The organism is Mesorhizobium sp. M1142, from assembly GCF_040318565.1.
Lineage (GTDB): Bacteria > Pseudomonadota > Alphaproteobacteria > Rhizobiales > Rhizobiaceae > Mesorhizobium.
In genome coordinates, this window is the sequence record NZ_JAMYMK010000008.1 from 54,231 (window position 1) to 108,662 (window position 54,432).

Here is a 54,432-nt window from a genome sequence, read left to right on the forward strand (position 1 = left end):
CCAACAGCGGCTTCTTGACCGGCACGGCGCCGTCGGCGCCCATTTCGTCGAGCTCCGGCTTGCGGAAGAGGTTGGGCCGGGCAGCCTTGGCCGCCTCTTCGGCGGCACGTGCCTCGTCGAGTCTGCGGAAACGCTCCTGTTCCTCTGCTGTACGATGTTTGGCCACGCCCTTGTTGTGCTTGCCCTTTTCGCGGCCCGAAACCGGGCTTTCCATGTCGGCATATTTGGCCAGCGGGTCGTCCGAGATGGACAGTTCCATCTCGCGCAGCCGCTTGATCTCGTCGCGGATGCGGGCCGCCTTTTCGAAATCGAGGTTGGCGGCGGCGTCGCGCATCTGCTTTTCCAGGGCGTCGAGATGCGCCTTCAGATTGTTGCCCATCATCGCGCCGGCGCTGTCGGTGAACTGCGAAATGTCGGCGCGGACATGGTCCTTCTCGTAGACTGAATCCAGGATGTCCGAAATGCGCGACTTGACCGATTCCGGGGTGATGCCGTTGGCCGCGTTCCACTCCATCTGCTTTTCGCGACGGCGGTTGGTCTCGGCCATCGCCCGCTCCATCGAGCCGGTGACCTGGTCGGCATAAAGGATGACCTTGCCGTCGACGTTTCTGGCCGCACGGCCGATGGTCTGGATCAGAGATGTCTCGGAGCGCAGAAAGCCTTCCTTGTCGGCGTCGAGAATGGCGACAAAGCCGCATTCGGGAATGTCGAGGCCTTCGCGCAGCAGGTTAATGCCGACCAGCACGTCGAAGGCGCCGAGGCGCAGATCGCGCAGGATCTCGATGCGCTCAAGCGTGTCGATGTCGGAGTGCATGTAGCGGACGCGAATGCCTTGCTCATGCAGATATTCGGTCAAATCCTCGGCCATGCGCTTGGTCAGCACGGTGACCAGCGTGCGGTAGCCGGCCCTCGTGGTTTCGCGGATTTCGCCGACTACGTCGTCGACCTGTGTCTTGGCCGGGCGCACTTCAACCGGCGGGTCGATCAGGCCGGTCGGGCGGATGACCTGCTCGGCGAAGACGCCGCCGGACTGCTCCATCTCCCAGGCGCCGGGCGTCGCCGAAACCGCGACGGAGAGCGGGCGCATGGCGTCCCATTCCTCGAAGCGCAACGGCCGGTTGTCCATGCAGGACGGCAGGCGGAAACCATACTCGGCCAGCGTCGCCTTGCGGCGAAAGTCGCCGCGATACATGCCGCCGATCTGCGGTATGGTGACGTGGCTTTCGTCGACAAAGACCAGCGCATTGTCGGGAATGTATTCGAACAGTGTCGGCGGCGGATCGCCCGGCTTGCGGCCGGTCAGATAGCGCGAATAATTCTCGATGCCGGCGCAGGAGCCGGTCGCCTCCAGCATCTCCAGGTCGAAGCGGGTGCGCTGCTCAAGCCGCTGCGCCTCAAGCAGGCGGCCAGCCTTTTCAAGCTCTTGCAGCCGATATTTAAGTTCTTCCTTGATAGACTTGATGGCTTGATTCAAGGTCGGGCGCGGCGTGACGTAGTGCGAATTGGCGTAGATCTTGACGCTCTTCAGCTCGCCGGTTTTCTGGCCGGTCAGCGGATCGAATTCGGTGATCGCTTCGATCTCGTCGCCGAACAGCGAGATGCGCCAGGCGCGGTCTTCCAAGTGGGCCGGGAAGATCTCGATCGTATCGCCGCGCACCCGGAACGAGCCGCGGACGAAGTTGATGTCCTGGCGCTTGTATTGCTGGGCGACGAGGTCGGCGAGCAGCGCGCGCTGGTCGAGCCGGTCGCCGATCTGCATCTGGAAGGTCATCGCCGTATAGGTCTCGACCGAGCCGATACCGTAGATGCAGGACACCGAGGCGACGATGATGACGTCGTCGCGCTCGAGCAGCGAGCGCGTCGCCGAATGGCGCATGCGGTCGATCTGCTCGTTGATCGAGGATTCCTTCTCGATGTAGGTGTCGGTCCGGGGCACATAGGCCTCGGGCTGGTAGTAGTCGTAGTAGGAGACGAAATACTCGACGGCGTTTTCCGGGAAGAATTTCTTGAACTCGGAATAGAGCTGCGCGGCCAACGTCTTGTTGGGCGCCAGGATCAGAGCAGGGCGTTGCGTCTCCTCGATCACCTTGGCCATGGTGAAGGTCTTGCCCGAGCCGGTGACGCCGAGCAGCACCTGGGTGCGGTCGTTGCTGTTGACGCCCTCGACGAGATCCTTGATCGCGGTCGGCTGGTCGCCGGCCGGCTCGAAATCCGAGACCATCCTGATGGCGATGCCGCCTTCGGACTTCTCCGGCCGGGCAGGGCGGTGCGGCGTCCACAGCACGCCGTCCTTGTGCAGCGGATTGCCAGATTCGATCAGCGCCGACAGCGCCGCGACGGTGGCGGTGACGCCGCCCGAGGCCATGGTCTCGGCGTCCTCCAGCGAAATGTCGAGGCCGGCGACAGGATTGAGACCGGCCGCAGTGCGCTCCCGCGCCGAAGCCGCGCCGCCCATCGAGGTGCCGCGTGCAGTACGGCCGGGGGAAGAGGAGCGCTCCGGGATCTTCTTGGCAGACTTGGCGCCTTCCCTCCCCCTCGAGGGGAGGGTGGCGGCGGAGCCGCCGGGTGGAGTCGGTGCGGCAGTGCTCTGCGACCCTTCATGCCGAGCGCTTCCTTTGCCGACCTCCTCTGTCGCCTTCGGCGACATCTCCCCCTCGATGGGGGAGATTTGACGCCCTTCCTTCTCGGCTTCCCGCTCGATCTGCTCGGCCCAGTCGGCAATCGAGCCGGTCAGCGGCGCGCCGGTGAACTCGGCCTGCGGCGCCTCGGCAAAGCCGCCCTTGTACAGGGGCTCCGAGGCATCGAGGAAATCGGTCAGCGGACTGCGCCGCTTGGGCGGCGAAGCGCGCTCGTCATTCGCCGGCGGCGGCGTTTTCTTGTCGGAGAGTCTGGCCATGGCCCGAATATGGGAGGTATCGGCCAAAATGGAAAGAGCGGAGTGGCGGGTAGCGCGAGGCGCAATTTGGCTGCTGACAGCAGGCTGTCAGGAGCACCCTCCAGGTTTCGTCCTCAGTTAAACCAAAGCGCGAACGTCAGAAACCCGGCGCCGCCGAACTGGCGCTGGATCTGGTTGAACTCCTCGCTTGTGAGAATCTTGCCGCGTTCGAGATAGGGCGCGATGGCCGGCCCGGTGATCGACAGCACCAGGTCGAAGGTTTTTGGCTCATCAAAGAAGCGCTTCATGTTGATGCCTTTGTCGGCGATGCGGAAATGCGGCAGCAAGGTGCGGCCTTCCAGAAGATCCTCGGCCATATCAAGGGCGGCGAGCCAGGCCTGCACCTGCTCCTCGCCGACTTCAAGGCCCGTCAGCGGGCTGGCGCCTTTCTGCTGCGGCCCGGGCAGCCATTCGCGGTCATTGTCGGTTTCGGCGCGGATGGCTTTCCAGTCTTCGCGCGACAGTCGGATCATCTCCATCAGATGGCGGCGCGCCGCTTGCCGGCGCTCAGGCTCGACCACTTGCCAGTTGATGAGATGCACCAGGGAGATGAAGTCGGCGAGGCGCCATTCGGACGTCAGGATGCCGCCATTCATGCCAGCGTCCAGCGGCACGAGCGTATCCTGCAGCGGCAGTTTTGCGCGCGGGAACAGCATGTGGAAGGAGCCGTCGAATGTGTTTTTGAAATCATGCGCCAGCCAGAAGTCTGCCTGCGCCATCAGGAACTCGGCATAGCCCTGCAGCCAATAACCGTCGGCGCGGTCGAAGCGGAAGGTGAGGGCGGGTGCGGCCGCGTCTGGCACACCGCCGCCGCGTGACAGAAACGCCATGATCGCGGCGGCACTTTCGTCCGGCGCGATCTGGCCATCCTCGTTGAGATCGATGCCGAGGCGGGTGAGGTCGATGACCGTGCCGATGTCCGCGTCGGCGGGCACCGAACCCAGCGTGGCTGCGGATTTCTCCAACCGATCGCGGAAGGCGACGAGAATGGCGCGGAATTGTTCGTAGGTCAGTGGCTCGGGATTGGCATTGTCCGGCACCGGCAGCCGCATCAGCGGCAGCATGAAGGATTGCGGGCTTTCGAAACCGTGGCGATGCAGGCCGCCGGCCAGGATCTCCAGCGCGGTGAAGAATTCGCCGGCGCCGGCGGCGTAGGCGGCTGCCGGATCGCCTGGCGCGGCGGTTTCAAGAGCGGCAAGAGCGCCGTTACGCTCGGCCACGGTTTTTGCCTCGAACAGGGCCGCGGTATCCGGCACAGCGCCGCCGGCCGAAGACAGCGGCAGGAAAAGAACGATGGCGCATGCCATCAGCCTGGAAAAACGCGTCATCGTGATCACCCCTTTTGTCGCTCCGCAGTGGATCATACACGCATTTGGTTCGCGCGCCTGTAGCCCTGTGGTTCAACGATAACAGTCAGCGCTTCAATCAATCCGGCTGGCGGGCTACACAAGGCAAACCATTGGGCCGTCGCGTGTCGAATTATCCGCTTTCCTACAAACTGTCCTGGCTGCCACGCTTCCTCCGGCCTTCGCTCAATGGCGACGCGCGCGGCTTTGCTCCGGCGGACGCAGCCCTGCTCGACCCGCCGCCGGCGCGGACGGTGCGGCTGGCTTTCGTCGGCGATATCTCGGCGGTGGCCAATCGCAGCGCGCCGGACTGCGATCCGGCGATTGCGGCACTGCTTGCCTCGGCCGATCTCGTGGTCGGCAATTGCGAAAGCCCGGTGGTGGAACGGCCGAGCGCTGTTTTGGGTACGAGGTTTGGCACGCACCACGCGATGAACGAGCGGTTCCTTGCCGAGGCGCTGGCCGCTGCCGGCATTTCGCGCGAAAAACTGGTGCTGTCGCTGGCCAACAACCATGTGCTCGACCAGGGCATCGCCGGCTTCGACGAGACGGTCGCCGTGCTGGAGCAATTAGGCATCCGCACGATCGGCACTGCGGCTCCGGTCGAGCGGTTTGCGGTTGGTTCGCTGACCATAGGCCTTGCCGCCTTTACCTTGTGGCGCAATGCCGACGCGGCTCAGTTCGCGGGCCGTGTCTCGATGCAAGGCGATCCGGCGCAATGGCCGCGCGATGCCGCTTCGGGTGTCGACCTCCTCTGCGCGGTGCCGCATTGGGATTGGGAATTCCGGCATTTTCCACGTGCGAGGACGCGGGCACTGGCGCGGCTTCTGGCCGAACATGGCGTCTGCCTGATCGCCGGGCATCATGCCCATGTCGTGCAGCCGATCGAGCGGATCGGCAAGACGCTCGTCGCCTATGGACTCGGCGATTTCTTCGGCACCGCCTTCGCGCGCCAGCCTTGGCCTGGCCGCATCGGTGCCATTTTCGTCGTCGACATCAGCGCCGATCCCGGCACGCGCGGCGCCATTGCCGCCTACCGGCTGCATGCCTTCATGCGGCTGCGCGCCGGCGATCACGAGCGGCTGGTGCCGGTTGAAATGTTGAAGGGAAAATCAAGGCAAAGGGTTCTGGCCCGCCTCGATGCGATCTTCAGTGCCGGGCGCTGACGGCTGCGCTGACGCGGTCCACCAAACCGGCTATCATGCCCAGCGCGGGCAGGCTTGTGGCGGCGGTGGGTGATGGAAACTGCGGATTTCATGCCGAGCGAAGCGGTGATCGCCGGCCTCAGGAAGAACATCGAGGCCTATGAGGCCGAAAGAGCTTCGGCCCATCGCCGGACGCGCTGGCGGGTCCCACTGTTCATCGGGCTGGTGCTGGCGTTCGTGGTGTTTGTGGCCTGGCTCTTCAACGGGGTTGCCGACCCGAACGAGCAGTGGGTCTCGACCCCGCATGTGTTCCTCTATGTCGGCGGACTCCTGGCAGCGATCTTGCTCTATTTCCGGGCGATCAAGCCAGCGAGCAAATTGCAGCAGTCGTTTCGCAGCACGCTGTTGCCGATCATCTTCGGTTTCATCGAGGACATGCGGTATCGCCACAACGTCAAGCCGAATTCGTTCGACCGACTGCCGCGTGAGACGGTTGGTTCGTTCAACCGACAGTCTTTCGACGATGTTTTCTCCGGCCGCTATGAAGGGTTTCCATTCGAGCTGTACGAAGCAGATCTACGGGAAGGGACGGGCAAGAGCACGACGGCAGTGTTCAAGGGCGTGATCGTCGCCTTCGAGACGATCGTGCCGTTCCCCGGCACATTGGTGGCCGCGCGCCGGACCAACAAGGTCGTCGGCTTCCTCCGCGGCATCTTCGGCAGCAAGATGCAGGAATTGTCCAGCGGCGTGCCGGAGCTCGATGCCGCCTATGAGTTCCGCACCGACAATATCGAGGCGGCGCGGCCGCTGGTGACGGGCCGGCTGGCGCAGGCGCTGCAATGGCTCGGCGAGACCCGGCCGAACGATCCGGCACGCGTCGCGCTCAACGGCAGCGACGGCTTCCTCCTGCTGCCGCAGGAAAGGAATTTCTTCGAGCTCCCGGATATCTCCACGCGCCTGGACTACACCAAGCATGCCGCGCCGATGATCGCAGACATGGGGGCGATGCTGGCGACGGCGGCACTGGTGCGCAAAATCGGGGCGCGGGACGAGGAGGCGGGGTAGTCCGGCTGGGCGGTCAGCAATCGAAGCCGCGTTGGCTACGCATGTAGTCGACTTCTTCCTTCGGCATCGACTTGAACATCACACAGACGGTGAAACTGCCAACCTGGTGACCGTTTTTGGTATATCCCCAGTCGGAAATATCGTCTCGGTTGAATTCTACATACTGGCCAGCCACGACGTTGTGGACACTATGTGGCTCATTCGCCAATATCCCCACGAATCCGGTTTCGTTCCGCTGGAACGGGATGACCCAGAAGTGTTCGGTCACATGTCCGTCCTTGATCATCACCTTCAGTTTGAATGTGTCCGTTCCAGGTGGCGGTGTCTGGGATAATGCCAGGAATGCGTCCAGGGTGGCACGTGCCTGTGCAGTCGCCGCCGCCATATCCGGATCGTCAGGCGCGACTGCGACGACGCTGTCGTCGCCCTGACTGGAGTCGTGAGCCTCGGCGCATATCGGAGCAAGCTCTAGCATCAGGGACAGTATCGCGCGGGACACGAGCTTCATGGAATGGGCGCCCATACAATGGTCAGCATCATCATGGATCCGTTCGGATCTTCAATCATAGCGCGAAACATACCTTAATTGCAACCATAAGAAAATGCTCCTGATGCTGATGCCGCAACTGCCGCAACTGCCGCTAGTTCTGCTACGCACTCCGGCTCTGGTTTTTGCCGGAAACCCGCGCTATCCCTGAGGCAGCGAGGGGTGTCATGGTCGAGGAACGCAAGGGGTTTCGCCTGTCGCGGCGGCTGCTGCTGGGTGCGGCGGTGGTCGGCGGCGCGATGCTCTGGGGCGGGACGACCGTGGCGCGCCTGGCGCGCGGTCCGTCGGGGCAGAAGAATTCCGGGCGCATCGCCGACATTGACGGGATCGACCTGGCGCAGAAGCCGCTGGGGGGCCCGCCAGCCTACGATCCGGCGCTGCCATGGCTGACCAAGGGCGGCGACATCAACGATGCCAGCGGCTTGTCGATGACACCGGTCTACGGCGTTATCGAAGTCAGCGAGGAAGACCACATCGCGAGCGCGCTGGCCTTTGCCCGCGCCAATAGCCTGAAGGTCTCGGTCGCGGCGGTGCGCCATTCGATGGGCGGCCACGCCTTCGACGATAACGCGCTGGTCCTCGACATGCGCAAATTCAACAAGGTCAGTGTCGACCCGACGGCGAAGACGATCACCTTGCAGCCGGGCGCGCGCTGGCACGACATTCAGAACCTTTTGCACCCGCGCTTCGCGGTAAAGGCGATGCAGTCGACCGACATCTTTTCGGTCGGCGGCTCGCTGTCGGTCAACGCGCATGGCATGGACCACCAGGCCGGCTCGGTCGCCGACTCGATCCGATCGATGCGGGTGATGCTGGCCGACGGTTCGGTGACGACCTGCTCACCGGCCGAAAATACCGAGCTGTTCCGCCACGTCGTCGGCGGCTACGGCCTGTTCGGCGTGGTGCTGGAGGCGACACTCGACATCGTCGACAACGCCGTCTACCGGACCTCGCGCGAGATCATCAGATCGGACGATTTCCCGACGTTCTTCGCCGAGGTTCTGGAGCCAAACAGGGCGATCGGTCTGTTTTATGGGCATCTGTCGACTGCGCCGGGCAATTTCCTCGAGGATATGATCGTCTACCGCTATGACAAGGTGGCCGACCAGCCGCCGGCCGACCAGCCGGCAATCGGTGAACCGGGTTCGGTCGGGCTCAAGCGGGTGATCATCAACCTGGCGAAATGGGGCAGCCTGTTCCAGGAGCTGAAATGGTTCACCGAAAAGACGCTGGAGCCGCAATTCGAGAGCTGCACGGTGGCGCGGACGACGGCAATGGCCGAGGGCGAGGCCTGCCTCGTCACGCGCAACAATCCGATGCACGATTCAGTGCCCTATCTGTTCAACGATCTGCTCGATGAGACCGACATCCTGCACGAGTATTTCATCCCGCGGGCGGCCTATAACCCGTTCATCGCGGAAGCGCGCGAGATCCTGCGCAACCAGACCCTGCCGGTGCTCAACGCGTCGGTACGCATCGTCCACAAGGAGGATGTGGCGCTGAATTATGCGCCGGAGCCGGCCTATTCGCTGGTGCTCTACATCAATCAGCCGACAGACGCCGACGGCAATGCCAGGATGCGGGCGCTGACAAGGGCGCTGATCGACGTGACGATCAAGCATGGCGGGCGTTTTTTCCTGCCCTACCAGCTCCACTACACAGGCAAGGAACTGCTTGCCTCCTATCCGGAACTGCCGTCCTTCCTGGCGAAGAAGCTGCAATACGATCCGGGCGAGTTGTTTTCGTCGATTTTTTATCGCGCCGTCAAGGCATTGATCGGCACGGCCTGAAGCGGCGGCTACAGACCGTCAGGCAGCTTCGCCGCCAGCCAGTTCGCCGAACGCCTGGCGATGCCGATCGTTGCCGATGCGGCGCGGCCGAGATCGGTCTTGACCACGGCGTAGCCGGCCTTCGTGCGGTAGAGCACGGCGCGGCCGCCATCGACCGCCGCTTCATAGGCGACCGGCCGGACGGCTTCCGTTTCCGTCGCCGTTGCCTGCGTTCCGACCGCAGCACTGGGCCGATGGCTCAGTTCCGGTGGCAGCGGGTCTGTCGCGGCCGTACTGGCCGTCGTCAATTCAGGCTCGGAAGCGGTCGCAGCGAGTTGCGATGACGAAGACGAGTTCTGTGTCCGGCAGATGCCGGAGACCAGCGGATAGTCGAAATTGCGCTCGTGCAGCATCTGGCTTTTCATCGCCGCTTCGCATTCGGCGATGGTCGACCATTTGGCGGGCGTCTCGCCGATATATTCGCAAAGCCTGGCGTCGCAGTCGCAGCCGACGATGGTCATGGCGACAAGGGCGGTCTTGATCACGGTCTTGTGCCTCCGAGTTGCCTGCACATGTGCGCAAGACAACGTGTCTACGGCATCATCAATCGTTGCGGAACAAGGCGGGATTTGGCCGCGATTGTGGAATGAGCGTGGCGGAGCATCACGCAACGTTTTGCCGAGGCCGGCTGTGACCGAAAGGCCTCAGTAATCGTAGACATGCTCGAGCCTGGCGCCTGCCGTCATCAGCGCTGGCAGCACGATGTGCAGCTTGCGCACGGCGACGGTCAGGCCGGTGCGTCGCGTCGAAGGTTCCGCCGGAAGCGGGTAGCTGAACAAGGTGCGTGCATCTTCGGGAACCTTGATTTCGTCGTTGGAAAGCATGGTGACCATGATCTCGTCATTGCCGCCGATCTCGACGAAGGAGATGCCCTTGCCGATCAGGCGCGGAATCATGTCGGTGAACACCTGATAGCGCCTGGTGACGAAGACCGTGCCGTCGGCGCCGAGATCGCGCTCCAGCAAAGTGTCGGGCTCGTTGCGCGTCACCTCGCTGACCGGACCCTTGGCCCAGACGTGAATGTCGAGCAAGGCCGGATCGGTGGTGGCGGCGAGCGCCGACTTGATCAGATCGGCGTAGCCTTGCTTGATGGTGTCGGCGAAGCCGAAGGCGAGCTTGCGTTCGCTGGTACGGACAGCGCTGTCGTCCGCTGCCGGCTGGACGGCGAACAGGCCGGCACGCTTTTCGGCATAGGGAAACTGGTACCACGGCACCTGGTCGAGAAAACCGGCATACTCCGCCGCCACCTTGGCCTGGTAGATGTCGACGGCGGTGCGCTTGCCGGCTGTCGCTTCGGTGACGCGGCCGACCGTATTTTCATAGGCCCACTGGATGGCGTGCTCGATCGTGTGGCTGGTGCCGATGATCACCAGCATCTGGTGATTGTCGAGGTTGAACCTGTAGGCGGAGCTGGCGCGGATGACCATCGCATAGTCCTGCCAGAAGCGGCCGATATAGGAGAGATAGGGAAAACCGCTCGGCTGGTTCTTGTCGACGAAGCCGGCATATTCGCGGGCGGCGTAGACGATGGCCCATTCCGGATAAGTAAGAAAGGTCGATTCCTCCGGCCGCTGGTAGCCGGGGATTTCGGCACGGATCTTGTCGGCCAGCGCCTTCGGCGGGGCACCCTCAGCGACGCCCGGCAAAGGCGTTGTGTCCAGCGACGGCGTCGTGAGAAAGCCGTAGGCCAGCCCGGCGATCGGGATCAACACGACAATGACGACGAGCCAGAGGATCGCCTTGATGATGCGCTTCAGCCAGCGGAACAGGAACATGGCCGGTCAGGCCGTGGCGAAATGGTCGTACACACGTTTCGACAGCCAGAACCCGACATAGACGGCGAAGCCGCCGATGACGATGTGCGGCAGGTTGGCGAAGAAGCGGGCCGGGAATTCGATGTCGTTCAGGGAGCGGAAGCCGTTGATGAAAATGCCGCCATCGAGGCAGCCGGAACCAGTGACCAGGCCGAGCACGCCGTCGAACAGATAGACCGAGCCGAACAGCTTGAAATAGAACACCGCCTGGCGGTGCGAGATGAAGGCGGCCGCCAGCGCCCAGACGCCGGAGAAGGCGTGCAGCAAATCATCATACCATTGCAGCGAGAACAGGCCGAACAGATTGCCGCCGGCATCGTTGAAGGCCGGCACATAGCCGATGGCAACAACGCCGAAGAACAGGAAAGCATAGGCAACAGCAAGCTTCTGGATGAGCGTCATGAAATGTCCCCCTGCCGTCAGCCCTTTTAACCGGCCTCCCACGGCAAGTGGATAGTAGCTGATTTTGGCGCAGGGTGAAGCGTCGCCGGCAAAGTCGTCCGGCGGGGCCACAAGGACAGTCGGCGCCGGGATTTCTCCCAGCGCCTCCCTGTCAGATCAGGACACGGTCGCGGCAGCAACTCCCGAAAGGTGTCGCGCCATGCCGGCCTTGATTTTGACGGTCCTGCCAGTCGCCACCCGAGGGTAGCGTCCGTTCCGGACCACGCCGGTCTCCACTCTTGCGAGCTTTGCCCGGCGCGCCATCGAAGGTTTTTGCCGTCCTTCATGGCAGCATCGGTCCGCCGTCGGCGTTCGCACGCTTTCCGCGGCCCCGTAGGTCTCGGCTTCCATCCCTCCAACAGGCAAGCCTGTTCTCGTTCAGGGCCGTACGGGCCTCAGGAAATCCGCCGTTCCGCTGTGCCTTTCGGCGTGGCGATCGGTAGCCGCCTGAGATGGGTTTAATGTATGTCGGATAAGTGTTTGGCGGAACTGCCGCGTGCCTGTGGATAGCGGGATTATCGGGGACTGACCCTGCCAAAACAGGGACTTTCCGATCTCTGCCGCCGCCGGCCGGGATTTGCCGCCTCGAGGCCAAAACCGCATTGTCGGACATTCGATCTTGCCCCGCGGGCCGGCGGGGGCTTCAATGCCGGCAAATGATTGGAAGGCGTGTTCGATGGCCTTGGGGAGGCGGGCTTGAAGGTCGCGGTGGTTCTCAATCCGATCGCCGGCGGCGGCAGGCTCAAGCGGCATTGGCCCGAGGTTGCGGCGTCGCTGAAAAGACATTTCGGCGATTTCGAGCTGCGTGAAACGCAGGCCGAGGGCGATGCCGAACGGCTGGCGCTCGACCTTGCCGCCATCGGCTTCGAGTTGGTGATCGCGGCCGGCGGCGACGGCACCGCCAGCGAGGTCGCCGACGGGCTGCTGAAAGCTTTCCGAGAAAGCGGCCGGACGGCCGAGCTTGGGCTGCTGCCGTGCGGCGCCGGCATCGACTTCGCGCGCGGGCTCGGCCTGTCGAACAATGTCGACCTGACACTGAAGCGGATTGCCGAGGCCAAAGGGCGCAAGGTCGATGCCGGGTGCATCAGCTATGTCGACGACCACGGCGCGCTGGCCAGCCGCCATTTCATCAACATCGCCAGCCTCGGGCTCTCCGGCGTCACCGACCGTGCCGTCAACGCCGACAAGCGCAAGGGCAAGGTTTCGGCCAAGGCGTTGTTCTATTGGCGCACGGTCTGGGAGTTCCTCCGCTACCGCTTCCAGGACGTTGCGATCACCATCGACGACGGTGCCCCGGTCGAGGCGCGCATGGCACTGGTGGCGGTGGCCAACGGCAAATTCTTCGGCGGCGGCATGATGATCGCGCCCGATGCCGAGCTTAACGACGGCGAGTTTGACATCGTCATTCTGCGCGCCGCCGGCAAGCTGAAGCTGATCTGGGACATCCGCCTGCTCTATGGCGGGCGGCACCGCAACCATCCGGCGATCACCATCCTGCGCGGCAAGAAAGTGGTTGTCGAGCCGCTCGGCGATGTGCAAAAGAACGCCGCGCTGATCGACATAGACGGCGAATCGCCGGGTCGCATACCGGCGACCTTCGAGATCCTACCCGGCGCCTTGACGCTGAGATATTGAATCAAGGCATTGAGGGGTTGATTCAAGTTCTTTCGGCGGTGATTCCAGCGATCCGGCCAATGTGCTGAAATCGCGTGACAATTGCCTGATGTCAGGCCTCGAGCTTGGCCGGGAAACCAGGCGCGCGAAGATCGGTTCCGATCGCATCTTCCAGAAGCCTGACGATCATGGTCGACCAATTCCTTGAAACAGTGATTTTGGCAGGTGGCGGCCCATCGGCAGCGAACGTCGGTCGTTCCTGTCGGTGGTAAATCGCAAACCCTGGAGATTGGCCGAATCCCCCCCAACTTCGTCATCCCAGGGCGAAGCAGGAGCGAAGCTCCGTCGCGGAGACCCTGGGATCCATGCCGTAACCTTGATCAAAGAGTGCAGCGGAGCAGAATTTTGCACCGCAGCAGCGCTCTGAAGTCGCGGCATGGATCCCGGGGTCTGCGCCGCGTCGCTTCGCTCCTTGCTCCGCCCCAGGATGACGAAGCGATGGGCGTTTGCGCTAATCACCAAGGCATGCGGTTCCGTCAACGCAAGCGACCCGTCAAATCCTCTGTGCCGAGGAACCAGGCGCCGGGCCGCGGTCGTAGACGGTGACGGCAAAGCCGTTGCGGATCAGGCTGGCGCTCACGGCATCAGCGGTGTCTGCATCATCTGCAAATGCAGGTCCTTGCCGGTCCAGGGATGCGCTTCGCAAACGGCTTCATCGAGTTCGACGCCGAGGCCGGGCTCCTTCGACGGGATGACATTGCCGTCCTGCCATTCGATCTTCTTCTTGAGCAGCTTCTCGTGAAATCCGCCCCACTGCTTCAGCGATTCCAGAATGAGGAAGTTGGGCAGCGTCACCGCGAGCTGGATGTTGGCGGCGCCGACGATCGGCCCGCAATAGCAGTGCGGCGCGATCTGGATGTGATAGGCTTCGGCCATGGCGGCGATCTTCTTGGTTTCGAGAATGCCGCCGGAGCGGCCAAGGTCCGGCTGCAGAATGGTCGCCGCGCGGTTCTCGATCACACGCGCGAATTCGAACTTGGTCGTCAGCCGCTCGCCGGTGGCTATCGGGATCGAGGTCGCACGGGCGACCTGCGCCATCACCTCGGGCATGTCGGGCGGCACCGGCTCCTCGAACCACAGCGGGTCATAAGGCTCGATGGCGCGGGCCATGCGCAGCGCCCCCGAAGCTGTGAACTGGCCGTGCGTGCCGAACAGGATATCGGCGCGGGTGCCGACCGCCTCGCGGATCGCCTTGACCATCCGGGCGGAGAGGTCGATGTCGACGAGGCGCGGCTGGTGGCCGTCGAAGGCGGTGTAGGGGCCGGCCGGGTCGAGCTTGACCGCGTTAAAACCCTGCTCGACATATTCGAGCGCGCAGGCGGCGGCCAGATCGGGGTCGTTGTAGACGTTCTTGCCGCGGGCGTCCTCGGAGTGGACGCTGCCGCTGTGCGGGTAGAGGTAGGTATAGGAACGCAGCGTTTCGTGCACCTGGCCACCAAGCAGCTTGTAGACCGGCTTGCCGGCCTCCTTGCCGATGATGTCCCAGCAGGCGATTTCGAGCGCCGAGAAACAGCCCATGCCCGACACGTCGGGGCGCTGGGTGAAGCCTGACGAATAGGCGCGGCGGAAGAAGTTTTCGACGTCGTGCGGATCGCGGCCGACGAGATAGCGCTCTGCCATGTCCTCGACCATTTTTGCGGTGACATGGGCCGAGAAGGTAGCGTTGTAAGCTTCGCCATAGCCGACGATGCCGCCATCGGTGGTGAGCTTGACGAAGATGAAATACTTGCCGCCGATGCCGGGCGGCGGATTGCCGACCACCCAGGTCTTGACGTCGGTGATTTTCATTTCTGATCCTCCAGAACCAGTTCGGCGCCCTTCCATCCGGTCATGATCGCGGCGGCGTTGGTGTTGCCGGTTATGTTGTCGGGAAAGATCGAGGCATCGATGACGCGCAACGCCTGGATGCCGTGTACCTTGAGGCGCGGATCGACGACGGCGTGCGCCGCGTCCGGCCCCATGCGGCAGGTCGAGACCGGGTGATAGACGGTGCCCGAGCGCTTCCTGAAATCCTGAATGAGATCCGCGTCGGAGGTGATCGAGGGACCGGGCAAAACCTCTTCCTCGATGATCTCGGCCATCGCCGGCATCGAGGCGATCTTCCTGACGAATTTCACCGCCGCCAGCATTTCAGCGACGTCCGCCTCGGTCGAAAAGGCATTGGCGACGATTTTGGGATAATCGCGCGGATTGGCGGAGCGGATCATGATTTCGCCGCGGCTCGATGGACGGCAATTGGACAGCCCGATGGAAAAGCCCGGCCATGGATCGGGCGTAAGGATCGGGCGTTCGCCGCTCTTCGGAATGACGGTCGAAAACGCCTGGAAATAGAGCTGCATGTTGGGCCGTGCCGCGGCCGGATCGGTGCGAAAGAAGCCGCCGGCATTGTTCATCGACAGCGACAGCGGGCCCGACCGCAAAAACACGTATTGCATGCCGACCAGCAGCTTGCCCCACCACGGGCGCAGGATCTGGTTGAGCGTCGGCAGCCTGCCCTTGAACGTGTAGTTGATGCCGACATGGTCCTGCAGGTTTGCCCCGACATTCTCGTTGGCGTGAACGACGGGAATGCCGAGCGCGCCAAGAAGCGCCGACGGGCCGATGCCTGAAAGCTGTAGCAATTGGGGCGAATTGACCGAGCCGCCCGACAGGATGATCTCGCGGCCGGCGCGGGCGGTTTTCGTCGCGCCATTCTGGAGATACTCGACACCGACGGCACGCTTGCTTTCGAACAGGATCTTTGTCGCCAGCGCGTTGATCTCGACGCGGACATTTTTGCGCTTCATCGCCGGGCGCAGGAAGGCGCGCGCCGCCGACATGCGGCGGCCGTTCCTGGTGGTGATCTGGTAGACGCCGACGCCTTCCTGCGAGGCGCCGTTGAAATCCGGGTTGAGCGGCAGGCCGGCCTGGTTGGCGGCGGCGAGATAGCGCTTGGTGAGCGGATGGACGGAGGTCGAGCAGTCGGTGACATGCAGCGGCCCGCCGACGCCGCGCCATTGGTCGGCGCCCGCCTGGTTATCCTCCAGTGCCTTGAACGCAGGCAGCAGGTCATCGAAGCCCCAGCCGGGATTGCCGGCATCCCGCCAGGCATCGAAATCCTCGCGCGCGCCCCTGATCCAGACCATGGCGTTGATCGAACTCGAGCCGCCGAGCAGCTTGCCGCGCGGCCAGTGGTCGACATTGCCGGCGAGGCCGGGGTCCGGCTCGGCCTTGTAGTTCCAGTTGACCGCCGGGTCGAAGAAGGTCTTGCCGTATCCGAGCGGCATCTGCACGTAGAAGCGGCGGTCGCTGCCGCCGGCTTCCAGCACCAGCACCGAGAAGCGGCCGGAAGCCGACAGTCTCTCGGCCAGGACCGAGCCGGCCGAACCGGAGCCGACGATGATGAAATCATAGGTCTGCATGGTGGATTGGGCGGCTCCGGAATTCGGCCTCTAACCTAGACTCGCGCGCGGCGCGGCGTCGCCGGGTCTTCCGGCATCTGATGTGAAAAAAGCGACTGGCGCGATGCTCGGAGTTTTCATCCAGCGGTGATTAGCCGTCCAGTCTTCGTTTGGTCAATTCGACTTGATAGACGCTTCGCGGATGTCGATTGCGTCGCCATATGTTGAGAGATGTAACCAGCGCCAAATACCCGAATATTGCAAGCAGGCCCCACAAAATTCCAAGCACATTGATCGAGACAAAAATAACCACAAATCCAACTGCAGCCACGGTGTAATATAAGACCGAGGCCCAGACATACTTATCCATTTGAGAGCTACTCATCTATCAGTCCTGGTTAGACGATTCGGTTCATCCGTTGTCGAGAATCTGCGGCCGATCGGCGATCTGACACTCAGGACGCTGGCCATGCCTTCGCTGTGCTTTGTCGACAAGCCGTCCAACCATTACAGGCGATGATCGGCAATCTACCTGAAATCATAGCGCACGATCGGGCGGGCCGGCGTCCTGCGAGCGACGACCCTGAACCCGGCGCGCGCGAAGGTGGAGGCATATCCGCTGCCGGAAGCACTCGGCGATACGTCCGCGTCGAAAGGATAGGCTTCGAGCGCAGGAGCATTTGCGCGCCTCGCGAGTTCCAGTGCCTCTGCTATCAGCTGGAATGTTACGCCCCGCCTGCGGTATCGTTTTCGCACGTACAGGCAGGACAAGGACCAGACCGGCGCATCATCCACACGCTTGAGCTGCCACAGCCGATCGAGCCAGGGCAGGGCATCTCGCGGCGTCACCCGGCACCAGCCGACAGCCGTATCGCCGTCGAAGGCGAGGATGCCTGGAGGCGGACCATGCTGGACGGCTTGCCGGAACGCTGCCTTGTTTTCCTCGCCGGGTCTCTTTCGGTAAGAACGACCGATCCGCCCATACATACACCAACAGCGACTGCAGACGGCGCTGTCACCGAACAGGTCCTCGAGCGCCGGCCACAGATCGGGCGTTAATGGGCGAAAGCCAAGTTCCATGTCAGCCGTCATCCGCTATTGATATTGCCCAGTCTAGCCTGCACTGCGCGCTAGCGCATCATAGGTTGCGGTCCATGCGGGGATGTTCAAACCGGGGTTTCACTCAGCGTCCCTGTCGTGCTCCATCTCAGCGCAGAAAACCAAGCACGGCCTCCATGAACTCGGTGGGGTACTCGACATTCGACAAGTGGACCGCGGGCAGGACAACCAGTTTCGCGCCGGGCACCGTCGCCGCGATCAACTCGCTATGGCTGGCGGCTGTCACAGTGTCGTGCCGGCCGGCGATCACCAACGTTGGCCTGGAAATCAGCGCTGCGGTTCGGCGAAGGTCCGCATCGCGAACCGCCGCGAACAGACCAGCCAAGCCTTGCCGGTCGATAGCCAGCAGCATGGCGCGAAATTCCTCGATGACGGGCTCGTTGGCCGCCAGCATACGCGCAGGGAACCAGTTGCCCAGGAACATCTCGGCGGTTTCCGCCATGTCCGGCGCCTGCAGCACGGCGGCAATCCGCTCGTCAAACTGCTTTGCCGGTCCGAGGTAGGACGAGGTGTTGCTCAGGATCAAGCGTTCGATCCGCTCGGGCGCGTGGATGCCGAGCCGCTGCCCGACGAAGCCGCCCAACGACAGACCGAGGAAGTGTACGCGTTCAATGGCCAAGGCATCGAGCAGCTCGATCACGTCGCGGCCAAGCCGGTCGAGCGAATAAGCACCGGCCGGAACGCTTGACCCTCCGTGGCCGCGAAAATCATAACGCAGAACACGGAAATGCTTCGACAGCTCGTTGACCTGCATGTCCCACATCCGCAGTGTGGTGGCGATGGAATTCGACAGCATCAGCACGGGGTTCCCGGCGTCGCCGTCGATGCGGTAGGCGATGCGTGTGCCATCGCCGACGGTCACGAAATCCAGCTCATTCATGGTGAATACACCTTCCTTCTTGGAGCGTTGAATGTGGCAAAGCCTAGTTGCGGCGCGCTTTTGATGATATTACAAAGATAGGACTATCTCTGTAATAGAAGCTGACATGGCCGAATTCACCCTGCACGACCTGCAATGCTTCGATGCCGTGGTCCGCTGCGGCGGCTTTCAGCCTGCGGCGGCCATGCTGCATCGCTCGCACCCGGCGGTGTTCGCAGCCGTTGCAAAGCTGGAGCGGCAACTCGACCTCGTTCTCTTGGATCGCAGCGGCTATCGCGTGCGCCCCACCGAGGCAGGGCTGTCGTTCCATCGCAGGGCACAATCGCTGCTGCGCGAGCTCGAGGGCTTGCGGCTTCATGCTGCTCAGCTGTCAATGGGCGAAGAAAGCGAGATCCATGTGGTGATCGGCGACCTGTGCCCGCGCCCGCAGGCACTGGGCATGCTCGGACGGTTCTTCGCCCAGTGTCCGGGCACACGCCTGCACCTGCATTTCGAGGCGGTGGGCGGCCCGTGGGAGCGCCTCTTCGATGACGAAGCCGATTTGATCCTGCACTGGATCGACAAGAGCGATCCGCGGGTGGAATGGATCGATCTGTGCAAGGTGCCATTCGTTCCCGTAGTGGCGTCGGGCTTTCTACCGGAGCGCATCAAGCACCCCATCACGCCGGATCAGATGCACGCGTTCACCCAATGTGTCATGCGCGACACGGCCCGCCATTCACCGCAACAAGACTACTTCATGATCGAGGGTGCGCCTCAATGCATGGTGGCCGACCAGGGGATGAAGAAGGAAATCATCCTGCAGGGCCTCGCGTGGGGCCACATGCCCCGCTTCCTGATCGAGGATGAGCTGCGCGACGGACGCCTGCAATCCGTTGCCGGCCGTCATCTGCCAGGCCGCACCGAGGAGTTGGTGGTGGCGCGCCGCCGCGACCGGCCGCACGGGCCGATCTCGAACCGGCTGTGGGATCATATCGAGCAAGAGGCGCCGACGTTGCGCCGAGCGCTCGAACCCCGGCAACCTGTCCAGTAGGCGGCCAAGCCGGGGCTCAGCGAGGCCGTTCGGAGGGCCAAACCAGCGGCCTTACCCACTTAAGTTCACTGCTGCATAATCTGCAGCAGTGAACTGCATCCCATCGCTATTCCCGCAGTTTGTGAGGCGCATTATTGATGTCGCAAGGAGTTGGCCATGAACCGCGCCGACCCCGCCCGAAGGTTTTCCACTTTCCGTGGGTAGTCCAACGGTCGGCATCCGCCCTGCCAGCGACGACGTAGCCTGGGACTAGCTTCATCTGCAATTCGAAGGACAAGACCATGAATATCGACCGTCGAACCTTCGGCCTCGGCACCTTTAGTGCCGGCGCCCTGCTGCTTTCCCCGATCAGCCTCTTTGCGGGCAACGCTGCGCCTATCGCCGCGTCTCCGGCTTCGCTTGCGACCGCCCACAGGTTCATGCTCGGCGACCTCGAGATCACTGCACTGAGCGACGGCTACCTCAATCTCGGCCTCGAACTCTTCCCTTCCGCAGATCCGGCTGCCGCCGAAGCGCTGCTGGCAAAGGCATTCTTGCCAAAACCACTCCCGACCTCGGTCAATGCTTACCTTGTCACCAAAGGCGACAGACGGGTGCTGATCGATACCGGCACGGCATCGGCGATGGGGCCCATACTGGGACATATACCTGAGGCGCTCGCCGCCGCCGGCATCAGGCCGGAAGAAATCGACACGGTAATCATCACCCACCTCCATCCCGACCATGCCAACGGCCTTGTCGGTATTGGAGGCAAGGCCGCCTTCCGGCAGCGGAGGTCGTGGTTGCCGCGCCGGAATTCGCTTTCTGGCACGATGACGGGATCCGGTCCAAGGCGCCCGACCAGATGAAACCGTACTTCGAAATAGCGCGCAAATCGCTGGTGCCTTACCATGGCAAGGTCCGGAAGATCGAAGGCGAAGTCGAGATCGCGCCCGGGATCAGGGCGTTGCCTGCGCCTGGACACACGCCGGGGCATCTCGCGCTTCGAATTGGCTCTGGTGACGCCAACCTGCTGCTCTTCACTGACGTAATCCACGCCTCCGCGCTGCAATTTGCGCATCCGGAATGGGCAATCGCCTTCGACGTGGACCAGGAGGCCGCAATCGCCACACGCAAGAAGGTGCTCGACATGGTGTCGGCGGATGGCCTGCTCGTCGCAGGCATGCACCTGCCCTTTCCAGGCATCGGTCATGTTATTCGCGAGGGCAACGCCTACGCCTACGTCCCAACGCCCTGGCCCGCTTTGTGAAGCACGCCTATTGGTAAGCTTTCTTACCTCGGCCATGGAATGCAATCCTGCTGGTGCGCTCGTCTAGCTCCGCACAGCATCTGTTCAACACCGTCGACCGATAGCCGAACCTCAGGCCGCGACCTGTTCAGTGGCGCGTTGACCAGTCCGTGCCATGACGATACGGGATCGGGACAATCGGCTTCGAGAGGATTGGCCAAATGGTGCATTACGCGGACGGGCGGCCGATCAGCGATCTGACGCTCAGGACGCTGGCCATGCCTTCCGACGCCAATGCGGCAGGCGACATTTTTGGCGGCTGGGTGATGGCACAGATGGATCTCGCCTGCGGCATCCGCGCCGCCGAGCGCGCCAAGGGCCGCGTGGTGACGGCGGCGGTGAAGGAAATGTCCTTCGCCAAGCCGATGAAGATCGGCGACACGCTGTGCATCTATACGCATGTCGAACGCGTCGGCCGCACCTCGATGACGCTCAAGGTCGAGGCCTGGGCGCAGCGCTATCTCTCCGACCTGATGGAGAAGGTCACCCATGCCGACTTCGTCATGGTGGCGCTGGACGGCGAAGGCAAGCCGAAGGCGGTTCCGGCCGAAGGCTGACCCGGCCTGATTCCAGAAGACGGATTTAAATAGCCGTCTCTCCCGCGCGGGGGATGCGGACAGCAATCCCGCGTGGTCTTTGGCTAACGGGTTCCCGCATGCGCGCCTGCAGCGCGACCGATGGGATCTTGGGAGGAAAGACAATGCGTCAACACATGCTGAACGCTGCCCTGGCGGGTGCCTTTGCAGCCTTGCTCTGCCTGTCGTCCGCAAGCGCTTTTGCCGAGGTCAAAAAAGGCGATCCAGGCGCCACCTGCACGTCGGAAAACCGCACCATCAACGGGCAGGCGGCCAAGTGCGAGATCTGCTCGGCGACGAAATGCGACACCAGCGGCACGACGGTGAGCAATTGCCGCAAGGAGACGACCACGACCTGCACGATTGGCGGCAAGGTGGTCAGTCCCAACCCGAAATGGAACCGGATCGAGAAGCTGCCGAAGAGCAAGATGCAATTACAGCAGTAGGGCTCGTCCGGAGCATCCGCGACAGGTTCAAACCCTTACAGCGCAAGGGTTCAGCTGTGCATGGCGTCGAATTTTTCTCGCGCGGCCTTGACGCGCTCGGTGTTCTTGCGTGCCCATTCGCCGAGCGCATCGACCGGCACCAGCAGCTCGTAGCCAAGGTCAGTCAATTCGTAGTCGACCCGCGGCGGGATGGTCGGGAACACGGTGCGGGTGACGAAGCCGTCGCGCTCGAGCCCGCGCAAGGTGGTGGTCAGCATCTTTTGCGAAATGCCGCCGACCGCGCTGCGCAGCTCGTTGAAACGCAGCGGCCCGTTGCCGAGTTTGCCAACGACGAGCACAGTCCATTTGTCACCGACGCGCTGCAGGATTTCCGAGACGGCGCGGCAGTCCTCGGTGCGGTACGGGTGCCTTGGTAACAAAAAAGTGCCTCCTTGCACATTGAGCGGCCGGTTACTCATATAGCTCAGGTATCTAAACGATACCAGTATTGCTGTAAGGAGAGCCCCCCTATGTCAAAACCCAAAATCGCCATCGTCATTGGTTCGACCCGCGCCGCGCGCTTTGCCGACGTGCCGGCCCAATGGATTGCCAGGATCGCCAAGTCGCATGCCGATATCGACGTCGAAGTCGTCGACCTGCGCGATTTCCCGCTGCCGTTCTTCGATGAGGTCGCATCCTCCGCCTGGGCGCCGTCGCAGAACGAAGTGGCGCAGCGCTGGCAAAAGAAGGTCGCCGGATTGGACGGTTTCATCTTCACCGCCGCCGAATACAATCATGGCCCGACGGCCGTGCTGAAGAACGCCATCGACTACGCCGCCAACGAGTGGAACAAGAAGCCGGCCGGCTTCGTCGGGTATGGCAGCGTCGGTGGCGCGCGCGCCGTCGAGCAGCTGAGGCTGCATGCGGTCGAGTTGCAGATGGCGCCGGTGAAGTCCGCCGTACACATCTCCTGGGTTGATTTCCTTGCGGTCAAGCAAGGTGACAAGAAGCTCGACGAGTTCGAGCACCTCAACCAGGCGGCAACCGCGCTGGTCAACGACATTGCATGGTGGGCCAGGGTGCTGAACACGGCGCGTCAGGCCGATGCCGTCGCCGAGGAAGTCAAGGCGGCCTGAGCAGGTTCGAACAGTCCTCCCAAGGATTAATTCTCCCAAGCATTGGGGCGGCGCATGCGCCGCCCTTTTTGTTCACACCGCATGGGCGTCCCGCGCTTGCCGTGGCCTGATGATGCAATCGGCAAGACGGTCCATCTCATTCAGCTCGTCGGCGTGATGCTGGCCCCACTGGCAAAGTGCCAGCAGGATCGGCTCGAGGCTGAGGCCGAGCCGCGTCGCCGAATACTCGACGCGCGAGGGGATCTCGGCAAAGATCTCGCGGCGGACGAGGCCGTGCTCTTCCATTTCGCGAAGCTGCTGGATCAGCACTTTCTGGGTAATGCCGGGCATCAGCGCCTGCAGCGCCGACAGCCGCCGGGGCCTGTCGAAGAGATGGTACAGGATGACGGCCTTCCAGCGGCCCGAAATCACTTTCAGCGCGCGCTCCGCCGGCAGCATCGGCAGCCTCTTGATCAGCTTGGCCATGGTCACCTCCCGGTCAGCAGCGGACAAATCGGTGTGTAGTCGAAGCCAGGCAGATAGTGGCAAACAGTGGCCGATGCCAATAACGATCGGTGCCTGGGATGAGAGCTATTCAACTGAACCGTTTCGGCGAGGCCGACGTTCTCGAGATAGTCTCGGTGCCGAAGCCTGAGCCGCAAGCCGGCGAGGTCCTGGTCCGCGTTCATGCGGCCGGGGTGAATTTCTTCGAAGTGCTGATGCGCGCGGATCGCTATGCGGTAACGCCGCAACTGCCGATGATCCTTGGTGTCGAAGCCGCCGGGATCGTGGAGGCGCTTGGGCATAGGGTGGAGGCTTCCTTGCTCGGCATGCGCGTCGCTGCGCCGTTGTTCGCCTCGAGCCAGCCGTTTGGCGGCTGTGCCGAGTATGTGACGATCGACGCAAGCCTGGCCGTGCCGCTGCCGGATGCGCTCTCGTTCGAAGACGCGACGGCATTGATGGTGCAAGGGCTGACGGCGCTGCATCTATCGCGGCAAAGCCGGCCGGCCGGCAAATCGGTGCTGGTCGCCGCTGCCGCGGGTGGCGTCGGTTCGTTGCTCGTCCAGCTTGCCAAGCGCGCCGGCGCGAGCCGTGTCATCGCGGCAGCCGGCAGCAAGGCCAAGCTCGACCTTGCTTTGTCGCTGGGAGCCGATGCCGCCGTCGACTACAGCAACACGGATTGGCCGGAGCACGTCCGGGCAGCGACAGGTGGCGCTGGCGTCGACACCATCTACGACATCGTCGGCGGCCCGCTTACGGCGGCCGCGCTCGAGGCCCTTGCGCCTTGCGGAGAGCTGGTGTTTGCCGCCCTTGGCAGATACGCGCTCGGCGCCCCGGAGATGGAGGCGATGATCGGCCGCAACCAGTCGCTGAGGGGTTTTGCCCTGCTTCCGTTGCTGTCTACGGACGGGCTCCGTGACGGCCTTTTGGAACTTTTCGATCTGGCCGCTGGTGGTCAGCTTGTGGTGACCAAAGGTGGCCGCTTCCCACTCGACCAGGCCAGCCACGCACACCGCCTGCTGGAGGAGCGCGGCGCAACCGGCAAGGTCGTCTTGATACCTTAGCAGGTGGTCGGCAAGGAGCCGAGGATCCGGGCTTGTGCCGTACAGGCCGTCAGCGAACCCGGTAGAACGGATTAGGCAGCAGGAACAGCTTCTCGGCATGCCCCCCGAACAGGTCGGATGGCTGGTCACCGACATTGGCAATTATCGTGTAGCCGGCCTTTTCGATTTCGGCCCTTATGGGTGCCTTGAAATCTGCTGCGGAGCCGTATTTGGCCCCAGGCTGGACCATGTAAAGGTGCTCATAGCCGGCATAGCCGGCCGACTGCAGGTTCTGTTCGGTTGCCTGACGTTGGTCCTCCGGACGTCCGGTGATGAAGAACACCGCGACTTTCGCCGTTCGCGCCTGCCGGAAAACCTCCAGCACAGGGTCGATAGCCGGATCCTTCGCAAGCTGATCCCAGGCGGCCCAGCCACAGGGGCCGTCGATTGCGATGTCGCAGGCGCCGCCGATCGGGCGGCCGAAATTGTCACGTGTGATCACTTCCCAGTTGGCCAACGCCGTCTCGTCGATGTCGAGCACCAGTGCGGGGCGAGGCACCTCCATTGCGCGCTTGACGACCCAGTCGCCTGCCTGCTTCGCCACAGCGGCAAGGTCGCGATCATAGTCGCCGGAATCATGATAATTGGCAGCCGCCAGCATCGCATCGCCGACATTGGCTGGCTGGGACGGGCTTGTGAGAAGGAGCGAGTCGGAACGCGCCGGCCCAGGAACATTTGTGCCGATCATCAGCACGATTGCCCCGACACGCGCAATTCTATTCCAACCAATCGCCCGCATCACGAGACTTTGCAGTCACGAGAAGTCGGCTGTCAAGCGAGGTCTTCCACAGGTCCTCGAGACTGCGACGCTGAATTGGACATTCCAGATGCCGAATGTCTCTATGGGTTGCTGCACGCTACACGATTTCCGCCGTCGCGGTCTTTGCCCCCGACAGGTGACGCACCGCCGGAACCGCCGGTCGAAATGCGTCACCCGAAAAATCATGCCGTTACGCGCTTTGCCGTGCCTACGCCGCCTGAACGATCTCGACCAGTTCAACGTCGAACACCAGATCCCGTCCCGCCAAAGGATGATTGCCGTCGAGCTTGACGCTGGTGTCGTCCACGCCGACGACTGTTACCGGCATCGGGCGCCCCTCTGCGGTTCTGACCTGCAATCGAGTGCCGATATCGACGTTGATGTTGTCTGGCACGCGGGCGCGGTCGACGGTCATCACCGCTTCGGGGCGGTGGGGGCCATAGGCGGCGTCGGCGGGAATGGTGACGGTGCTTTTCGCGCCCACCTCCATACCCTCGACATGGGTTTCGAGACCGGCGATCACTTGTCCTTCACCCAACGTGAATTGCAGCGGTTCGTTGCCGGAAGAATCGAACTGAGTGCCGTCAGCCAGGCGGCCATTGTAATTGATGCGCACGGTGTCGCCATTCTTGGCCTGTGTCATGATAGCCATCCTTTGAAAGTTTCGAGGGGCCGGCCAGAGCTCACAGTCCCGTCCTCGATCATCCACGCACTCGGGTGCGCGGCGCGAAACGCTAAAACTAGGGACCTGGCTGCCGATGTAAACCCCGATTGGGCTACGCCGGCATGATCCGCCAGCGTTCGTCGCCTTCGGCAGGAGTGCGCCGGACTAGCGGGTCATGCCGACTCAACCCATTCAGGCGGCGTGCAAATGGCGGCTAGATCAGGTTATGGCCGCCATCGATGCGGATTGTCTCGCCGGTCGTGAACTCGCTTTCCATGAGGTAGACATAGGCGGCGGCGACGTCCGCAGCGGTCGGAATTTTTCTCGACGGCAACCGGGCAGCCATGTCGGCAAAGAAGCTGGATTTGGCTTCTCCAACAATGTCCCACATCGGTGTGTCGACCCATCCGGGAGACACGACATTGACGCGCGTCGGGGCCAGTTCGAGCGCCAGGGCGCGGGCGAAGTAGCTGAATGAGCCGGCAATCGCTGAGACGACCGAGCCTCCCGGCACTGGCGGCTTGTCCTTGTTGATGCCCGAGGTGAAGGTCATGGAGCCACCGGCCTTCAGGGTGCGCACAGCGTGCTTGGAGAGCATGACGGCCCCAATCAGCTTGTTGTCGACGAAGCCTCGCACAGCCTCCATGTCGGTACTGCCGATCGGATCGCCGGGCGGCAGTGTTCCGGCGGTCGATACCAGGTGGTCGAAGGGACCGATCTCCTCGAACAGGCGAGCGACGTCCGCTTCGTCGGTCATATCGGCAACCAAGCTGGTCACGTGCCCCGTATTGAGCGTCCGTTCGGCCGCCTGCAGTTTCGCGGGCGACCGGCTGACGATCACGACCTTCGCTCCGCAATTGAGAGCAGCTTCCGCGACGCCGAGACCGATGCCGGAGCTGCCGCCGATGACGATGACTTTCCTGTCCACGAGCGATGTCATGGGAGGTCTCCATTCGTTTGCGATTTCGGTGAGGGTCAAGCTTTGCCGTCGTAGGCGGCTTCGAGGTCGGCGATGATGATCTTGCGCATCCCGTACATCGCCTGCCGGACGCGGTTGGCCTTTTCGCGGTCCGGGTCGGCGCTGAGCCGCGGCAGGATTTCCGGGATGACCTGCCAGTAGACGCCGAACTTGTCGGTGAGCCAGCCGCAGGGTTGTTCCCTGCCGCCGCCGGCGGTGAGCGCCTCATAGTAGTAGTCTGTCTCGGCCTGGTCCCTGGTCTCGATGTAGAGTGAGAGCCGCTCGTTGAAAGGCGGCTGCGGCCCGGCATTGAGCGCTGTAAGGTGCAGACCCTCGAGCTCGAAATCGAAGGTGGCATGCGGGACCGTCTTGTTGGTTCCGGACACCCAGTCGGTGTATTCGAGCGTCTGGAGCGCTTTGCTGTTCTTGAAGACCGAGAGGTAGAAATCGCGGGCCTCCTTGGCGTCGGTGTTGAACCAGAGGAATGGGTGGATGGTGGCCATGTCCGTTCTCCGTTAATTCCTTGCGGCAGCGATTTTTGGCGAAGAGCCTGTCCGCTGTTGCTTTCATTCAGGCTTAGCGGTAGTCCGACGGCCGATAGACCGAGCCGTCCCAGTCGCGGGCAAACCCGAGGTCTTCGAGCCGGCGGGTCGAGAAGCGTGCAATCTGCCGCTCGGTCCGGCGCCGGCTGCTCGAGGCGAGGATGCGGCCGGCCATGCCGGTCAGGACGTCGACGATGGGTTCAACTCGTTTGGCGTTCATGGTGCTCTCCCAGAGTGGCGGCAGTTTTGGTTTCAGCAGTTGCCCCGCGACTTTCGTCAGCGAGAGTATAAGTCACATCAAATCGCCTTTTGCAGCGGCGGTGAATGACTGAATACGCGAGCAAACATGCCGTCTTCCGGCCTGGACGACAAACGACTTATCGGCGACAATGTGTGAGCATCGCTCACATATAGGTATCGATCCATGCCCCGGAAGCTGCCTCCCCTCACCACCTTGCCGAGCTTCGAAGCGGCGGCGCGCCTGTTGAGTTTCTCCAAGGCGGCAGAGGAACTTCATGTCACCCACGGTGCGATCAGCCGGGCGATCAAGAACCTTGAGGATCAGCTCGGTGTGCAGTTGTTCGAGCGCGGTACGCGTTCGGTGAGCCTGACCGCCGTCGGCGAGCCCTATGCGCGGGCGGTGCGCGAGGTGCTCGACCAGTTGGCCGCCGCCACTGCTGCGGCAACGGCCCGCTATTCGAGCTCGACACTGAACGTCAGCACCTCCGATGGCTTCGCGGGGAGATGGCTGGTGCCACGCCTCTACCGCTTTCACCGTGCGCATGGCGACATCGATGTACGGGTTTCGACGAGCGGGAAGCTGACCAACTTCCTCGGCGACGGCATCGATGTCGCCGTCCGTTATGGCAGCGGAAACTATCCGGGGCTCACGTCGGAGTTCCTCACCGGCGAGGAGGTGTTTCCAGTGTGCAGCCCAAAGCTTCTTGAGGGTGCGCATCCGCTGCGCACGCCTCAGGACCTCAGACACCACACGCTGATCCGTGACAGCTTTCCGATCGACTGGGCGACCTGGCTGGCGAGCGCCGGGGTCGAGGGCGTGGACCCGCAGAGCGGGATTACCTTCGACTCTGCCACCTTTGCCATGGAGTCGGCTGCACAAGGCGAGGGGGTGGTGCTGGGTCGGACCATGCTCGTTGCGGCCGACCTCGCCGCCGGGCGGCTTGTCCGCCCCTTCGGCCACGCCCTGAAATCCCCTTCCAGCTTCTATCTCGTCTACCCGCCGGAGGCGATCCGTCAGCGCAAGGTCAAGGCTTTCAGGGATTGGCTGCTTTCAGAAGTCACGCCGCAAATGGACTGACAGGAAGGCCGAGAGAACAGGATCGTCTACGGGTCAATCGCCCGGTGACTGTCGGCTCGCCCGAACTGCGGTGATGATCCAGGCGCGCGAGTCGAAAAGCACACCGTCCGCGGTCAAGTGCGCGTCGAGCAGATCGCGCAACCGCCGTAGCGCCGCGTCGACATCCACATCCGCGCGGGCGAGCGGATCCTTGACCAGTTGCAGGCCAAGCAAAGCGTCATAGGCCGCATCGACGTCCTGGCCGTAGAAGACCGGCTCACGCACTTCGGCAAAGTCGACCGAAACAAAACCGGATGCACGCAAGATCTCCGCGGTGATGGCGGGGTCGCCAAGCGAAAACGGGGTGGCGGCGCCCGCCGATATGGCGGTCCCCGGCGCAATTGCCCCCTGAATGGCAGTTGCCCACTCATTACGGTCCTGGCATTGCCATACCATCCACACAAGACGTGCCCCTGGTCGCATCGCCCGGCCGATATTGGCGAACGCCGCCGCCGGATCGGCAAAGAACATCACGCCAAATCGACTGATGCACAGATCGAAGCCGGCAGGCGGAAATACCAGCAATTGCGCATCGCCGCGCTCAAAGGCGACGTTTCGCAATCCTTCTTCGGCGCTACGGCTCCGGGCGATCTCGAGCATCTGCGCCGATACATCCACGCCGAGCACGCTCCCTTCCACCGCGACACGGGCGGCATCACGAGAGGATTGTCCCGAACCGCATCCGATATCGAGCACGCAATCGCGCGTTCCCGCCTTGACCGCAGCCCTGAATACCTCGTTGTGCCGCCGCAGTTCGGCGTCGTAAAACTCAGCGCAGTTCAACACCATCGCACGCCTGTCTGGAGGTGGGCCGGCAGCATTTCCGGCCGCTCTGCCCTGATCTTTTCGCGTCGGGCTAACCCCGAACTGTCAGCCGCGCCGCGCCGCCTCGATCGCTGCAACGTCGATCTTTTTCATCTCCATCATCGCTTCGAATGCGCGCTTTGCTTCATCGCCGCCGGCGGCCATCGCTTCGGTCAGCACGCGCGGCGTGATTTGCCAGGAGATGCCCCATTTGTCCTTGCACCAGCCGCAGGCACTTTCCTGGCCGCCATTGCCGACGATGGCGTTCCAATAGCGGTCGGTCTCCTGCTGATCGTCGGTGGCGATCTGGAAGGAGAAGGCTTCGTTGTGCTTAAACGCGGGCCCGCCATTGAGGCCGAGACAGGGGATGCCGGCGACCGTGAACTCGACCGTCAGCACGTCGCCTGCCTTGCCGGACGGGTAGTCGCTGGGAGCGCGGTGGACGGATTTCACCGAACTGTCGGGAAAAATCTCGGAATAGAAGCGGGCCGCAGCCTCGGCGTCCTTGTCGTACCAAAGGCAGATCGTGTTCTTGGCGATTGTCATTGCTGGTCCCTTTGCTTTCGAAATCAATCGGGGCTTTTGAAATCAACCCGGGTTTTTCACAGCTGGCCTCGGCGTTGCACCGGACATGGAAATGCGCTCGTGCCATCGACGTTCCGGCAGCAGCAGCTGCCCGGAATCAAGGTACCACGGCTGGTGCTTTCAGGACCAGATGCGGGCAGTGACTCGAACCGGCGATGGTCCGCCTGGTCCGACCGGCGGCCTCACTCTTTGCGTAGGGCAGCGCCGCTTTGCTCAAGGTCGCGCTGGCTTTCCGTTGGCGCGCCGTTGCCTCAGAAGGCGCATGAGCAAGTTCCGTCTGTCCTTGCGCGGGACGAGTTCGATATCGCTGACAAGTTTTGCGCCGCCCTTGTGCCGCTCCAATGTGATCTTGCGGCTGTGGAAGGCCTCCAGCTCGGCGCGGTGCGCTACGCTTATGATGGTGACCTTCGGCAATTCGCGAATAATCATCTCCATCATCTTGTCCTGGCTCTTCTCATCGAGTGCCGACGTTGCCTCGTCCAGCACGATGATATCGGGGCGGTGCAGCAGAAGACGCGCAAAGGCGAGGCGCTGCTTTTCGCCACCCGACAAGGTCTGGTCCCATGGCGCGTCCTCCTCGATCCGGTCGTTGAGGTAGTCGAGCCCCACCTTGTCGAGGGCAGCCTTGATCTTATCCAGCGTCCAGTTGTCGGCGGCGCCTGGATAGGCGACAGCGCGGCGAAGCGTCCCGGTCGGGATGTAGGGCCGTTGCGGCAACATGAACAACCGTCTGTCGGCGCGGATGTTGACGCTGCCGCTACCCCATGGCCACAGACCCGCGACGGCCCGCACCAGCGTACTCTTGCCCGAGCCGGATTCGCCGGCGACGAGCACCCGCTCGCCTGGTTCGATCACGACCTCGGTTTCCTTGACCACGGCGGTGCCGTCGTCGAGCGACACGGAGAGATTGTTCAGGCTGAGCATCGCATCGCCGCCGGTCTCGCCGCGCTTTATGCGTCCCAGCGTGTTGCTCTGTTCCGCCCGCTCGAGCCCGTCGAGCGACATCATCAGCGAGGCGATGCGCCGTGCACAGGCGTTCCAATCGGCGAGACGGGGATAGTTGTCGACCAGCCATCCGAACGCGCCCTGCACGATGGCAAAGGCCGAGGCAGCCTGCATGACCTGTCCAAGTGTCATGCTGCCTTCGAGGAACTTTGGAGCGCAAAGCAAGACCGGCACGACAGGCGCAAACAGGCTCGACCCCTGAGACACCAGTGCCGTGCGCATGTGCTGGCCTGCAAGGAGCGCCCATTGCCTGAGCACATGGGCAAATGTCTTGTCCATGCCGCTGCGCTCCTCCTCCTCGCCGCCGAGCAATGCGATGCTCTCGCCGTTTTCCCGCACGCGCGTCAGCGTGTAGCGGAACTCGGCTTCCGCCTGATTTTTTTCCTCGGAGAGGTGGACGAAATGGCGGCCAATGACCGCCATCGAAGTGGACGTGATCGCGGAATAGAGCACTGCGGTGATGACCAGGAAGCCGGGAATGGTGACGGTCGAACCTGCAATCGTCAGGGTCAGGGCGCCGCCGATCGTCCAGAGCACCACGATGAAGGTCGAGGCCGACAGAAATGCGACGATGACACCGGCGATGAAATCGACGGGCGATTCGGTGGCAATCCGCAAATCCTCGGCGATGCGGGCTTCGGGGTTGCTATGATCGCCGCCGACGAGGTTCAGCTGATAGTAGCGGCCGCTTGCCAGCCAGCGCGCGATGACCGCGGTGGTGAGCCAGGACCGCCAGCGGCGCTGTATCCTCATGCGAAAGAAGACTTGTGCCACCACAAGGCTGGCGCTTCCGATCACGAGTGGCAGGAATACGGCGCTCAGCCAATATACGGTGTGGGCATTGCGTTGCTCAATGGCGTCGAAAATTGCGCGATTCCAGACATTGATCCCATACTGGAAGCCGACATTGGCGACGATCAGGACCAACAGCCCGATCGTCAACGGCCAGGCGACCCTGTCGCCACTGCCGCTCCAGTAACCGCTCGCGCTGATCCAGAAGCGCTTAAGCAGGTATCTCTTGCGCGCCCGCTCTGCCTCTTCAGGTGTCAGCTCAGGATCGGGTTCGGTGACATCCGGCGGCGGCGCGGGCTGGCCGACGACCTCTGACGCGACTTCGACAGTCGATTGTTTCTCGCGGCGCGACTTCTCGGCATCGCGCGTTCGGGCGCCGTCAACCGATTTCAGCTTAAATTTAGCCTCGGGCATCCGGCGATAACGGCTTAAAAATCAGAAGGTTTCATAGCGTCCGCTCGAGATCCGAGATGCCAACAACGCCAAGGCTTCGCAGCTGTTCCGGTGCTCGCAGCAGCCTATGGTCGTTCTCGATGACAGGCTTTGATCGTTGCGGGGCAGAATTCGCTCAGGCTCTCAAGATTTGTCCGCATGCTGCATTCGAAGAGGCTGGACGCAAGCGGCGCGAAAAGTGCCATCGGCCCGAGTCAACAGGATCGAGGAGGAGAGATCATCTCGATTGCGATTGCGAGCATTTGCTGCCCAGCCGGACCGCGCCAGCCCCGAATTCCGGAACAAGGGTGCGATTTTGCCGTTGAGCCAGAAACCGGAAGCGACCCGCATGTCCGAATTGCCGAATGAAGAGATCGAAGGGCGGCTGAACGCCCAGCGCGAGACTCTGGCGCTGGTCGTTGCGCTGCTTGCCAGCAAGGATACGGCACCCGAGCGAATATGGGCCGAACTGGAGGCCCGTTTTCAGTTTCAGAACAGTCAGGAGGACCCTGGCGTCCTGCCAAGCCGCGCATTTGCCATCGAAGCTACGAAGATGCGGGAGTTCAAGCTGATCGCCGAAGAGGCGCAGGCGCGCAATGCGGAATGGAACGGCAGGGACAAGCCACAGGGCGCCAGCTGAAACCCCGGAGAGTGGATGCAGGACCGGCCATTTTACGATGACTGAGCAAGCGTCAGCTTTGCTGCAAAAGTGTACGTGCCAACTCTTGCCATTCCTCGTCAAGCGTTAAGGTCGACGGCGCCGCGTTGCTGCGGCGATACCAATATTCCGCATTCGACTGGTCGCCTTCCTTGCGGTGGAGATAGGCATGCACGTGCATGCCCGCCGTATTGTCGCGCTGCTGCGCGCACTCGTGCGCCTTAGTCCAATCGCCCTTTGCATCCCACCACAACGCCTGCAGGGCAGGGCTCAAGCCGGCTGGCGGCTGTGGTTTTGCAATCGAATCCCTGAAGGTTTGCAGATCCATTTTTCCACCATAGCGACGTTCAGGGCGCCGATAATACCCGCACCGGCAGCCGACCGGAAGCGTGCTTTGGGCGGGACGACCGGAATGGGGGGACGTCCGATAACCGAACGGCCAGACGGTTGATTCGATGACGTGCATGAAATAGTGCGCACCACAACACCATGACGCCTGAGACAGCGAGGATGAGCCGATGACAGCCCCCGACAAGCCGCGCCAATTCTACCACGGCACCCGGGCCGACCTTAAACCGGGAGACCTGATCGAAGCCGGTTACAGCTCCAATTACGGGGCGCGAAAGCAGGCAGCCTGGGTCTATCTAACCGGCACTCTGGATGCCGCTATCTGGGGTGCAGAACTGGCCGCCGGTGACGGACGCGAAAGGATCTACATCGTGGAACCAACCGGCCCGATCACGGACGACCCCAACCTTACGGACAAGAAATTTCCCGGCAATCCGACGCAGTCCTATCGCTCCCGCCAGCCGCTCAGGATCACGAGCGAGGTCACCGAGTGGCGGGGCCACTCGCCCGAGCGGCTGAAAGAGATGAAGGACCATATCGAACGGCTGAAGGCGCAAGGCATCGAGGCGATCGATTGATCGCGAAGTCCTGCGATTGCCAAGCTTGACCTGGCTGACGGTCGGCGGCAGTCTCATTTCTGCGTCGCAGCCGCCGCGAAATACGGCTCCACGTCCGCAATGGGTCCGTGAGTTGTCGTTGCTTGCAGGGGCTGGAGAGCGGATGCTTCCTTTCATCTCGTCGCGAACGTGATGATCTCGGAGCTCGAAGGGCCAACTGGGCTGCCGTCAAAGCCGCCGAATTGCCGTTCGATCCGTAGACCCGCGTTCCCCAGCAGGCTCGATAGGGCGTCCATGTCGAGGAATCGCAAGGTGCTGCGACTAACTTTCGGAAGGCTCGGATGCTTTCCGCCGAACCTGTGGGTGAATGTCACGGTCTGGCCATCGAACGGCATGATCACCTCTGTTGTGATCTGCACCAGAGACCCGTCAGGCAGCTCAACGACGACAGCATTTTCGGGTGTCCAGTGCTCCCACGCCCGCACCGAAGGGTTCCGCGTTTCGAACGCGAAGCATCCGCCTGGCACAAGGGCGTGTCGCGCAGCCGCCATGAAATCCCCCAGATCTTCGTCGCTGACAAGGGCCTGGAATGCGTGCCCCGTCATCACAATGAGATCAAACTCGGCTGTCCAGCCGGCCGATTGGAGATCGCCGAGGACCCATTCGATATCCGTGCGCGTTCGTGCCCGATTCAACACGCCGGGTGCTGGGTCGATGCCGCAGAGCCGCCCTGAATGTCCGGCCAGGCGTGCCTCGTGAAGGAGGGTGCCCGTTCCACATCCGACATCAAGCACCGCGTTTGCTGTTAGAATGCGGGGCAGGTAGAAATCATAGTCGTCGCGCGCAGATCTCGGGTGCCAGGCATCATAGACGGCAGCGAGATACGGGTCGGCGAAAAACTGGTCGACCATAAGGCGATATCCCCAATCAACTTTGACTGTGCGAGCGGTGTCGCCGCGAGCATATAGCCCATAAGTCGCGTCGATCGTTACCGCACGACCTCGCGGTGGCGGCCGGGCAGGCGGGTGGCGATGAGCTTGTCGATGCGGCGGCCGTCGAGGTCGACGACCTCGAAGCGCCAGCCTTGCGCGTCGACACATTCGCCGGTCGCCGGCAGATGGTGCAAATGCGACAGCACATAGCCGGCGACGGTTTCGTAGTCGCGGTTCTCGGGCAGGTCGATGCCGAGGACCTCCGCCATCTCGTCGGCCTGCATATAGCCGGCGAGCAGCCATGAGCCGTCCTCGCGCTTGACGGCGTTTTCCTCGTCGCCGGCGTCGAGGTCGGAACGGAAGACGCCGGTGATCGCTTCCAGAATGTCGGCCGGGGTGACGATGCCTTCGAAATGGCCGTATTCGTCATGCACCAGCGCCATCGGCACGTCCGATTCCTTCAGCGTCGCAAGCACGTCCAGCGCGTCGGCCTGGTCATGCACGATTGGCGCGGCGCGCACGTGCCGGCGCGGGTCGAGAGCGCGGCCGCCGAGCATTGCGGCCAGCACGTCGCGGGTCTGGACGACGCCGATCATGGCGTCGACGCCGCCGTCGCCGGCCGGCAGGCGCGAATGCTGGGTGTCCATCAGCAGCTTCCTGATGGCCGCCTCGTCGGATTGCAGATTGATCCAGTCGACCTCGGTGCGCGGCGTCATCACCGCGCGCACGGCACGGTCGCCGAGCCGCATGACGCCGGCGATCATCCGCCGTTCGTCGGATTCGATGGTGCCGTGGTGCTCGGCTTCGGCGACCAGCATCTTGATCTCCTCGTCGGTGACCTTGTCCTCGCTCTGGCCGCGCTGGCCAAGCAGCCACAGGAGGGCGCGGCCGGAAAAATCGAGCAGGAAGACCAGCGGCGCCGAGACGCTGGCGAGGATGGTCATTGCCGGGGCGACCCTGACGGCTACCCGTTCGGGGTCGCGCAATGCGATCTGCTTGGGCACCAGTTCGCCGATGATCAGCGAGCCATAGGTGATGAGGGCGACGACGATGCCGACGCCGAGCGGATCGGCGAGGCTTTCGCGGATGCCGGCCGACGCCAGGGAGGTGGCCAGCCGCTCGCCGAGCGTGGCGCCGGAAAAGGCACCGGACAAGACGCCGACCAAAGTGATGCCGATCTGCACCGAGGACAGGAATTTTCCCGGATTGGCGCCGAGCGCCAGGGCCCGGCCGGCGCCCTTGACGTTGCGGTCGATCATCGTCTTGAGGCGCGCCGGCCGCGACGAGACGATGGCGAGTTCGGACATCGACAGAAGGCCGTTCACGCAGATGAGGACGACCACGATGGCAATTTCAGCATAAAGCATGCCGGGTCCATAGCATTGCCGCGCGGTTTTCGAAAATAGGACGGTCGCGCTTTTTAAATTTAGCGAGCCGGGCAATCAGGCGGCATCCATGCCGCATCCCAGGGCGGCGCGGAAAAATGCTCGATCAGGGCGTCGACGACGACGCGCACCTTTGGCGCGAGATTGCGTGTTACCGGCCAGATGGCATGCACCACGGTGTTTTCGACAAGACAGTCCGACAGAACCATTTCGAGCTCGCCGCGCCTGATGCTGTCGGCCGTCAGCCATGTCGGCAGATAGACGATGCCGCAGCCGGCCAGTACCGCATCGAGCATCGGTTCGCCGTGGCCGAGCACCAGCCGCGCCTTGGGCGCGAATTTTTCGAGACGGCCGTCGACATGCCTGACGGTCCAGGGGTGGACCGTGCCGTCGCGGCCGTAGCCGATGAGGCTGTGCCTGGCCAGGTCCTCGATCGATAGCGGCCTGCCATGGGCGTCGAGATAGGCGGGGGCGGCGCAGATGGCCGAACGTTGGGCATAGATGCGGCGCGCGGCGATCGACAAGCTGTCGTCGAGGTCGCCCATACGCACCGCCAGGTCGATGCCTTCCTCGATCAGGTCGACGCGCCGGTCGTTGAACGAGATTTCCATCGTCAGGTCCGGGAATTTTTTGGAAATGTCGAACAGAACCGGGGCGACGCACCGCCGGCCGAAGGCCAAAGGCAGGTCGACGCGCAGCCGCCCGGAAGGCACCTGCTTGCGCGAAGCCAGCAGTGACTGCGCGGCTTCGATCTCGGCCAGTGCCCTGACGCAGGCTTCGTAATAGCTCAGGCCCTCACTGGTCGGGCTCAGGCTGCGGGTGGTGCGGTTGAGCAGGCGAACGCCCAATCGCTGTTCCAGCTGCGCGATCGACTTGCCGACCGCCGATTTCGTGACATGCAGCCGCGCGCCGGCGCCGGTGAAGCTGCCGGCCTCCACCGCGTGAACGAATGCGACGATGCCTTGCAAATCGGCCGATTCCAATGAAGCGCTCCTATTGTAGAGTTTTGCTCCTTAATCTGTTGCATAACATGCCACATGGAAGCACTTTTCTCCATAGTGAAACGGCATAAATGTCTCGCGCACCATCAACCACGGAGCGCGAACCAAATGAGCACCCAAAACAGATCCTGGCAGATGACCGGTTTCGGCCTGTCCAGTTTGAAACCGGCCGAGGGAAAGCTGCCCCGACCCGGGCCGCATGATCTTCTGGTACGCGTCACAGCGGTATCGCTGAATTACAAGGACAGGATGATCGTCGATGGCGTGCTGATACCGGACCTCAGCTTGCCGTTCGTGCCGACATCGGACGCGGTTGGCGAAGTTGTCGCCACCGGCAGCGAAGTCAGCCGCTTCGGCATCGGGCAGCGCGTGCTCGGTCAGGTGATCGCCGACTGGCCGGACGGCAACGCCCCGCCGGTGCTGCACAAGCATACGCTTGGTTCGTCACTGCCCGGCATGCTGTCCGAGCATGTGCTCTTTCACGAGGATGCCGCCGTGGCGGCGCCGCCGTCGCTCAGCGATGTCGAGGCATCGACGCTGCCGATCGCGGCGCTGACGGCGTGGTTCGCGCTGGTCGAGGCGGCCAAGCCTATCCCGGGTGAGACCGTTCTCATCCAAGGCACCGGCGGCGTGTCGCTGTTTGCGCTGCAGTTCGCCGCCGCTTTCGGCCTGCGCGCCATCGTCACCTCGAGCAGCGACGAGAAGCTCGAGCGGGCAGAAGCGCTCGGCGCCTGGAAGGGGATCAATTATCGCAGCCATCCGGCATGGGACGAGGTCGCCCGCGAGCTGACAGACGGCGCCGGCGTCAGGCACGTGCTGGAGATGGTCGGCGGCGACAATGCGCGGCGCTCGCTCAATGCGCTGGGCGCCGACGGCAGGCTGTCGCTCATCGGCCTTCTCGGCAGCATGGAGCTCAGTTTCCCGATCATTCCGTTCCTGCGCAACCGGATCGTCGTGCAGGGCATATCGATCGGCCACCGCCGCGCCTTCGAACGAATGAACCAGGCGATCGAGACGCTCGCGATCAGGCCGGTGATCGACAGGGTGTTTGGCTTCGACGAGGTGCCGCAGGCATTCGAGCGTCTGGAGACCGGACCGTTCGGCAAGATCGTGATCACCGTCCCCTGAGCCCATCGGGCGAAATGGCTGTCAGACGGGCCGATTGCGCGCCTACGGCAGTTGCAGCAGTACGCCGATGATGGCCTTGCCGTCGGTGAAATAGGGATCGCCTTCGCCGTTGCGCCCGGTCTTTGTGGCGCCGACCCCTGGTATGTCGCTGGTCGAGATCAGCATGCCGGCGGCGGACAGGTCGCGCATCAGCCCATCGCGCTCGGCGTCGATGTCGGGGCCGATGTGATGAGTGATCGCGCCGGTGTCATGGCTGAGGCCGACGCCGCGGTCAAAGCTTGCCGAGCCAAGCCAAAGCGGCCGGCCGTCGTCTCCGGTCGCAGCGGTCTGCCAGAAGCGGACGTGGTGGCGCCGGTCGGCGCTGTCGCCGACCGGCTTTTCGAAGGCTAGGTCCTGGGCGCGGCCTTCGAACAGCAGCCGGCTGACCGGCGCGTCGGGATAGGGGCGGTCAAACAGCACGCTTTCGCCGATCTCGATCGCCGTCTTCAGCGAGACCGCGTCTGCCGTATCCCAGCCGGCGACGGCAAAAGCATGGACAAGCTCCTTCTTGGTGCCGACAAGGCCGACATTGATCGGATCGCCCGGAATGCCTTGCGGCGTGTGCGTCACCATCTCGAATTGCTGATTGCGAAAATTGCGGTCCCGTAACGTCCAGAACTCAGGCGCGGCGAAATAGGCGAGCGAAAGATAAGCGGCACAGCATGCCACCAGCCAGGTCGTTGCACGTCGTCGAAGGCTTCGTTGGCTCATGCATTGGCTCGAACTGGCAGGCCCGTCGGGCCGTCGAAATCCTTGGCAAGCGGCGCGCAGCCGGTCTATCCTCATATTTTAGCATGAAATGGCGTAGAACCGGCTAGCACGAATGAGGGCGTGATGGAGGGTAAACCGGCGCGCGGCACTGCCATGGCGTTGACCGCCGACCTTATCGCGCTGGTCGAACGGGTCGAGCCGGATCCCGGCCCCGAGCCGGGGACGACCGAGCATAGCGACGCGGAGTTCGATGATCTTGTCGAGCAGCTGCTTCTGGAATACCGGCGCCAAAGCGCTCTGGGTCTTTGCCTACGGCTCGCTGATCTGGACGCAGACGCTGGCGCGGGCAGCCGGACATTGGGGTTCGTCCGCGCAGTATCTGTTCCGCACCGTCAGCATGCTCGAGGAAAGCGGAATCCGCGACAGAAACTTGTGGCACGTCCAGGACCTGGTGGCGCAGCATGGCTTCCACCGGCGGCACACAACGCGGCTGATCCAGGCGCTGTTGCACGAAATAACTTGTCGCATTTCATCTGAAAACCGGAACGGTCAGCGGCAGGCGCGGTAGCCGTTCTTGCGATTCTTGATGTCGAAATGGAAATGGTTGCGGTGGTCGTAATTGTAGCCGGGGCCGAGCACGGTGGTGAAATACTGGCAGCCGTCGGCCCGCACATTGTTGAGGAAGCCGCGCGTGCGGAAGGCGAACAGGCCGGGCTTGCGGACGTCGATGTCGTCGCCATTGTTAAGCTCGATGCTCATCACGTCGAGCGCATTGCCCTTGCCGTGTTCCGACAAAACACCTTCGCCGGCGATCCTGCGGCAGGAATAGCTCGAGCCCTGGTGGATGGTCTTGACGCCTGAAAAATAGCGCCAGCGGGCCGACGGGACGAGTTCATTCCTGGTCCAGCCGGCAAAGCTGGCGGCCATGTCGCAGGTCAGCGTCGCGGCCGGCTTCATCGCGACGCTGCCGATGGCCGAGACCCTGACCGGATAATCGATGCCGCATTGGCCTTCATGGATCGGCGCGACGTCGGTGTAGACGACGCCGAGGCGTTTCAGCTCCTTGCGGCAATCGATCTCTGCGGCCGGCATCTGTTCGGCCGGCGACATCGGATTGTCCATGCGCGGATAGGCGGCCGTCATATAGGGGTTGGATGGGACGAGGCGCTGCATGCCGGAATATTCTGGGCCGGAATCTTGCTGGCCGGAATAGGGCGGAACGGCAGCGGTCTGGCTCCCGACGTCGACGGCCGGCTGCAGCGACAGCACGCTGCCGGTGTTGCAGGCGGAGACCGCCGCAATGGCAATCACGACGGCAAGCCTGCCGGCCATGCGCGCGCGTCCTGTGTGCCGCGCAGCGACAAGCGCAGCGCGAATTAGCCCGGCCATCGGAAGGGTTCCTGTCCCCAGATGGCACAGACTCTAAACCTGAAGAGTAAAGGAAAAATCAGCGGCGCCGTTCACGTCTGCGGCCAAATTGCGGCGCCCATCATCGCGGCCGGCGTCATTGGCAAAACGTGCCGCCATTGCGGCGCGGTTCGAGATCGAAATGGAGATGCTGCGAATGATCGGCATCGCTGCCGGGGCCAAGCACGGTCTTGAACGGCCCGCAGGCTGCCTTGCGCACTGCGTCCAGGAATTTCGCGTCCTTTTCCGGCGGCGCCGGGCCGACATCGATCTCCTTCCCGTCCGAAAGCTTGAAGCTGGCGATATCGAGCGCATTGCCGAAGGCGTGCTCCGACAATTTGCCGCCACCATTGCGCGACCGGCAGACGAAGGCGGAGGCCTGGCCAATCGATTTGAGGTCCTCGCCAAACTCCGCCTTTGCAGCAGGCTGGATGACCGAAGCAGCAAAGCGTGCGGCGGCCTCGGCCATCTGGCAATTCAGCTCGGGCTCCGGACCGATGGCGATGGATTTGCCGAGCGTCTTCAGCACGATCGGGTAGGGGATCGAGCAACCGACCGCCGCATCGCGCTCGGGCTTGCGCTCCACGAAATCGACGCCCATCGATTTCAGCCGCCTGCGGCAGGCCAATTCCTCGGCCGGCATTTCTTTCTCGGCAATGGCGACCGATCGAGGATCGGGAAGGATTTCTTGCTCCGTCTTTTTGTCTGCCTCGGCCGGGTTTCGTGGCGCGACCGATGAGTTTGCCGGCGGCTCGGCCTGCGCCGGCTTTTCAGGCGGCTGTGGTGCGATCGCCGGCGGTCTCGGCTGCTCGGTCCTGGACTGGCCATTTTGGGGCTGATCGTTTTGAGGCTGACCGTTTTTGGGCCGCTCAGCCTCCGGAGCGGGGCGTGGTTCGGGGACCGGGATCTCGGTTGGTGCTGGCGGAGTGACTTGCTGGTTGAGTTGCGGAACCGGTGCGGTTGGCGGCAGCTCGGGCGCCTTGGCTGAAACGGGTCCCGCCAGCGGCGTAGCCGCAACGGCCAGCAGCAATCTGCCCAATCTGAAAAAGCCAAACGCCGCCATTGTATCGCAACGGCCAGAATGCAGCGAAGTTGCCTTGGGCGAGGGGGGCTGGCGATCACAATCGGTAACCGCGCTGTTACGCGCCGATCGCTTCCAGCCCCTCCTCGAGCCAGTCCGCCAGCAGCGGCATGCCGAGTAGATATTTTGCCGTGCGCTTGTTGGCGCGCTCGCGGGCGGCGGTCAGCGCGTCCGTCCATTCCGTCGCGTCATAGTCCCCGCGGCCAACCCAGGCCAACGCAATCAGTTCGGCCGCTTCGTCGACATTGAGATCGTCGATCAGCTCGCGCAGTTCTTCCTCGGTGAGATCTTCGGAGCTTTCCTCGGCAAGGCCGTCATGATGGTGGTTGTCGTGCGCGTTGCCGTCGAGCTCTACCTCGTGCTCGGCGCCGTCGGCATAGTCTTCGTTGACGGCGGCGCTGAGCGCCTTCGCCTTCAGGATGAACAGGCGCACGGTGTCGGGACCGATCGAAAGCTCCCAGTCTCGTTCAACGCGTTGCTGCACCGGCCGTCTCCCTGCTTCGTGCTCGGTCGGCCCGATGATAGCGGATTTGCAGCGCTCGTCACGTTCTCTTGCGCGTGGGCGTTAGTCGCGAACCATGATTATGTTGCCCTCTCTTCCCGGAATAAGATGGCCTTGCTGGGAGAGATCGCGGTTTTGAGATAGGATGACATTTTCCGGGACGAAACGGCTTTGGCCCGGCGTTAGTGTTGCATTGTCAGGTTCAAAGGAGAGTGTAATGCGCAGACGATTGCTGATTTACGCCATGGCCATTGCCGCCCTGCCGCCGATTGCGGCTCCGGCGTTTTCGGCTGGTGAAGGCGGGGGAGGTGGTGGCGGCGGCGGCCAGAGCCAGTGCAAGAAGGGGGAGGCCTGGGACAAGAAGCAGAAGAAATGTGTCTCGCCCAAGCAAGGTATGCTGGATGACGACAGCATCTATGATGCCGGTCGCGCGCTGGCGATGGATGGACGCTATGACGAGGCGATCGCCGTGCTCAGCCTCGCCGCCAACAAGCAGGACCCACGCATCCTCAACTATCTCGGCTATTCGCACCGCCATTCCGGCCGCGTCACCGTCGGCCTCGGCTATTACGAGGAAGCGCTGCGCATCGACCCGAACTACACGCTGGTACGCGAATATCTCGGCGAGGCGCACCTGCAGATCGGCGATCTTGCCGGCGCCCAGGAGCAGCTCCGCGAAATCGAGAAGCGCACGGGCAAGGGATCTCGCGAATACGGCATGCTGTCGGAGCAGATCGATCATTTCATGAGGAGCTGATCCGACCTCCGGACGCTGCTCATACCGGCTGCGGCGATCGCAGCCGGTTTTTTGCTGTGCTCACATGCTGCTCCGAACTGGAATTTGGCATCACGGTACACGTGATGCGCTCCTTGACGTTAGGTCAGCCGCGCAATCGGTGGATGATTTTTCAAAATCCGACTTTTTGGACGTGAAAAACCCGCGAAGATTGCTATATCTTGCAAAGATTGTGGTGAGACGGTTCCGTTAGCGAGGCTGCCGGACCGTTTTCTTTTTGTACCATCGACAAGGTCGCTCCCGATTGCGGGGGCGGCGGCAGGAAAGGTCAGGCATTATGAACAAGGTCCCGATGACAGGCGAGGGGTTCGCGTCATTGAAGGAAGAACTGCGCTGGCGCCAGCAACAGGAGCGGCCGCGTATCATCGAGGCGATTTCCGAAGCGCGCTCGCATGGCGACCTCTCCGAAAATGCCGAATATCACGCGGCAAAAGAGGCACAGAGCCTCAATGAGGGCCGGGTCAACGAACTCGAGGACCTGATCGCGCGGGCCGAGGTGATCGACGTCACCAAGCTCAGCGGCGACAAGGTCAAGTTCGGTGCCACCGTGGTGCTGGTCGACGAGGATACCGAGGAGAAAAAGACCTACCAGATCGTCGGCGACCAGGAGGCCGACGTGAAGTCCGGCCGCATCTCGATCTCCTCGCCGATCGCGCGCGCCCTGATCGGCAAGGAAGTGGGCGATGCTATCGAGGTCAACGCACCGGGCGGCGCCAGGGGTTATGAGATCGTCCAGGTGCAATTCATTTAGAACCTTTTGATAATTCTACTCTGGCGGCCGACTAGCGCGGTTTTCTGCCCTTCCGGTGCTCACGTACTTTAAGTACGCTCCGCTCCGGTTCTCGAAAACTACGCTATTCGACTCGCCAGAGCGAATTCTGAAAAGGTCCTATGCAGAGCCTTGTAATTTAAGCGCCAGCAATCTCTCTGCTTCCGCCATCACCTCCGGCGGCGTGACGCTGCGGCCAGGCGCGGCCAGTAGCGTCGATGCGAACGGCCCGCGCGGGCCGGTCAGGCCGGGCTCCGTCGCCAGGAATACAGCCACCGTCGGCACGCCGAAGGCGCTGGCGAGATGGGTCAGGCCGGTGTCGGCACCGATGACCAGCGTCGAGCCGCCGATGACGGCGGCGATCTCGGCAAGCGGCGATCTGGGAACCACCACGGTTTGCGAAACGGCGCGGGCGATCGCTTCGGCAGCCCCCTGTTCACGGTCGTTCGACCAGGTGGTGACCGGGGTCATCTCCCGTGCCACGAGAAGCCTGGCGATTTCGATCCAGTCCGCGACCGGCCATTTCTTGTCCTCGCGGCTGGTGCCGTGCAGCAGGAAGACTGTCTTTTCGCCGACAAAAGTCGATTTTCCGGCTGGCGACACGATCCCCGATTCGAGCCGGGAAAAATCCGGCTCGTAGCCGAGCGCCAGCCCGAACAGGCGTCTCGTGCGCTCGATGGCATGCAGGCCGAGCGGCACGGCGTAGCGATGGCCATAAAACAGGCTCGCCGAAGGCTCGCGGGCGCTCGAGCGGTCGAAGCCGGCGATCGGTGCTGCCGTCAGCCGCGCCACCAGCGCCGATTTCAGCAAGCCTTGTACATCGAGGACGAGGTCGTAGCGGGACGCGCGCAAGGCGCTGCGCAGGCCGACCACTTCCCGCCATGTGCCGGGCTCGAGCAGCTTCCCGCGCCAGCGCCGGATCGCCACGCTGTGGATGGTTTGGATGGCTGGATGCAGCGCCACGATGCCGGCAAAGGCCTCTTCCACGCACCAGTGGAAGGAAATATCCGGGCGGGCGCGGCGCGCGTCCTCCACTGAGGGAAAGGTGTGGATGACGTCGCCCATCGACGACGTCTTGACGATCAGCACCTTCATGCGGCGGCCGGCATTTCCAGCAGCCGCTCCGCCGCCGCCACGACGCGTTCGACCTCCAACGTCTTCAGGCAGTTGAGATGACCGAGCGGGCAGATTTTTTTGTGGCAGGGCGAACAGGACAGGCCGAGCCAGACCAGTTCGCGGTGCTCGGCGAGCGGCGGCGTGTTGTCGGGCGAGGTCGAGCCGTAGACGGCGACGACCGGCGTGCCGACGGCGGCGGCGACATGCATCAGCCCGCTGTCGTTGGAGACGGCGAGCCTCGCGGCGGCGATCAGGTCGATGGCATCCTCCAGCCGCGTCTGGCCGGCAAGGTCGGAGGCGCCCGGCGCCAGCGCCGCGATTTCAGCCGTCACCTCAGCGTCGTTCTTCGATCCGAACAGCGCGACGCCAAAACCTTTCGCCATCATCTCGCGGGCAAGGCCGGCATAGTGTTCGCTCGGCCAGCGTTTGGCCGGGCCGAATTCTGCGCCGGGCATCACTGCCACGAATTTCCCCGCCGTCAGCCCGAAACGGCTGAGCAGTGCCGCCTGGCTGGCTTGATCGACGGCGAGCTTCGGCGCATGGAAGGCGCCGCCGCGGGCAAGGCTGAAATAGGCCTGCGCGGTGCGCCGTTTCAGGCGATCGGGCAAGGGCACGACGTCGGTCAGCAGCCCGTAGCGCATTTCCTTGAGATGGCCGACACGGCGCGGAATGCCGGCAAAGAACGGGATCAGCGCCGACTTCCAGCTTCCCGGCAGGACAAAGGCCATGTCGTAGCGGCCGCGCAGCAGGCGGCCGAAGCGCCTTCTGACGCGGAATTCGAACGCGCCGGATTGCAGCGGCAGGTCGATCTGCTGGCGGATTTCGGGCATGCGCTTGACCAGCGGTGCTGCCCACGCCGGGGCCAGCACGTCGATGGCGGCGTTCGGATGAAGCTCCCTCAGTGCCTGGAACAGGCACTGCGCCATCACCATGTCGCCCACCCAGCGTGGGCCGATCACGAGGATCGTTGGGCTTTCAGCCATTCGACATAGTCTCTGACGCCGGTTTCCACTGTGCGGAACTGGCCATTGTAACCGGCTGCGCGCAAGCGGGACATATCAGCTTGCGTAAAGCTCTGGTAGCTGCCCTTGAGGTGGTCGGGAAACTCGATGAATTCGATCTGGCCCTTGCCGAGCGTATCGATCACCGTTTCGGCAATGGCGCGAAACGGCTGGGCCTTGCCGGTACCGCAGTTGAAGATGCCGCTGGAACCGCGTTTCCACAGCCACAGATTGACGTCGGCGACATCGCCGACATGGATGAAGTCGCGGCTCTGCTCGCCGGGCCCGAAACCGCCATAGGCGCCGAACAGCTTGGGGTTTTCGCCGCGTTCGACCTGGTTGAACAAATGGAAGGCGACAGAGGCCATGGCGCCCTTATGCGCCTCGCGCGGACCGTAGACGTTGAAATAACGCAGGCCCGCCACCGGCGAATGGTCGGTATCGAAAACGGTGCGGCGGACATAGTCGTCGAACAGCTTTTTCGAATAGGCATAGACGTTCAGCGGCCGCTCGCATTCCGGCTCCTCGCGAAACTCGGCGCCGCCGCCATAGACCGAAGCGGACGAGGCATAGAGGAAGGGTACGCGCAAGGCCAGGCAGGCGTGCAGCAGGTGCTTCGAATAGGTGTAGTTGACCTCCATCATGAACTTGCCGTTCCATTCGGTGGTGGTCGAGCAGGCACCCTGGTGGAAAACCGCCTCGATGCGGCCGAGATCACCGGCCTCCATCCGCGCCAGAAAGTCGTCCTTGTCGAGATAGTCGGCGATCTCGAGGTCGGCGAGATTGGCGATCTTGTGGCCGTCGGTGAGGTCGTCGACGACGAGGATGTCGCTGAAACCGTCGGCGTTGAGCGCGGCGACGATGTTGGAACCGATCATGCCGGCGCCGCCCGTGACGATGATCATATTAGTACGCCCTGACTTGCCGTTGCTTGCCGATTCCGGCCCTTATAGGGGAGGCCGGCAGGCCTGTCGATAAAGCAGGTGGCGGGGCGGTTGGATGAGCGCCACAGTGCCGCCGCAAACGTCACGTTTCAGTCGGCCTGCCGGCCAACCGGCGACAGGAGCAAGGTAATGCCGTCAACCGAACTGCTTGTCGCCTTTTTCGCCACCACGGCGATCTTCGCCTATATCCCCGGCCCCGCCATGCTCTATGCCGCTGCGCAAACCATGGCGCGCGGCCGCTGGTCGGGCCTGATGGCGGCGCTCGGCATCCATCTTGGCGGCTACGTTCATGTCTTCGCCGCCGCTGTCGGCCTGTCGGTGCTGTTCCATGCCGTGCCGGTGCTTTACATGGCGGTCAAGCTGGTCGGTGCGCTGTATCTGATCTGGCTCGGTGTTTCGCTGTTTCGCGCCAAGGCGCAAAGCGACGTTGTCTTGCCGGGAATTCAGCCGAAATCCGCCCGCCGCGCCTTTTTCGAGAGCGTTGCCGTCGAGGTGCTCAACCCCAAGACGGCGATTTTCTTCATGGCGTTCCTGCCGCAGTTCATCGATGCCTCGGCGGCGTTTCCGGTGTGGCTGCAGTTCGTCGTGCTTGGAACGATCGTCAATTTGATGTTCTCGTCGGCCGACATTGTTTGCGTGGTGCTGGCCGGCGCAGTGATCGCCAGGCTGCGGCAGTCGAGCCGGGCGCAGCGCCTGATGCGGCGGGCCGGCGGTGCGGTGCTTGTCGGACTGGGCGTGCATGTCGCGTTGCAGAAAAGCTGACGCATTGCCTCGCCGCCGTCATCGGTCGAAGGCCTGCCGTTGCGTCGGCTGAAATTGCGGTATATCGGCATCGCCATGAACGGCCGGCCCTGCCAATCGAATTCCCCGTCACCGAAAATCGGCTCTCCCACGCATTGACATGATCAAGCTGCCCTCTCCCGAACCTCTTCACCGCGCCATTTCGCGCTTCGGCAGCGCCACCGTGCTGGTGGTCGGCGATTTCATCCTCGACCGTTTCGTCAACGGCGTGATCGAGCGCATTTCGCCGGAAGCGCCGATCCCCGTGCTGCACGGGCGCGGCGAAACGCTGGCGATGGGGGGCGCCGGTAATGTCGTGGCCAACATCGTTTCGCTCGGCGCTGCCGTCATACCGGTCTCGGTGATCGGCGCCGACGAGGCCGGCAAGAACCTCATGCGCATGCTCGGCGAATTTGGCGTCGACACCGGCGGGCTGTCGCAGGATGCCGATCGCATGACGTCGTCCAAAAGCCGCTTCAGCGCGCTCAACCAGCAGGTGCTGCGTTTCGACGAAGAGGAAATCAAGCCGCTGGGCGATGCCGAGCACGCGACATTGGTCGGGCATTTTCGCGAAGCGCTGGTGCGCGCCGACATCGTCATCCTGTCCGACTATGGCAAGGGCGTGCTGCTCGACGGCGTCGCCGGTGAGCTGATCTCGATCTGCCGGGAAGCGGGCAAGCCGGTGCTGGTCGACCCGAAGGGTAGGGATTATGCGCGTTATGCCGGCGCGACGGCAATCACGCCCAACCGCAAGGAACTCGGCGAGGCGGTCGGCCACGCAGTGTTTGCCGATGACCAGATCGAGGCGGCGGCGCGCCAGCTGATTTCGGCGCACGGTTTCGATTTCGTCGTCGCGACGCGCAGCGAAAAGGGCATGAGCGTCGTCGGTGCGGACGACGCCCGCCATATCGCCACGCAGGCGCGCGAAGTGTTCGACGTTTCGGGCGCCGGCGACACGGTAATCGCGACCTTCGCGCTGGCTCTTGCAGCAGGGGCTGATCGTGTCTTGGCCGGATCGATCGCCAACGCCGCCGGCGGCGTCGTCGTCGGCAAACGCGGCACCGCGCGGCTGACGATCGAGGAACTCACCGGTGCGCTGTTTCGCTCGCATGGTCCGGTCGCCCACAAGGATGCCATCCTCGATGCCGCGGCCGCGGCGCGGCTGGTGGCAGCGTGGAAGGACGAGGGCTTGAGCGTCGGTTTCACCAATGGCTGTTTCGATATCCTGCATGCCGGCCATGTCAGCCTGTTGCATGCGGCGCGCAGCCAGTGCGACCGGCTGGTGCTCGGTCTCAACAGCGATGCCTCGGTGCGCCGGCTGAAAGGGCCGGGGCGCCCGGTCAACGACCAGCATGACAGGGCCTGCGTCCTTGCAGCACTTGCCTCGGTCGACGCCGTCGTCATCTTCGAGGAGGATACGCCGCTTTCACTGATCGAGGCGCTGAGCCCGGACATACTGGTCAAGGGCGCCGACTATACGGTCGATCAGGTGGTTGGCGCCGATGTCGTGCAGAAGGCCGGCGGGCGCGTCGTGCTGGTCGATCTCGTCGCCGGCAAGAGCACGACCGGCACCATCGGCAGATTGCGCGCCGGGAACTGAGGGTTTCATGTCCGAACTGAACGATTACCTGGCCCGCTCGGCGGCCGCGATTTCGGCGATGGTCGAGCGCGACCTGACCAGCGAGATGGAGCGGGCGGTCAGCGCCGTCGTCGCCGCGCTTTCGCAGGGCAAGGCCCTGCTGATCGCAGGCAATGGCGGCTCGGCCAGCGACGCCATCCATATCGCCGGCGAGCTGGTCGGCCGCTTCCTCAGGGAGCGCAAGGCCTATAACGTCATCGCGCTGCCGGCCAACGCGGCGGTGCTGACCGCCTGGGGCAATGATTACGGCTTCGACACGGTGTTTGCGCGCCAGGTTGAGGCGCATGGTTCGGCAGGCGCCGTGCTGATCGCCATCTCGACCAGCGGCAATTCGCCAAGCATCCTCGCCGCCGCCCAGCAAGCGCGCATGATGGGCATGACGGTGGTCAGCCTGACCGGCGACACCGGCGGCAAGCTGAAGCCGCTCTCCGACATCCTGCTCAACGTACCCTCGACCTCGACGCCGATCATCCAGCAGGGGCATTTGTGCCTTTACCACCATCTCTGCGAACTGGTCGAAACGCGCCTCTGCGACGCAGGGTGATTGCGCCAGGCCGGTAGAGGCCGTCAATTGTCAACGGGGAGAAGTAGCCGCAACGCTGGCGACCCCTCTCCCCGTCCTTCACGGGGAAGGTAAGGTGAGGGCAGCGCCAGTCTGTATTATTTGACGCATAGCCACATTTTGTTCTTGCTTTGTGCCGGCAGCTATGCTACTAATTCAACTACGGTGATGATTCCCACCGACGATCCGCCCGCCGAGGCGGGTTTTTTGTTTCCGGGTTTTGTTTCTCCGGGGCTTTGCCTGGTCTCAAGCCGAAAACGCCACCAACCCTTCGTCCTTGACCCGGCGGATGGTCAGCGCGGTTCGCACCGTATCGACATTGGGGGCCGAGGCCAGTTCCTCGATGACAAAGGTCTGGAAGGTGCCGAGATCGCTCGCCACGCAGTGCAGCAGGAAATCGGATTCGCCCGACACCATCCAGGCATCGCGCACGATCGGCCAGCCGCGGGTGCGCTCGGCGAAGGTCTTGAGCTCGGCGTCGGCCTGGTGATGTAGGCCGATCAGGCAGAAGGCGACGACGTCGAGGCCGAGTGCCGGAGCGTTGAGCAGGGCACGGTAGCCGCGGATGATGCCGGCCTCTTCCAGCCGCCGGACGCGGCGCAGGCACGGCGGCGCCGAAATGCCGACGCGGCTCGACAGTTCGACATTGGTCATGCGTCCGTCCTGCTGAAGCTCGCGCAGGATCTTCCAGTCGATGGCATCGAGATCGGCCTTGATCGGCATGGCGGCTTCCGTGGTGACGCGAAAGAATCTTTCGCGACTTTGTAGTTAAACGACTTTGCTGTCTATTCCATCCGCTGGATCGAGGATTTTCGCAGCATCTTGCTGCGGTTGCTTGTCGCCGTCGCCGGCGCCGAAGCTTTCCGGGGACGAACGGCAACTTGCCTTGCTGGCGTCGCAGGCAACACTTACATTACGCGCAACAATCGACGAGAGTTCATGCCACAATCCATGGCTGCTCCCCGCAGAGGCTTTTCATGATCACCAAGCACGCGCCTGTTCTCATCATCGGCTCCGGCCCCGCCGGCTATACGGCGGCAATCTATGCCGCCCGCGCCATGCTCAAGCCAATGCTGGTCGCCGGCCTGCAGCAGGGCGGGCAACTGATGATCACCACCGACGTCGAAAACTATCCGGGCTTCGCCGAACCGATCCAGGGTCCATGGCTGATGAGCGAAATGCTCAGGCAGGCCGAGCATGTCGGCACCGACATCGTCAACGACATCATCACCGAGGTCGACCTGAACGTGCGGCCGTTCCGCGCCAAGGGCGATTCCGGCACGATCTATACCGCCGACGCTCTGATCATCGCCACCGGCGCGCAGGCGAAATGGCTGGGCATTCCGAGCGAACAGACCTTCATGGGTTTTGGCGTCTCCGCCTGCGCCACCTGCGACGGCTTCTTCTATCGCGGCAAGGATGTCGCGGTGATCGGCGGCGGCAATTCGGCTGTGGAGGAAGCGCTCTATCTCTCCAACCTGGCCAAGAGCGTCACCGTTATCCACAGGCGCAGCGATTTCCGCGCCGAGCGCATCCTGCGCGAGCGGCTGCTGCAGAAAGACAATGTCCGCATCATCTGGGACACGGTGGTCGACGAGATCACCGGCAGGCCCGGCAAGGCGCCGCTGCCGCCGTCGGTCGAAGGGCTGAAGCTGCGCAACGTGGTGACCGGGCAGGAGATGCATCTGGTGGTCGACGGCGTGTTCGTGGCGATCGGCCACGCGCCGGCGGTCGAGCTGTTTGCCGGCAAGCTGAAGCAGAAGCCGAACGGCTATCTGTGGACGGCGCCGGATTCGACCCGCACCGATATGCCGGGTGTGTTCGCCGCCGGCGATGTGACCGACGACATCTACCGCCAGGCGGTGACGGCGGCCGGTCTCGGCTGCATGGCCGCGCTCGAGGCGGAAAAATATTTGGCGGGGATCGAGGTTCACCGCGAAGCGGCGGAGTGATTGTTGAACAAGCGGCTGAGACAAGCCGCGCAAAAGCCTGATTTTTCATTCAGACGCCAAAACAGGCGGACGCCAGAAAACAGGACGAGGGGAAATCATGGCGTTGGATTGGGACAAGCTACGCGTGTTTCACGCCGCAGCGGAAGCGGGGTCGTTCACCCATGCCGCGGAAACACTGCATTTGTCGCAATCGGCGATCTCGCGGCAGGTCAGCGCGCTCGAGCATGACGTCGGCGTGCCGCTGTTCAATCGCCATGCCCGCGGCCTGGTGCTGACCGAGCAAGGCGAGATGCTGTTCCGCACGGCACACGACGTGCTGATGAAGCTTGAAACCATCAAATCGCGACTGACCGAAACCAAGGACCGGCCCTCCGGCGTGCTCAGGGTGACGACCACGGTCGGCCTCGGCGCCGGCTGGCTGACCGAGCGCGTGCAGGAATTCATTGAGCTCTATCCCGAGGTCAGCCTGCAGCTCATCCTGGCCAATGAGGAGCTCGATCTCACCATGCGCCAGGCCGACTGCGCCATCAGGCTGCGCCAGCCGCAGCAGCCGGACCTCATCCAGCGCCGCCTGTTCACCGTGCATTTCCATCTCTACGCGGCGCCCTCCTATGTGAATAAATACGGCAAGCCGAATTCGATCGCCGAGCTGAAGGCCCATCGCATCGTCACCTTCGGCGTCCCGGTGCCGGCGCATCTGTCGGAACTGAACTGGCTGGAGACGGTCGGCGATTTCGAAGGCGGGCAAAGGGTGCCGACGCTGCAGATCAACGACATACTGTCGATCAAGCGGGCGGTGCAGGGCGGCGCCGGCATCGCCATGCTGCCGGATTATGTGGTCAGCAAGGATTCCGGGCTGGTGCAGTTGTTGCCCGAAACCGAAGTGCCGTCCTTCGATACCTATTTCGCCTATCCCGACGCGATGAAGAACCAGGCGAAGCTGCATGTCTTCCGCGATTTCATCATCGCCAAGGCGCGCAGCTGGTCGTTTTAGTTACCAGTGCCGCTCGTCGACTTCTGAGCAACGTCGGGCGATTGGCGAAGGCTTCGGCGAATTCGTCCTTCTTCCCGTCAGTATATGGGGAGAAGCTGGCGGCAGCCAGATGAGGGGCAGCGCCAGCCTTTGTCGCACTTGCCCTTCGATGGGCAGTCCTGATGCCCCCTCATCGCCCTGCCGGGCACTTCTCCCCGTATAGTGACGGGGAGAAGGAGCTGTCCCGCCGGTTTCGCCAATTGTCGGCGTCCAGAAATTACCCGCGCCAAGGCGTCAGCCGGGGCAGCCAGCCTGGTACGGCCCGGCGGTAGGCTTCGTATTCGGCGCCGTAGCGGCGGGCAAGCGTCGGTTCCTCATATAGTTTCACGAAGGAGATCATGGCGGCCGCGGCGATGACTAGATAGGCGGCGACCGTCCCGCTCGAAAACAGCAGTGCCTGGCCGAGGACGATCGACAGCACGGCGACGTACATCGGGTTGCGGACATGGCGATAAATGCCGCCGACGACCAGCCTCTCGGTCGGCGCGACCGGGGCTGGCGTACCCAGGCCCTCCAGGGCAAAACGGGCAAAGGCGTGCAGCAGCACGATTGTGCCGGCGACAATCAGCAGCCAGCCCACAGGAACGAAACCGGGCAGTCTCGACCAGGGCAGGCGATAGCGATCGGTCAGCAGCCAAGGCAGCAGTCCGGCGACCACGCCGGGCGCTGCCGCAAGGAAGATGACGCTGCCGGCGATCGCCGATGTGGCTCGCATATAGCTCTCCTTACGGGTGCGGCCTTGAACGGTCTCCTGCAAAGCGCTTCAGGTCTTGTCCGGCATGTAACCCAAACCGCTACACCCTCAGGTCAAGCTCGATGGCGGGCTTTTTGGGCGGCATGCACCAGCAAGGTCTGGCTGCCGAAAAAACAAACGCGTGCTGCACGATTCCACGTCATTCTGCGTTTTTCGACTTTCCGAGCAGGAATCGCTGCTGATTCGCGGCTGCGGATCGATTTTTGCCTTGCCGCACGCTGTATTTCAGCGATTCAACTGGTCCTATTGCGCTTCGGGACGGATTAGACCACAGCCGGCGCCTTTTTGCATGTGAGTGTTGCAAAATAGATGCTTGTTTCTTGGGCATGAAGAGCACATATATAGATCATCTCCTGAGCGCGTTCTCCTCCCATTAGCGCTCTCGAGTGTTCCCCTCTGGAGGTTAGCCTTAACAGGCACTTCCAATCAAACTCAGCCGGGTCTTCATTGATCCGGCTTTTTTGTTGCCCGAAACCAACACTTCGCCGGAAAATCGGCCGGAACTGGCGCGTAACAGTGACATGTAACCTCGGGTAACATGCGTTGGCACGCCAAATCGGGTAAGCAGAGCATAGGACGCGGTGTGGCTCGTCCGGGGGATGGGGGCATCACTCGGACGACCCGGGCTCAGGCAGCTACCGCGTCCGAACCATCCTCCGCCGCCAGACACCGGCGGCAAGCATGCGGCGGACCTGCCGTTTCGCCTCCCACGAAGACGGTCCGCAACGAAACGGCGCCCGAATGATCCGGGCGCCGTTTCCTTGTGTGCATCCTTGTGCTCTGGCCGCCGCAAGCTGTTTCAGGCGGCCTTGCCGTTGGCGTTCAGCGCTTCGTCGGCCAACCGCCCGGTGAGTTCGGCCATGTGGTCGAAGACGGCCCGATAGCTGGCGACACCAGCCGTGGCCGAGCGCAGCTCGATGATGAGGTCGCCGATCTCGGCCTGCGGCATGGTCGCCTCAACCACGTCCCATCCCGGCCAGTCGGGCCGCGCGTCGTAGCCGAGGATCTGGCCGCGCCGCTGCGGGATCAGCGCGATGATCTTCGACGTCGCATCCGACGGCGTGACGATCTCGACCTTCATCACCGGTTCGAGCAGCACCGGCGAGCAGGCGGCCATGCCTTCCTTCATCGCCAGCTTCGCCGCCATCTGGAAGGCCATGTCGGAGGAATCCACCGCATGGTAGGAGCCGTCGGAAAGGTTGACGGCAACATCGACGACCGGA

The 54,432-nt window shown here is 63.0% G+C and carries 57 protein-coding genes (2 of these 57 running past the window's edge); 23 read left to right on the top strand and 34 right to left on the bottom strand.

All coding sequences use genetic code 11. The annotated features are described in order from the left end of the window. Together uvrB and NKH42_RS15140 are read right to left on the bottom strand one after the other, a co-directional pair. Positions 1–2,896, bottom strand: partial view of an excinuclease ABC subunit UvrB gene (gene uvrB, locus NKH42_RS15135; protein ID WP_352751897.1) — the 5' portion only. 419 nt of this gene lie to the left of the window's left edge; 2,896 of the gene's 3,315 nt are visible here — the first part of the coding sequence; it begins with the start codon at positions 2,894–2,896; the stop codon falls past the left edge of the window. Between the two features lie 113 nt (positions 2,897–3,009). Further along, positions 3,010–4,263 (bottom strand): hypothetical protein, encoded by a 1,254-nt coding sequence (locus NKH42_RS15140; protein WP_352687850.1) that lies wholly within the window; start codon positions 4,261–4,263, stop codon positions 3,010–3,012. A 143-nt stretch (positions 4,264–4,406) separates the two neighbouring features. On the opposite strand from NKH42_RS15140, the gene NKH42_RS15145 reads away from it, so the two are divergent. Together NKH42_RS15145 and NKH42_RS15150 are read left to right on the top strand one after the other, a co-directional pair. After that, a complete protein-coding gene (locus tag NKH42_RS15145) occupies positions 4,407–5,447 on the top strand; it encodes a CapA family protein (RefSeq protein ID WP_352508109.1) in 1,041 nt (346 codons plus the stop codon). A 72-nt stretch (positions 5,448–5,519) separates the two neighbouring features. Further along, positions 5,520–6,491: a hypothetical protein gene (locus NKH42_RS15150; protein ID WP_352508108.1), complete on the top strand. Its 972-nt coding sequence runs from the start codon at positions 5,520–5,522 to the stop codon at positions 6,489–6,491. A 13-nt stretch (positions 6,492–6,504) separates the two neighbouring features. Here NKH42_RS15150 and NKH42_RS15155 read toward each other — a convergent pair whose 3' ends face one another. Beyond that, complete coding sequence (locus tag NKH42_RS15155; RefSeq protein ID WP_254819220.1) at positions 6,505–6,999, bottom strand: YegJ family protein; 495 nt, start codon at positions 6,997–6,999, stop codon at positions 6,505–6,507. A gap of 206 nt (positions 7,000–7,205) precedes the next feature. Between NKH42_RS15155 and NKH42_RS15160 the strand changes: the two genes are divergently transcribed. Beyond that, positions 7,206–8,828, top strand: a complete 1,623-nt coding sequence (locus NKH42_RS15160; RefSeq protein WP_352751899.1) for an FAD-binding oxidoreductase — start codon at positions 7,206–7,208, stop codon at positions 8,826–8,828. 8 nt (positions 8,829–8,836) lie between these two features. Here NKH42_RS15160 and NKH42_RS15165 read toward each other — a convergent pair whose 3' ends face one another. The 3 genes from NKH42_RS15165 to NKH42_RS15175 form a co-directional block, all read right to left on the bottom strand. Continuing rightward, positions 8,837–9,352: a hypothetical protein gene (locus NKH42_RS15165; protein WP_352450478.1), complete on the bottom strand. Its 516-nt coding sequence runs from the start codon at positions 9,350–9,352 to the stop codon at positions 8,837–8,839. A 159-nt stretch (positions 9,353–9,511) separates the two neighbouring features. Further along, positions 9,512–10,642 (bottom strand): hypothetical protein, encoded by a 1,131-nt coding sequence (locus NKH42_RS15170; RefSeq protein ID WP_352508106.1) that lies wholly within the window; start codon positions 10,640–10,642, stop codon positions 9,512–9,514. Positions 10,643–10,648: 6 nt separating this feature from the next. Next, complete coding sequence (locus tag NKH42_RS15175; protein ID WP_023719157.1) at positions 10,649–11,083, bottom strand: DUF4383 domain-containing protein; 435 nt, start codon at positions 11,081–11,083, stop codon at positions 10,649–10,651. A 735-nt stretch (positions 11,084–11,818) separates the two neighbouring features. Here NKH42_RS15175 and NKH42_RS15180 point away from each other — a divergent pair. Beyond that, complete coding sequence (locus tag NKH42_RS15180) at positions 11,819–12,757, top strand: diacylglycerol/lipid kinase family protein (RefSeq protein WP_352506695.1); 939 nt, start codon at positions 11,819–11,821, stop codon at positions 12,755–12,757. A gap of 615 nt (positions 12,758–13,372) precedes the next feature. On the opposite strand, the gene NKH42_RS15185 is transcribed toward NKH42_RS15180, so the two are convergent. From NKH42_RS15185 to NKH42_RS15200, 4 genes are all read right to left on the bottom strand, one after another. Next, the gene (locus tag NKH42_RS15185; protein WP_352506696.1) at positions 13,373–14,584 is read right to left on the bottom strand and encodes a mandelate racemase/muconate lactonizing enzyme family protein; all 1,212 of its coding nucleotides are present in this window, start codon (positions 14,582–14,584) and stop codon (positions 13,373–13,375) included. Further along, positions 14,581–16,197 carry a GMC family oxidoreductase gene (locus NKH42_RS15190; protein WP_352506697.1) on the bottom strand — a complete coding sequence of 539 codons (1,617 nt, stop codon included), beginning with the start codon at positions 16,195–16,197 and terminating at the stop codon, positions 14,581–14,583. Before NKH42_RS15190 ends, NKH42_RS15185 begins: the two co-directional genes overlap by 4 nt. Positions 16,198–16,704: 507 nt before the next feature. Beyond that, positions 16,705–17,256 carry a GNAT family N-acetyltransferase gene (locus NKH42_RS15195; protein WP_352506698.1) on the bottom strand — a complete coding sequence of 184 codons (552 nt, stop codon included), beginning with the start codon at positions 17,254–17,256 and terminating at the stop codon, positions 16,705–16,707. 127 nt (positions 17,257–17,383) lie between these two features. Then, a complete protein-coding gene (locus tag NKH42_RS15200; protein WP_352506699.1) occupies positions 17,384–18,175 on the bottom strand; it encodes an alpha/beta fold hydrolase in 792 nt (263 codons plus the stop codon). Between the two features lie 106 nt (positions 18,176–18,281). Between NKH42_RS15200 and NKH42_RS15205 the strand changes: the two genes are divergently transcribed. The 5 genes from NKH42_RS15205 to NKH42_RS15225 all read left to right on the top strand — a co-directional run bounded on the left by NKH42_RS15205 (position 18,282) and on the right by NKH42_RS15225 (position 21,517). After that, on the top strand, positions 18,282–19,208 hold the full coding sequence (locus tag NKH42_RS15205; RefSeq protein ID WP_352506700.1) for a LysR family transcriptional regulator: 927 nt from the start codon (positions 18,282–18,284) through the stop codon (positions 19,206–19,208). Between the two features lie 281 nt (positions 19,209–19,489). Beyond that, positions 19,490–20,056: an MBL fold metallo-hydrolase gene (locus NKH42_RS15210; protein WP_352974223.1), complete on the top strand. Its 567-nt coding sequence runs from the start codon at positions 19,490–19,492 to the stop codon at positions 20,054–20,056. Next, positions 19,987–20,457, top strand: coding sequence for an MBL fold metallo-hydrolase (locus NKH42_RS15215; protein ID WP_352974225.1), 471 nt, complete (start codon positions 19,987–19,989; stop codon positions 20,455–20,457). Before NKH42_RS15210 ends, NKH42_RS15215 begins: the two co-directional genes overlap by 70 nt. A gap of 200 nt (positions 20,458–20,657) precedes the next feature. After that, positions 20,658–21,053: an acyl-CoA thioesterase gene (locus NKH42_RS15220; RefSeq protein WP_352506702.1), complete on the top strand. Its 396-nt coding sequence runs from the start codon at positions 20,658–20,660 to the stop codon at positions 21,051–21,053. Between the two features lie 143 nt (positions 21,054–21,196). Beyond that, positions 21,197–21,517: a hypothetical protein gene (locus NKH42_RS15225; RefSeq protein ID WP_023719143.1), complete on the top strand. Its 321-nt coding sequence runs from the start codon at positions 21,197–21,199 to the stop codon at positions 21,515–21,517. Positions 21,518–21,567: 50 nt separating this feature from the next. Here the strand turns inward: NKH42_RS15225 and NKH42_RS15230 are convergent, their stop codons facing one another. Next, complete coding sequence (locus tag NKH42_RS15230; protein ID WP_352506704.1) at positions 21,568–21,936, bottom strand: winged helix-turn-helix transcriptional regulator; 369 nt, start codon at positions 21,934–21,936, stop codon at positions 21,568–21,570. Positions 21,937–22,026: 90 nt separating this feature from the next. Between NKH42_RS15230 and NKH42_RS15235 the strand changes: the two genes are divergently transcribed. Continuing rightward, positions 22,027–22,632 carry an NADPH-dependent FMN reductase gene (locus NKH42_RS15235; protein WP_352506705.1) on the top strand — a complete coding sequence of 202 codons (606 nt, stop codon included), beginning with the start codon at positions 22,027–22,029 and terminating at the stop codon, positions 22,630–22,632. A 72-nt stretch (positions 22,633–22,704) separates the two neighbouring features. Here the strand turns inward: NKH42_RS15235 and NKH42_RS15240 are convergent, their stop codons facing one another. Beyond that, positions 22,705–23,097, bottom strand: coding sequence for a winged helix-turn-helix transcriptional regulator (locus NKH42_RS15240; RefSeq protein ID WP_352506706.1), 393 nt, complete (start codon positions 23,095–23,097; stop codon positions 22,705–22,707). Positions 23,098–23,195: 98 nt separating this feature from the next. On the opposite strand from NKH42_RS15240, the gene NKH42_RS15245 reads away from it, so the two are divergent. Further along, entirely contained in the window at positions 23,196–24,176 is a 981-nt protein-coding gene (locus NKH42_RS15245) for a quinone oxidoreductase family protein (RefSeq protein WP_352687835.1), read from the top strand. Positions 24,177–24,225: 49 nt separating this feature from the next. Here NKH42_RS15245 and NKH42_RS15250 read toward each other — a convergent pair whose 3' ends face one another. The 5 genes from NKH42_RS15250 to NKH42_RS15270 form a co-directional block, all read right to left on the bottom strand. Beyond that, positions 24,226–24,903 (bottom strand): HAD family acid phosphatase, encoded by a 678-nt coding sequence (locus NKH42_RS15250; RefSeq protein ID WP_352506708.1) that lies wholly within the window; start codon positions 24,901–24,903, stop codon positions 24,226–24,228. 280 nt (positions 24,904–25,183) lie between these two features. Beyond that, entirely contained in the window at positions 25,184–25,618 is a 435-nt protein-coding gene (locus tag NKH42_RS15255; RefSeq protein ID WP_352506709.1) for an FKBP-type peptidyl-prolyl cis-trans isomerase, read from the bottom strand. Between the two features lie 235 nt (positions 25,619–25,853). Next, the gene (locus tag NKH42_RS15260; protein WP_352506710.1) at positions 25,854–26,618 is read right to left on the bottom strand and encodes an SDR family oxidoreductase; all 765 of its coding nucleotides are present in this window, start codon (positions 26,616–26,618) and stop codon (positions 25,854–25,856) included. Next, positions 26,615–27,100 (bottom strand): VOC family protein, encoded by a 486-nt coding sequence (locus NKH42_RS15265; protein ID WP_254819234.1) that lies wholly within the window; start codon positions 27,098–27,100, stop codon positions 26,615–26,617. The genes NKH42_RS15260 and NKH42_RS15265 overlap by 4 nt, the downstream gene beginning before the upstream one ends. A 73-nt stretch (positions 27,101–27,173) precedes the next feature. Next, positions 27,174–27,359: a DUF1127 domain-containing protein gene (locus NKH42_RS15270; protein WP_352506711.1), complete on the bottom strand. Its 186-nt coding sequence runs from the start codon at positions 27,357–27,359 to the stop codon at positions 27,174–27,176. A 204-nt stretch (positions 27,360–27,563) separates the two neighbouring features. On the opposite strand from NKH42_RS15270, the gene NKH42_RS15275 reads away from it, so the two are divergent. Continuing rightward, on the top strand, positions 27,564–28,457 hold the full coding sequence (locus tag NKH42_RS15275) for a transcriptional regulator GcvA (RefSeq protein WP_352506712.1): 894 nt from the start codon (positions 27,564–27,566) through the stop codon (positions 28,455–28,457). A gap of 33 nt (positions 28,458–28,490) precedes the next feature. On the opposite strand, the gene NKH42_RS15280 is transcribed toward NKH42_RS15275, so the two are convergent. The 3 genes from NKH42_RS15280 to NKH42_RS15290 form a co-directional block, all read right to left on the bottom strand. After that, positions 28,491–29,285, bottom strand: a complete 795-nt coding sequence (locus NKH42_RS15280; protein WP_352506713.1) for a class I SAM-dependent methyltransferase — start codon at positions 29,283–29,285, stop codon at positions 28,491–28,493. Positions 29,286–29,366: 81 nt separating this feature from the next. Further along, positions 29,367–29,840: a VOC family protein gene (locus NKH42_RS15285; RefSeq protein WP_352450557.1), complete on the bottom strand. Its 474-nt coding sequence runs from the start codon at positions 29,838–29,840 to the stop codon at positions 29,367–29,369. 258 nt (positions 29,841–30,098) lie between these two features. Further along, positions 30,099–32,096 (bottom strand): ABC transporter ATP-binding protein/permease, encoded by a 1,998-nt coding sequence (locus NKH42_RS15290; protein WP_352751904.1) that lies wholly within the window; start codon positions 32,094–32,096, stop codon positions 30,099–30,101. Between the two features lie 367 nt (positions 32,097–32,463). On the opposite strand from NKH42_RS15290, the gene NKH42_RS15295 reads away from it, so the two are divergent. Further along, the gene (locus tag NKH42_RS15295) at positions 32,464–32,754 is read left to right on the top strand and encodes a hypothetical protein (RefSeq protein ID WP_352506715.1); all 291 of its coding nucleotides are present in this window, start codon (positions 32,464–32,466) and stop codon (positions 32,752–32,754) included. A gap of 52 nt (positions 32,755–32,806) precedes the next feature. Here NKH42_RS15295 and NKH42_RS15300 read toward each other — a convergent pair whose 3' ends face one another. Next, positions 32,807–33,100, bottom strand: coding sequence for a hypothetical protein (locus tag NKH42_RS15300; protein WP_352704151.1), 294 nt, complete (start codon positions 33,098–33,100; stop codon positions 32,807–32,809). 190 nt (positions 33,101–33,290) lie between these two features. Here NKH42_RS15300 and arr point away from each other — a divergent pair, with 190 nt between their 5' ends. Continuing rightward, positions 33,291–33,698, top strand: coding sequence for an NAD(+)--rifampin ADP-ribosyltransferase (arr, locus tag NKH42_RS15305; protein WP_352751908.1), 408 nt, complete (start codon positions 33,291–33,293; stop codon positions 33,696–33,698). A 152-nt stretch (positions 33,699–33,850) separates the two neighbouring features. On the opposite strand, the gene NKH42_RS15310 is transcribed toward arr, so the two are convergent. From NKH42_RS15310 to NKH42_RS15320, 3 genes are all read right to left on the bottom strand, one after another. Further along, the gene (locus NKH42_RS15310; RefSeq protein WP_352477882.1) at positions 33,851–34,588 is read right to left on the bottom strand and encodes a class I SAM-dependent DNA methyltransferase; all 738 of its coding nucleotides are present in this window, start codon (positions 34,586–34,588) and stop codon (positions 33,851–33,853) included. A 77-nt stretch (positions 34,589–34,665) separates the two neighbouring features. After that, positions 34,666–35,976 (bottom strand): hemolysin family protein, encoded by a 1,311-nt coding sequence (locus NKH42_RS15315; protein WP_352704156.1) that lies wholly within the window; start codon positions 35,974–35,976, stop codon positions 34,666–34,668. Positions 35,977–36,035: 59 nt separating this feature from the next. After that, a complete protein-coding gene (locus NKH42_RS15320; RefSeq protein WP_352704158.1) occupies positions 36,036–36,977 on the bottom strand; it encodes a LysR family transcriptional regulator in 942 nt (313 codons plus the stop codon). 126 nt (positions 36,978–37,103) lie between these two features. Here NKH42_RS15320 and NKH42_RS15325 point away from each other — a divergent pair, with 126 nt between their 5' ends. Continuing rightward, the gene (locus NKH42_RS15325) at positions 37,104–38,123 is read left to right on the top strand and encodes a zinc-dependent alcohol dehydrogenase family protein (RefSeq protein ID WP_352506720.1); all 1,020 of its coding nucleotides are present in this window, start codon (positions 37,104–37,106) and stop codon (positions 38,121–38,123) included. 42 nt (positions 38,124–38,165) lie between these two features. Here NKH42_RS15325 and NKH42_RS15330 read toward each other — a convergent pair whose 3' ends face one another. Continuing rightward, on the bottom strand, positions 38,166–38,873 hold the full coding sequence (locus NKH42_RS15330; protein WP_352506721.1) for an LssY C-terminal domain-containing protein: 708 nt from the start codon (positions 38,871–38,873) through the stop codon (positions 38,166–38,168). 250 nt (positions 38,874–39,123) lie between these two features. Between NKH42_RS15330 and NKH42_RS15335 the strand changes: the two genes are divergently transcribed. Further along, positions 39,124–39,441: a hypothetical protein gene (locus tag NKH42_RS15335; RefSeq protein ID WP_352506722.1), complete on the top strand. Its 318-nt coding sequence runs from the start codon at positions 39,124–39,126 to the stop codon at positions 39,439–39,441. On the opposite strand, the gene NKH42_RS15340 is transcribed toward NKH42_RS15335, so the two are convergent. From NKH42_RS15340 to NKH42_RS15350, 3 genes are all read right to left on the bottom strand, one after another. Beyond that, positions 39,423–40,262: an extensin-like domain-containing protein gene (locus NKH42_RS15340; protein ID WP_352506723.1), complete on the bottom strand. Its 840-nt coding sequence runs from the start codon at positions 40,260–40,262 to the stop codon at positions 39,423–39,425. The genes NKH42_RS15335 and NKH42_RS15340 overlap by 19 nt on opposite strands. A 115-nt stretch (positions 40,263–40,377) precedes the next feature. Next, positions 40,378–41,343 carry an extensin-like domain-containing protein gene (locus NKH42_RS31265; RefSeq protein ID WP_502899772.1) on the bottom strand — a complete coding sequence of 322 codons (966 nt, stop codon included), beginning with the start codon at positions 41,341–41,343 and terminating at the stop codon, positions 40,378–40,380. Between the two features lie 76 nt (positions 41,344–41,419). Beyond that, entirely contained in the window at positions 41,420–41,845 is a 426-nt protein-coding gene (locus NKH42_RS15350) for a DUF3775 domain-containing protein (protein ID WP_254819248.1), read from the bottom strand. A 235-nt stretch (positions 41,846–42,080) separates the two neighbouring features. Here NKH42_RS15350 and NKH42_RS15355 point away from each other — a divergent pair, with 235 nt between their 5' ends. Both NKH42_RS15355 and greA read left to right on the top strand, forming a co-directional pair. Then, positions 42,081–42,620: a tetratricopeptide repeat protein gene (locus NKH42_RS15355; protein WP_352751914.1), complete on the top strand. Its 540-nt coding sequence runs from the start codon at positions 42,081–42,083 to the stop codon at positions 42,618–42,620. A 316-nt stretch (positions 42,621–42,936) separates the two neighbouring features. Next, complete coding sequence (gene greA, locus NKH42_RS15360) at positions 42,937–43,410, top strand: transcription elongation factor GreA (protein ID WP_023719113.1); 474 nt, start codon at positions 42,937–42,939, stop codon at positions 43,408–43,410. A gap of 138 nt (positions 43,411–43,548) precedes the next feature. Here the strand turns inward: greA and waaC are convergent, their stop codons facing one another. Genes waaC through rfaD form a run of 3 tightly spaced genes read right to left on the bottom strand, consistent with a single transcriptional unit; the run spans position 43,549 to position 46,450 of the window. Continuing rightward, positions 43,549–44,523 carry a lipopolysaccharide heptosyltransferase I gene (gene waaC / locus NKH42_RS15365; RefSeq protein ID WP_352751916.1) on the bottom strand — a complete coding sequence of 325 codons (975 nt, stop codon included), beginning with the start codon at positions 44,521–44,523 and terminating at the stop codon, positions 43,549–43,551. Beyond that, positions 44,520–45,527: a lipopolysaccharide heptosyltransferase II gene (gene waaF / locus NKH42_RS15370; protein WP_352751917.1), complete on the bottom strand. Its 1,008-nt coding sequence runs from the start codon at positions 45,525–45,527 to the stop codon at positions 44,520–44,522. The genes waaC and waaF overlap by 4 nt, the downstream gene beginning before the upstream one ends. Then, positions 45,500–46,450 (bottom strand): ADP-glyceromanno-heptose 6-epimerase, encoded by a 951-nt coding sequence (rfaD, locus tag NKH42_RS15375; protein WP_254819252.1) that lies wholly within the window; start codon positions 46,448–46,450, stop codon positions 45,500–45,502. The genes waaF and rfaD overlap by 28 nt, the downstream gene beginning before the upstream one ends. 168 nt (positions 46,451–46,618) lie before the next feature. Here rfaD and NKH42_RS15380 point away from each other — a divergent pair, with 168 nt between their 5' ends. From NKH42_RS15380 to NKH42_RS15390, 3 genes are all read left to right on the top strand, one after another. Continuing rightward, a complete protein-coding gene (locus NKH42_RS15380) occupies positions 46,619–47,251 on the top strand; it encodes a LysE family translocator (RefSeq protein ID WP_352687813.1) in 633 nt (210 codons plus the stop codon). Positions 47,252–47,390: 139 nt separating this feature from the next. Continuing rightward, entirely contained in the window at positions 47,391–48,869 is a 1,479-nt protein-coding gene (gene rfaE1 / locus NKH42_RS15385; protein ID WP_352687811.1) for a D-glycero-beta-D-manno-heptose-7-phosphate kinase, read from the top strand. A 7-nt stretch (positions 48,870–48,876) separates the two neighbouring features. Further along, complete coding sequence (locus NKH42_RS15390; protein ID WP_352687809.1) at positions 48,877–49,452, top strand: D-sedoheptulose-7-phosphate isomerase; 576 nt, start codon at positions 48,877–48,879, stop codon at positions 49,450–49,452. 264 nt (positions 49,453–49,716) lie between these two features. Here the strand turns inward: NKH42_RS15390 and NKH42_RS15395 are convergent, their stop codons facing one another. Then, positions 49,717–50,193, bottom strand: a complete 477-nt coding sequence (locus tag NKH42_RS15395) for an Lrp/AsnC family transcriptional regulator (RefSeq protein ID WP_023678347.1) — start codon at positions 50,191–50,193, stop codon at positions 49,717–49,719. A gap of 254 nt (positions 50,194–50,447) precedes the next feature. Here NKH42_RS15395 and trxB point away from each other — a divergent pair, with 254 nt between their 5' ends. Together trxB and NKH42_RS15405 are read left to right on the top strand one after the other, a co-directional pair. Then, positions 50,448–51,422, top strand: a complete 975-nt coding sequence (gene trxB, locus NKH42_RS15400; RefSeq protein ID WP_254819256.1) for a thioredoxin-disulfide reductase — start codon at positions 50,448–50,450, stop codon at positions 51,420–51,422. 97 nt (positions 51,423–51,519) lie between these two features. Then, positions 51,520–52,416, top strand: a complete 897-nt coding sequence (locus NKH42_RS15405) for a LysR family transcriptional regulator (RefSeq protein WP_023719100.1) — start codon at positions 51,520–51,522, stop codon at positions 52,414–52,416. Between the two features lie 256 nt (positions 52,417–52,672). Here the strand turns inward: NKH42_RS15405 and NKH42_RS15410 are convergent, their stop codons facing one another. Continuing rightward, complete coding sequence (locus tag NKH42_RS15410) at positions 52,673–53,170, bottom strand: methyltransferase family protein (RefSeq protein WP_352740171.1); 498 nt, start codon at positions 53,168–53,170, stop codon at positions 52,673–52,675. Positions 53,171–54,008: 838 nt separating this feature from the next. Next, a protein-coding gene (locus NKH42_RS15415; protein ID WP_352687804.1) for an elongation factor G crosses the window boundary here: on the bottom strand, positions 54,009–54,432 show its 3' end. Its footprint extends 1,628 nt past the window's final position; only the last 424 of its 2,052 coding nucleotides appear in the window; its start codon lies off the right edge, out of view; it ends in the stop codon at positions 54,009–54,011.

Excerpts from the sequence above, each read along its gene's own strand:
- arr (WP_352751908.1), top strand. The coding sequence starts at position 33,291 with ATGACAGCCCCCGACAAGCCGCGCCAATTCTACCACGGCACCCGGGCC.
- NKH42_RS15250 (WP_352506708.1), bottom strand. The coding sequence starts at position 24,903 with ATGATCGGCACAAATGTTCCTGGGCCGGCGCGTTCCGACTCGCTCCTT.
- NKH42_RS15190 (WP_352506697.1), bottom strand. The coding sequence starts at position 16,197 with ATGCAGACCTATGATTTCATCATCGTCGGCTCCGGTTCGGCCGGCTCG.
- trxB (WP_254819256.1), top strand. The coding sequence starts at position 50,448 with ATGATCACCAAGCACGCGCCTGTTCTCATCATCGGCTCCGGCCCCGCC.
- NKH42_RS15140 (WP_352687850.1), bottom strand. The coding sequence starts at position 4,263 with ATGACGCGTTTTTCCAGGCTGATGGCATGCGCCATCGTTCTTTTCCTG.
- NKH42_RS15330 (WP_352506721.1), bottom strand. The coding sequence starts at position 38,873 with ATGAGCCAACGAAGCCTTCGACGACGTGCAACGACCTGGCTGGTGGCA.
- NKH42_RS15390 (WP_352687809.1), top strand. The coding sequence starts at position 48,877 with ATGTCCGAACTGAACGATTACCTGGCCCGCTCGGCGGCCGCGATTTCG.
- greA (WP_023719113.1), top strand. The coding sequence starts at position 42,937 with ATGAACAAGGTCCCGATGACAGGCGAGGGGTTCGCGTCATTGAAGGAA.
- NKH42_RS15340 (WP_352506723.1), bottom strand. The coding sequence starts at position 40,262 with ATGGCCGGGCTAATTCGCGCTGCGCTTGTCGCTGCGCGGCACACAGGA.
- NKH42_RS15240 (WP_352506706.1), bottom strand. The coding sequence starts at position 23,097 with ATGGCCAAGCTGATCAAGAGGCTGCCGATGCTGCCGGCGGAGCGCGCG.
- NKH42_RS15210 (WP_352974223.1), top strand. The coding sequence starts at position 19,490 with ATGAATATCGACCGTCGAACCTTCGGCCTCGGCACCTTTAGTGCCGGC.
- NKH42_RS15155 (WP_254819220.1), bottom strand. The coding sequence starts at position 6,999 with ATGAAGCTCGTGTCCCGCGCGATACTGTCCCTGATGCTAGAGCTTGCT.
- NKH42_RS15280 (WP_352506713.1), bottom strand. The coding sequence starts at position 29,285 with ATGGTGTTGAACTGCGCTGAGTTTTACGACGCCGAACTGCGGCGGCAC.
- NKH42_RS15310 (WP_352477882.1), bottom strand. The coding sequence starts at position 34,588 with ATGGTCGACCAGTTTTTCGCCGACCCGTATCTCGCTGCCGTCTATGAT.
- NKH42_RS15275 (WP_352506712.1), top strand. The coding sequence starts at position 27,564 with ATGCCCCGGAAGCTGCCTCCCCTCACCACCTTGCCGAGCTTCGAAGCG.
- NKH42_RS15315 (WP_352704156.1), bottom strand. The coding sequence starts at position 35,976 with ATGCTTTATGCTGAAATTGCCATCGTGGTCGTCCTCATCTGCGTGAAC.
- NKH42_RS15290 (WP_352751904.1), bottom strand. The coding sequence starts at position 32,096 with ATGCCCGAGGCTAAATTTAAGCTGAAATCGGTTGACGGCGCCCGAACG.
- NKH42_RS15255 (WP_352506709.1), bottom strand. The coding sequence starts at position 25,618 with ATGACACAGGCCAAGAATGGCGACACCGTGCGCATCAATTACAATGGC.
- NKH42_RS15185 (WP_352506696.1), bottom strand. The coding sequence starts at position 14,584 with ATGAAAATCACCGACGTCAAGACCTGGGTGGTCGGCAATCCGCCGCCC.
- NKH42_RS15235 (WP_352506705.1), top strand. The coding sequence starts at position 22,027 with ATGTCAAAACCCAAAATCGCCATCGTCATTGGTTCGACCCGCGCCGCG.
- NKH42_RS15380 (WP_352687813.1), top strand. The coding sequence starts at position 46,619 with ATGCCGTCAACCGAACTGCTTGTCGCCTTTTTCGCCACCACGGCGATC.
- NKH42_RS15175 (WP_023719157.1), bottom strand. The coding sequence starts at position 11,083 with ATGACGCTCATCCAGAAGCTTGCTGTTGCCTATGCTTTCCTGTTCTTC.
- rfaD (WP_254819252.1), bottom strand. The coding sequence starts at position 46,450 with ATGATCATCGTCACGGGCGGCGCCGGCATGATCGGTTCCAACATCGTC.
- waaF (WP_352751917.1), bottom strand. The coding sequence starts at position 45,527 with ATGGCTGAAAGCCCAACGATCCTCGTGATCGGCCCACGCTGGGTGGGC.
- waaC (WP_352751916.1), bottom strand. The coding sequence starts at position 44,523 with ATGAAGGTGCTGATCGTCAAGACGTCGTCGATGGGCGACGTCATCCAC.
- NKH42_RS15265 (WP_254819234.1), bottom strand. The coding sequence starts at position 27,100 with ATGGCCACCATCCACCCATTCCTCTGGTTCAACACCGACGCCAAGGAG.
- NKH42_RS31265 (WP_502899772.1), bottom strand. The coding sequence starts at position 41,343 with ATGGCGGCGTTTGGCTTTTTCAGATTGGGCAGATTGCTGCTGGCCGTT.
- NKH42_RS15355 (WP_352751914.1), top strand. The coding sequence starts at position 42,081 with ATGCGCAGACGATTGCTGATTTACGCCATGGCCATTGCCGCCCTGCCG.
- NKH42_RS15200 (WP_352506699.1), bottom strand. The coding sequence starts at position 18,175 with ATGAATGAGCTGGATTTCGTGACCGTCGGCGATGGCACACGCATCGCC.
- NKH42_RS15220 (WP_352506702.1), top strand. The coding sequence starts at position 20,658 with ATGGTGCATTACGCGGACGGGCGGCCGATCAGCGATCTGACGCTCAGG.
- NKH42_RS15195 (WP_352506698.1), bottom strand. The coding sequence starts at position 17,256 with ATGGAACTTGGCTTTCGCCCATTAACGCCCGATCTGTGGCCGGCGCTC.
- rfaE1 (WP_352687811.1), top strand. The coding sequence starts at position 47,391 with ATGATCAAGCTGCCCTCTCCCGAACCTCTTCACCGCGCCATTTCGCGC.
- NKH42_RS15160 (WP_352751899.1), top strand. The coding sequence starts at position 7,206 with ATGGTCGAGGAACGCAAGGGGTTTCGCCTGTCGCGGCGGCTGCTGCTG.
- NKH42_RS15335 (WP_352506722.1), top strand. The coding sequence starts at position 39,124 with ATGATCTTGTCGAGCAGCTGCTTCTGGAATACCGGCGCCAAAGCGCTC.
- NKH42_RS15150 (WP_352508108.1), top strand. The coding sequence starts at position 5,520 with ATGGAAACTGCGGATTTCATGCCGAGCGAAGCGGTGATCGCCGGCCTC.
- NKH42_RS15410 (WP_352740171.1), bottom strand. The coding sequence starts at position 53,170 with ATGCGAGCCACATCGGCGATCGCCGGCAGCGTCATCTTCCTTGCGGCA.
- NKH42_RS15225 (WP_023719143.1), top strand. The coding sequence starts at position 21,197 with ATGCGTCAACACATGCTGAACGCTGCCCTGGCGGGTGCCTTTGCAGCC.
- NKH42_RS15170 (WP_352508106.1), bottom strand. The coding sequence starts at position 10,642 with ATGTTCCTGTTCCGCTGGCTGAAGCGCATCATCAAGGCGATCCTCTGG.
- NKH42_RS15245 (WP_352687835.1), top strand. The coding sequence starts at position 23,196 with ATGAGAGCTATTCAACTGAACCGTTTCGGCGAGGCCGACGTTCTCGAG.
- NKH42_RS15205 (WP_352506700.1), top strand. The coding sequence starts at position 18,282 with ATGGCCGAATTCACCCTGCACGACCTGCAATGCTTCGATGCCGTGGTC.
- NKH42_RS15405 (WP_023719100.1), top strand. The coding sequence starts at position 51,520 with ATGGCGTTGGATTGGGACAAGCTACGCGTGTTTCACGCCGCAGCGGAA.
- NKH42_RS15325 (WP_352506720.1), top strand. The coding sequence starts at position 37,104 with ATGAGCACCCAAAACAGATCCTGGCAGATGACCGGTTTCGGCCTGTCC.
- NKH42_RS15295 (WP_352506715.1), top strand. The coding sequence starts at position 32,464 with ATGTCCGAATTGCCGAATGAAGAGATCGAAGGGCGGCTGAACGCCCAG.
- NKH42_RS15395 (WP_023678347.1), bottom strand. The coding sequence starts at position 50,193 with ATGCCGATCAAGGCCGATCTCGATGCCATCGACTGGAAGATCCTGCGC.
- NKH42_RS15270 (WP_352506711.1), bottom strand. The coding sequence starts at position 27,359 with ATGAACGCCAAACGAGTTGAACCCATCGTCGACGTCCTGACCGGCATG.
- NKH42_RS15300 (WP_352704151.1), bottom strand. The coding sequence starts at position 33,100 with ATGGATCTGCAAACCTTCAGGGATTCGATTGCAAAACCACAGCCGCCA.